Below are 57,671 nucleotides of genomic sequence, written 5' to 3' on the forward strand. Positions count from 1 at the left end.
CAAAAAACGGTATAGATTTTCGAAGTTTTAATTCTAGGATAACCTGGCCAGGTTCTTCACCTACGATATACCATTTTCGTTGCAGACCTCCTTCGCTGAAATACTCCTGCTGCAGAGGACTCCCTAACGGTACAATCTGCCAAGGCTGAGATAAATTCCCACTTGGTGCATAGATCGTGACTGTACCAGAACCACCCTTTTGTGATAAGGTTACGTCAGCACCATGATAAAAATTTGAAGAATCCAGTATTGAGCCTGGTCCGATACTTCGTTCCAGTGGGAATAAATCAAAAAATGCGTAGGGTGTTATATAATGCCATCCATCCCATGGCATCTGTTCATGGTGTACCCAGATGAGTTTTCCAGTTCCATTCATTTCAAGTGTTTCTTCGTTGCCATCACGTTCTGGTTCAAAGTATCTGTTATCATTATCACTATCGACATCAAGATCAACAATAATGCTTGGTGCAAGCGTACATGGGACCTCGTCATATAACTCAAGACACCATGAGTTTTCTATAATGATTCCTGCAGTGATAATTCTTGGTGATGGAAAATGATGTGAGTTGTAAGAATATATATTTTCAATCCAGAAATTTTGAACGCGGTTATCTCGAGTGAATCCGAGTTCTTCTAACGTGTATCGTCGTTGTAAACTATCAAGTATATCATTTTGTGTTCGACTAGGATCATTTCCATTTTTTTTCCAAAGGCGAATACCACCTCCGTATTCAAAGCCGATCCGTGCAGGAAAGGATCCATCAGGATGTTGCATGAGAAAAACCATTTCAGGAACTTCTAATACGATGCGGACAAAGTTATCCTCAGCGGAATTGGTATACTCCTGGTAATCAACAATGTTGTTCGCATTGTCATCATCATCATTTGGTATGATGTATTTTCCAGGTTTATCCAGGTTTGGATACGGGTATTCTAGGTTTTCTTCAACTGCTGTTCGATCAGGACCAAAATCAGGATGATTGTTTGTATTATCACTATCAATATCAAGATCCAGAGGTGAGTAATGAATAACAAGTCTGAATTGATGACTACCGTAGGTAACATCTTTTATTTGTGACTCATGGCATCGTGCCGTGGTCTCAAGACCAGCATGTGGTTTAAAATATACAAACAATCGATAGTCTTGTGGTTTTCCTTCGTTGTTGTGATTGACGATATAGTATCGAACATTGGTACCAAATCCTGAGCCGGCCCATTCAGGGTTTTGATCACTTGCTGGGGTAATCATCCCTGGTTCCGTCAAGAGTGGTGTCCAAAGCGGGTTTGATAGATGCCACCAGTCACATGGTACATTTTCCGTTGTATCATGTGTAATAAGCGCGAGAACTTCCACTGAGGATATATCTCCATAGAAATCATTTTTAACAAAGGATTCCTCATCAATCCAAAGGTATCCTTGTTGTTCAATGGTAAATGGAATTGATAAAATTAACCCGGTAAGGGTATTTTCATCAACATAAAATCCTCCATGGATACCGGCATAAGTAAACCCAGGATCATTAACACAACCACATGGCGCATCGTTTGCATATGATTCTGCATAGAAATTATGATAGGACATGGATCCTGTTATTTCCATGGTTTGTTGTGTTGCTTGTACTTGGTAGTCAGTGCAGGTTTGACCATGTGCTTGTGATGGAAAACACTCACTTGGATAAATACTTTCACAGCTGCCTTGTCCACTATGTGCAAGAACGCCACCGTGTTCTGAGAGTGGAGTTGATAGTATAATGCTTGCTGCTGACTTATTTACCATGTCATGATCATATGCTGGGTCAGGGTTTTGTTCACCTGCACTAGTTATCGTGATATTTATTGGGTTTACCGCATGGTTTGGGGTGCAGAAGGTCGCCTCGATTGTTTTTGTTGTATTATATCTAAAACCAGCGGGTGTTAGTGGAGAATCACTTGTTGATTCATAATTGATGTTTGTCAGTTTTGTTGTTTTGAGTTGTGGGATTTCACTGTATTGATTTGATAGGTGGTTGTTGTTTTGGTTATATGTGTTTTCAAGAATATTGGTAGTATCAGCATCTGTTGTGTAGATAAAATTTGTTGGTACTAGTAATAATAAAGCTACGATGAGTGTACTTATTACTAATAGTCCATGGTTTAATTTCTGTTTGTACATCATCTTATTTTCCCCCGAAATTAATATAGATTAATTTCTATGAATAATAGTATACCGCACACTATATAAAAGTATCGATGAAGTGTGTTCTTGCTCCGTTTTTTTTTAAAAAATTAATTGTTATTGCTGTCGTTTTGTATTAACTAATTGTTTTTCATATAATAATTGATAACATCGCATGTTATGTGGTATTTCCTCGTTTCCAGCATGATCCCTTGCCCAATATTCAAGCATGATCATAGATCCCATCGGTATCATTGGATAATCACTATAACGAAAACTTCCTTGTGAGTTGTAAATTGTTTGAATCTCAGGTACAAATGGATGAATTCTATAATAGATTGCGGCAACTCCAGAGCCTCCTTCATCAGTTGCAATAAGACTGATTAGCTCAGATGGTAACGTTGGTCTGCCCGGTGGACTGATGGTGCCTTCAGGGTTAACCATGCTCTGAGGAGGGAGGATATCTTCTTGACTGATTATGCTAAAGAAAGCAATGTTTGGTGGATGTATATTACCTGCTTTATCGGTAGCAAAAAAATGAATTTGTAGTGTTCCTGAAAGAACTCCAAAGTTTGCTGGGATGATTTCAACATCTGGTTTAAATTGTTGTTCTGTTAGTAGAGGAATACCATTATGCCATATAGTATAAGTTATGGAGGAGATACCGGATCCTTCATCAAAAGCATGAATCCAAAGAGGCATCCAAGCAGGTATTTCACCACCAGGTGGAATTATACTACTTGTTGGGGGTGTATTATCTATCTGAACTGTGATTGTTTCAGTTGTCATGAATCCATTGGTGTCGCTGAGTTGTACAACAAGTGTGTGGTATCCATCAGAAAACTGTGTGGTATCAATCGGTATTGTTGTTGTCTGTTCAGGTTGTTGTTTTCTATGAAATGAATACATACTAACATTGGTCGTATTTTTTGGTGAGATTGCCCACATTCCTAAAATCAAATAATCTGTTCCATTGTAAAAAAGACTGCTGAAACCATTTTCTGGTGGATCTGTCCACATGTCATCATCAGATTCTCCATTTGCAGGATCAACATATGAAAACCGATAGATTGGAATTTGTTCTTCACCTGCATAACCGATTGGTTCAGCATCAGCACCTTTGCCGGTCACGAAATGTCCACCCATTGAGATGTTGTCATCGCCGGTACCTGTTTTTCCATCATCTCCCGGTTCAGCAGGTACAATAAATAGGATTACTGATTGATTCCTTCTAATTTCATCTTGGTATTTCTTATAGGTTATCTGATTACTTCCTGCTACAGGGTTCCAAGTACCGCTATTGTTTTTTATTGTTGTATCATAGCGTTTTACCTCATAACCTGATTTATTGTTGCTGCATCCAACACCTCGTCTTTCCAGATACGCTTTGATTCCTACTTCAACATTATCAGCGGTGAACGTATCATTTGTATTGTTGACTTTTCGCATAGATGTTGTTCCATGGCAACAAGTCGTGTTTAAATCATTGATGAGTTCTTGTGCTACTGCTGTATCATTTCCTATCTTATTTACTGGATATGTGCGGTTGTCTTTGAGTTGAGCAAGTGCGTTTGCTACAGCTGTTGGTCCGCACCATCTGCTTTTATTATCCTTGGGGCAGTTTGGACCTACATCGGTTTGTTTAACTGAACCCACACCGGTCTGTTGATATTCATCTGGTGAGGTATCGGATTTGGTTTTTTGAGGTGGTGTACCAAGTTTGAATAATTCAAGACAAGCAAGATTATCTCCTCTATTGGTAAACATAAAAGGATAGATTCCTGATATTGCTGAACCATAGGCTGGTTGAAGGATTGTTGTTTTTGGTGGATTTCTATCAATATATACTGATCTGATGTTTTCTCCAAAACCACCATAGATATCAGTCATCTGTGCTTTTAAAAGGTAATAACCCTCAGGTAGTCCTGTGATGTTCCACAAAACACTCCATCCTTCATCACCCATTTTTTTATTTTGTCCTTCTGGGAAAAGGTATCCTTCAAAACCACCATAGGTATCATAACCGATATCAATCCAGGTGATGCCATTGTTTGCTGAATATGAAAAACTCGTGTTGATAATTTTACCGTGGTTGATGTCAACTGCTCGAACATAAACAGGTGAATCTTTCACTGGTGCAACCTGCCAATCTTCTTCGTACCAGAAATCAGTAGCCATAGGATTTGTGATCCAAACCCATGGTGAGTGATAGGGTGTGAGAATAAACCCTCTGAGTTGTCCAGCTGGGTTGTACCCATAACCGACAACATCTCCATGGTCATTGATATCATAGGCTTCAACAAGACTCCATCCGCAATCCGGTGGAATCAACGTGTTTAAATCCTTCATCACACCGTTTTCATACAGGAACGCATGAAGCGCGATGTTTCCAGATATCGTTGATGAACCAACAATAGCATCCGTAGTATTGATTGCATGAGCAAATGTTTTCGTTCCACCCAAAGTTCCAAGATGAGTAACAATTCCATGGTCAAACAGATATGCACGAGTACCTTGTGGTGTTTCTGCGTTGCCAATAATCACTCCCTGATTATTGATGTCAACTGCTTGGTCGTTTTCAAAACCAGATTCAAGACGCTGTATCCCTGTTGATTCATTCCAGACGAATGCATGGTTATGCGTCCCATTTTCATCAGTATATGATGATGTACCAATAATAGTTCCTTGGTCATTGATTGCACGGGCAACACTCCCTGTATCACCAGGTACTATCCCGAGATCAATCATACCATTTTCTTGGCCCCAGAGAAACGCATGGGATGGTTGCCATTGTCGTGGTTCAACATACGAGGTACCGACAATCTTTCCTTGATTGTTAACATCATACGCGTAACTAACATAGTCCATCCCCATAAGACTGCCCAGATCAAACATGCCGTTTTCATTCCAAAGGCAGGCATGAACCGTCCAGTTTGGTTGCCTTCGATGTGAACTTCCAACGATCCACCCATGGTCATTGATTGCCTGAGCAGAGCTCCACAACCCGTTTCCCAAAATGCCAAGATCAGTTATTAGACCTGCATCATTCAGAAATGCATGCTGTGCTCCATATTCTACTCCTGAGCTTCCCACAACCTGACCATGGTTATTTACTGCATACGCCAAGCTTACATTGGTTTCTTCACCAAGAATTCCCAGATCGGTAACACCATACGGTGCATAGACGGTTGGACCAAGAATCGTTGTGGTGGTTGTTTGAAGAACACCATTAGAAGCTATGAAGAAAAACTCATGTCTTCCTGGTGATAACCGCATTCCATACACATAGGTTAATCCTTGTTGTTTTCCACCAATGTTACCATCTTTTGGAAAGATACGATGAACGTTTCCATCGATAATGATTGTTAAACCTTGTAGGTCATTCCATGAGGCATCAAAGATATCCCAATTTCCATTTCTATTGCTGTGCCATTTAATATCTGGCTCACAAATAGTATTAAGCGCTATATCTGGGAACATGTCATCATGGGTATCAGGTGATACGAGAATGTCGGCTGCAGGATTATTATTGCTGGTGCTGATCTCAGAGTAATAGATATCCCAGTTGCCTATACGATCATCATGCCAGGTGAGTAGTATGTCGCCATCAAGAGTAGATCCAATTACTTGTATCCGTGGGTACATTGAATATCCATCAAAAACTGGACCAGTGTAAACCCCAAAATTAGTACTTGGATCTTTCATATCGCTTTGTCGTTTTATATCATATGCTGATGGATAAGGAACACCGCCAGGCATGATGGTTATAGTACCAATGGTGAGGGTGTAGATCTCCCATTGACCTTGTATATGGGTTTGTTCTTCTTCATGACCTGGGTCGGTTGCTCTGATATCCATGAATGCTATATGAGGAGTATTGTTGGCATCTAACGCAAGAGCTGGTGATGCAGAACTATATCCATCGTTTTCTGATGCTTGGTAATCATCAAAGTTACGGATCACGATGACACTATCGCTTGCACTGTTTCCATTGCAATCATCTCGATAGGGATCGAGTTTTTCATAGAAGATTTCCCATGCTGTATTAATGGTGTTAAATTGATCCATCCATACGATATGGATACAATCATCGGTCCCAACTGCAAGAACTGGACTGATAGAATCATTATTAGCCATCCATAACGGTGGTGCAGGGTTGCTAATCCTGGTATCATCAATGAGGGTTGTTGGAATGCCTTGCTGATTTGGTGCATTATCCTGGAGTTGGTAGTAGACCTCCCAGGTTGGGTTTCGATGATCACTCCACACAATTGAAATGTTTCTTCGTGAATCAATCGTGATACCAGGATGCTCGATAAATTGAGGATCATGACTTTCAAAAGGACCAACCACGCGTCCTGAACTTTTTCCATCATGGGCTGATACCCGCCAGTCTGGTCTTGTGGCATCAGCACCACTCTGCACTGCTGAATAGTTCAGTAACCCTCCGATTTTCGAATAATAAATCTCATAGATATCATCAGTATCGTTTGGATTAGGGTCATCACGCTGATCCGCCCAGACAACGTGGATGTTTTCAAACACATCCATCTGCGGATGTTGGATCAAAGCAGTCTGTTCAGCAACGAGTTGATGGATCGCATATCGATGTGCTTCTTCGACAGATATTTTTCCATTATTATTATAATCTGCACTCATGTTTTGGATACGATCATAGAATCGATACACATACGAGTACGTTGTTTCGTCTTCTCTACCGCAGGCAAGCACCACGCGATGAGGACCAGCACAGTCAGGGATAAAACCACCTGCATGACACGTATCAACAACAATAACCATATCCTTATAGGGAATCGCATCGAGTCGTTCGTCGAGTTCATCATCAGTATAACTGGTTGACGAGACAACATTTACTTCATCAGGGTTTTCATATGTGCCAAATGATTCATCAAAGTTGTCTTCACATTCATCATTTGCGGTTCGTATATCACCATTTCTCCCATTGGCTAGGGCCCGAGCTCCATGGTCTTGGAGATACACAAAGACAAGATCATGTAATGTTGTTTGATGTTCTAATAAATGAAAAGCATTGGTTAGATTTGTTTTTGTTGCTCCTCCATCAATCCAGGATTCGTTGAAGTCAAAGGGTAACGGTTGCCAGGTGACCGCAGGGTAGTTATCACTTTCAATGATACGCCATTTCACCAAGTTTCCTTGAGTATCAGTGATCCAATATGGTATAGTAAGCACCGTGATATGATCATCAGAAAAACCAAGGTTAAGGAGTGTCTGTCGCATTTTTTCTACTTCATATTTGAATCTTATTTCAGGATAGAAATATCGTGCGATAAATGTGAAATCATAGGTTTGTGGTCCACCACCATCAAGATCTGAAAAACCCCATGTGATTCCTCGCCAGTCATTTGCTATATACGGGTTTCCGTCAGTGTAATACCATTTGTATGGATCTGTTGACGTCACATCAATGCGATATGCACGTCGTATTTGAAATGGTGCGGGTACCCATTTGTAAAAGGCCAGCCATTGTTTCCCATCAGGGATTAGTGATGATGATATTGTTTTTGAAAATACGACGCCTCCCCCACCAGTTAAATCAGTAATATTTACTGTAATGCTACTTGAATAGGTAAGGTTTGGGTCTTTGTAGATCATAAGATCTATCCAGAGATCAGTTGAGAGGTACTTGTGTCCTGTGACAAATTGTTGCCAGTGGTTGGGTGTGGTGTTCACCCAGCAGCTGTGTGGTTCTTTGAACTGTGTCTGATCATAGTAGTAACGAACCGGTGCAGCTAACACAGCATACCGATCTTCATAGTGTACATCATTGAGGTAGATTTCCTCATGAGGTTCGATGATTAAGGAGGGATACATAGAATTAGAGTTGTTACCATCAGAGATCATCGTATCATTGACGATGGTTTGATTAGTAATCGTTGTGGTACCACAGAGATTTCCAACACCGGTTCCCTGAGGGTTTATTTCTTTGTAGAAAACCTCCCATTTGAAGTTGGTATACCTCATCCACACACAATGCGAATGATTATCATAACCAACTGCTTTACGCACATGAACATCATTATCAAGATCAACGACAACGTTTTTTTCAGTTTTAAAAAAATTCTGTCCAAAGAGTGTCCCTACATCATCAAAGTACTCCATGTTAAATCCATAGGTTTCTGTAGTTTGCCCTATTGTTGGGGTAACCTGTATGTTTTCAATTTCAGGTGGTGTGATATCAAGATAGATATCATAGATGGTTTTTAGTTCTTCAATGTTGTTCGCTGTATCAATACTATAATATTGAAGTATATGTGGTGTTGGATACGGTGCAAATCCTGCTAAGGTAAATGGTTCAGTGTAAATATTCCAGATTCCCGCATCGATACGGTAGAATGTACCTGCAACATCTGGATCTTTATCAGAACCGTGGAGATAATATGAGGTGTTGTCAATCGCTTCTAAGATAAACGGTGTTGTCGCACGTACTAGAATCGAGTATGTTGCTCCCTTTTGTTGCATGAGATGCGGATCACCAATCGTTAGTTTTGTAACTGGTGGTTTCGTATCAGATGACGGAAGGGTGTATATGATACGTATATTTGAGATTTCAAGAGATCCTGCAGCATCAGAATGGAACAAAAGTGGAATCATGACCTCCGGTGGATCTGGTGGTGCGATGCTTAGCAAATCGTTGAGCTCAGCTGAAAAATCAGACATTGTTTCTTTTGAGGTAAACAGACCGGGATGGGACCATTCAAGGTCGCCATCATTTCCTACATCAAGACTTGGATTGAAGGGATAACTCAAAAAATTTTGGTACACAGCAAAATCGTCCCAGAGTCCTTGGCCATAATTATCACTACCTGTTTCGAAATCACCAATGCGAAATGTCAGAGGATTACTTATTCCACCACAGAAAGCTGCTGTTGTCTTAAACACACCATCAATATAGATATCATAATTATTTTGAGAAGGATGAACAAAATATTCAATATGGTACCATATCGCTGGCGTCAAAGTCATTATGAGACTATTTGTTGTCCCTGTTCGATATTTGAAGTCACAACCCTGATCAATAACAGTTAAGGTATGCGATGGATTTGAAAATACATCAAACCAATGATTCGTCGTTGAAGGTAAACGAAAATAGAAGGAAACGTGGTAATCCTGGAGAGGATCGATTGGAAGTAGATGTTCTGCTTTTGCCACAGAAGCAGGGTATTGCGGTGAATACATACGTAAGCAGAGAGGAGGACTGTGGGGGGGACCACCACCATAGACTTGAATTATTCCTGATCCTGTTGTTGTTTTCACCCAATCAGTTATATCTCCATCATTGAAATCATCCATCCAGACAATATTCGGTGCCGGATACGGTAACCCTTTGATATCCATTTGTGCTGAAACAATAGTTGCATTTCTGGGTATACTCAGATACTCAAGAATATCACTTGCTTCTGGAAAGGTGAGATTTTTACGAGATGATCCATCAGAAAGAGTAGTAATTACATATTGTTCGGGTCGCTGTTCATCTTTTTGTCTTATGAACTCTTTTTTATTGTTTAATTCATATGCAAGATTTTTTTTTGTAGTAGTAGATTTTGAGAGATGAGATAGATTTTTATTAGTATCTGAAAAACATAGTGCACTTATCATGGAAACCGGTGCTGTCAATAAAAATACACAAACGAAAACCACCCAAACCCTCGGATACTTTTTGATTTTTTGTTTCATGTTTTTTCTCCCAATATAATATCTAAATTTTTTGGTGTTTTTTCTATTTTTTAACTATTCCTTCTTGATTTATAAAAAAGAACAACTCATAATCATTGATGGTTATTCTCCATTCTGGGTAGTATGGTGATGAGTTTCGGTAGGCGAGATCGAATGTCATGGTTGTTGGTTTTTTGGGTGTGATTCCGTGTTCTTCACAGTAGTTGAAAAGTATTTGTTGTGCTTCTTGTTGTGATATTGGTAGATACTTCATAGGTGTGGTTGTCCATGATGTTTCTTTGAAGCTGCCATCATTGGCATCGATGATAACAACAATGACGGTTTGCTCAGTTGGTGTTTGTTGTGTTCGTTGGTATGTTTGTGTTTTTGTTGGTAGGTTAAAAGGTACTAGGTAGTAATCATTTCCACCGTTGAGGTTTTTGATGAAGAGTGGTGTTCCTGGTGTTGTTTTTTGGAATAGATCTGCAAATTCTGTGTCATAGGGGATGAGTTCTTCGGTGATGCCTGTGATTGCTGCTTGGGTGATCCATTGGTCAATTTGTTTTTGTAGGTCTTCTGTTGTTTTGGTATTTTTGTTTTGTGTGCGGTGTATGAGTTGTTGTTGTTCTGCTGTAAACTGAGTTTTTGTTGTTGCTAGGGTGATTGTGGTGTCGGTTCGTGTTTCTGGTGGTTCGCAGAGTGCAACGTATTTGCCGTTGTAGATGTCGTTTGATGTGAGTGGTTGGTAGTAGTTTGTGTTCCATTGGGTGATGGTTTTGTAGCTGTTTTCACCGATTCCTCCTGGTAATGGATCGTTGACCCAGAAGCCGTAGATGGTGAGATTTGTGGGTAGTGGATAGGTGGGTTGGTTGGTGTGTATGCCTCGGATTGCCATCCAGTTGCTGTAATCTCCATATGCTGGGACCAGTGCTGGAACATGCAGTGGATGTCCTGGTTTATATCCGCCATAGGTACCGATTGTATAGTTAATCCATGTGCAGATTTGCTGGAGCATATATGTTTGGTTGGTGTTGCTGTATTTGTTGAAGTTGTATCCGTAGGTGGTGTAGGGGAGTGGTCGGTAGGTTTGGAGGAGTTTCCAGAGTCCTTGGGTGTCAATGTAGGGTATGGTTTGATCACTATTATTTGCATGGCCTGCTGTGTAGAGCCATTGTTGATCTGAAAAGATTAATGGTGGTTCACTAGGGTTTTGTGTTTGGTTCCACCACATATAATTGAGCGTCATCTGTGCACATGCAGGACCGCACATTTGATGATACGGTGCTATCGCTTGGTACATCGGAAAGTTGTTGAGGTTGATGAAGTAGCCTATTGAGAAGGTGTAAACCGTTGAGGTTTTCGTATTTCCGTTGTTGTCTTGTGCCCAGATTGTGTACGAGTAGATGCCCTGTGTTTGATACGTGGTATTGTAGTAGTACTGTGCAGTTCCTGGTATTTGAGCCATGGTGATATTTGTTGCTGGTCCAACTGGTGGGAGGATGTGCACGTTCACCATGTGTATACCACTCAGATCAAACGCAGAACAGCTGATGTTTACAGATTTGTTTGGTACTTGAAGTAGTGGTGTTGCTGTGATTGATGTTATCTCAGGTTTGGTGGTATCAGCCTGTGTTGTAAAGGTGAAGATACTGCTTGTTTCGTAGATACCATCAGTTACTACGACTTTCCAGGAGTAGGTGGTAAAATAGTGTGAAAATGCAGAGGGGCGTTGCATGATGGTTACTGGCGATGTTGTGTCGCTGCTGTAGTTTGCAGCAAACGGCTCCCAGGTTCCCGTCGTGTTGGTGTACCATGTTGCATGCAGGATATCATGATCAGGATCATTGATGGTTACTTGAAGAAGTGGATTGAGTTCAATCGTATTTGAATTGTTTGATGGTGTTGGGTTGTAGGGTTTGGTTGGTGCATGTTTCAAGGTTGAGATGCGGACTTCATCAATGGTTCCTTTGAATTCAAGGGTTCCTCCATGACCGCTGAGTCGTTTGCCAATACCAAGCGGGTTTTGTGAGGATGCAGGTGGATAGATCCATGATGCTGGCGGTGCATCTAGTTTTCCATCAACATACACATGAGCATGGGTTCCTGTCCATTCACCGGCAACATGATGCCATTGATTGTCTCGAAGTATCGTGGATCCCCAGATGTCCTTGGTTCCGTACGAACCACAATACAATGATAATCGAAGTACTCCTCCGTTGATGTACAGCGTGAATCCTCTCCCATTGGTGGTGTACTGGAGTTTGTCGACGATGATAAGGTAGTTATCGGTTGCTGCTGTTCGAATCCATGCTTCAACTCTGAAGGGTTGGGTAATATCTAAACTTGAGTTGTGAGGAATGGTGATATAATCGTTTCCATCAAAGTATAAGCACGAACCAATTTTTCCAGGTGTCCATGTTGCACCAGTGATTATTCCATCATTGTGATACGTTGAGGTGTCGTATGCTATTGATCCGGTTCCTTCGTCAAGATGCCAGTACCCTTGAGCATGCATATACTCTGTGGTGAAACTCCAGATTGGACCTGAAATTGTATGACCGTATGTATCATGTGCGACAACCATCCATGTATACGTTGTAGAATACTCGAGTCCTGCTGTTTGATAATACTGTTTTGTTTGTTGCGATGCTATCTTGATGAGTTGCGAGGGGCTACTTCCGAAATATACGTCATACGTGAGTGTGTCTTCTGTATCTATCTCATTGCAAGTCCAGGTGAGATTGACAAAGACACTGATATTTGATGCACTGGAACTTGGAGTTGGATCTGAGGGGAGGTTTGGTGGTGTGTTTGGTTTTGTGGAAAACATCCAGAGTGGCCCAGATGTCGTTAACCCAGAGGAATCATGCGCAACAATCCTCCAGTAGTAGGTTGTATCATATGAAAGAAGAGGCAGATCATAGGATGAGGTTGGATGTCCTGTGATGAGGAGTTCTGGGTTTGGTGTTGTCCCAAAATAAAGATCATACAGAAGGATCTCACCAGGGTCTGGGTCGGTACATGACCAGCTGAGATCTGTGGTTATCGGGAGATTTTGTGCAGTATGCTGTGGTGTTGGTTGCTCTGGTCTGGTTGGATAGTTGTGTTGCTGGTAGACTTTGATTTGGTAGGCGCCACCGCCAAGGTCTTCGTAAACTGCAAGATCATTGAAACCATTATTGTTAAAATCATCAATCGCAGTGGTAAGCAGTGTTCCTGTTCCGGTGTATTCTTTGATTGGCTGATAGTTGGTATTATAAATAGTCACCATGTTTTGATGGGTGATTGCAAGTTCGTTGATGTGGTCATTGTTGAAATCACCGATATACACACCACTGGTTTGTGTGATACTTGGTGACGTATATAGTAGATTCCATGATTGTTGATTTCCATAGATTCGAACTTGGTTTACTCGGGAGACGACGACTTCATTTCCTTGTTCTGGTAAAAAATCACCAATTGCGACGTCACGCATGGTTGACAATGCCAAAGAACTAAGTTCAGCACCAAATCGGTTGTAGACTCGTAAAACAGTTCCGGTACCTGAACCTGTGATGAGAAGAATATCATCAAAGCCATCGTTGTCAAAATCACCAACTGCCGCTCCTCGTTGGAGTAGTTTGACAAACAACTGTTTATACCCAACATCACTGAATTGAGAGTAGCTTTTTTCTGGAAGTGGTCGGTAGAGACAGGAACCAAAGGTTTGTCCTTGGTATGGATCATAGAGTTCTTCACAGTTGTTGCCGTTGTGGTGATCAATGATGCCGAAAAACATGTGGATTGTCCCATCTTTTTCAGTGACTGCGATATCATTGTATCCATCATGGTTATGATCCTTGATAATGACTGCTTGTGGTTGATTGAGCCCAGGAATCCTAAACAACAGATGACCGGTGGTGTTGAAGATTGACACATATCCGATCCGTTGTTCAGCAACCGCAAGATCTACATATCCATCGTTGTTGATATCGCCAATTGAAACCCCCATAGGATCATGCAGACCATGTATGGTTCGAAGTATTGCACCTGTGCTGTTCAAGATTTTGACTGAACCATTTGCATATTCAGCAACTGCAATATCATTTGAACCGTCATGGTTATAATCACCAATACACACACCAGTTGGTATATTCAATCCAGAGACTTGTTGTACCTGATTACCATTGGCGTCGTAGACAACAACGGTGTTTGATGATTCAATTTTCACGATTCTACCTGTTGGTCCAAAGGTTCCTAGTGCTACCCCATTGAGACCTCTGAGACCTTTATCTCCACCTATAGGGTTGCCATTTCTATCCATTGGTACAACCTGTGCTGCACCAGTTGTCATCAGGTCAGCAAGCACAGCGCTGGTGAGTCGTTGGTTGAGTAATGCTTCTTGTGGATTATTTTTGAATAAGTCAATTATTGTAGCAAACTCCTCTGAATCATTGGTTGGTGCACCAGGTGTATAGCCTTTAAGGAGTGTAACGGTTGACACAGTACTTGGTAATGTGAGTCCGCAGTAGTTTCCAGCAATCACTCGATAACAGAGGATCTTGTTTGCATCACCTTGTCGATTCACTATAACCTCTGTTCCGTTACCATTGAACACCTGCCATGAGGATCGTTCCCATTGACATCGCGGTGGTACAAAATCATTGTCAGGATAGTATTCTGCTTCTTCAACAATGTAAAATGTTGCCCCAGGAACTCGAGTCCAGTTTATGGTGAGCGGCAGATCTGAGTTGACGATGGATCCATTGGTTGGTGTATTAAGTGTTGGTCTGCCTTGTGGAGGAGTCCATCCGACTTGGTAACAATTTGAATATAACACTTGGATATCAACAATATTACTCCAGGGTGAAACACCACCTATTATGTCACTGACCCGCATGCGGTAGTAATACGTGGTTGTTTCAGCTGGTGCTTTCCAGAGTTTTTCATACAGATCAGTTCGTGATCCTGAAACATCCCATTCTCGGACGATAGTAGAAAATAGTGGATCTGTTGATTCTTGAAGATCAATATTGGTGGTGGATGAAACCGGATCCCAGCTGATGATATATGCTCGGTATCGTTCTATGGTGGTGCCTGGGTCATGAAGTAGTGGTGCTGGTTGCGTTTTGTTACCATATACGGTTACGGTGATCGTATCACTCCAGTCCCCATCTTCAGCATATGGTGCAAGTGCTTGGATACGGTAGTAATACGTTCGTGTAAATGTTGTGTTATGTGCTGTTGACCAGTTGGTCGCGGGAATGACACCGCATCCTCCAAATATTTTGTCGACAATGAGATGATCAAATCCGCGATCGGTTGCTTCTTGGAGGCGATATTGTCCTTCTGGCTCGATACGATTCCAGGTAAATGAGTAGGATTGTCCTGCGTAGGTTTCACGGGTACTTGGTTTGAGGCTTGGTGTTCCTGGTTTTGGAACTCCTGAGGTGCCGTATACTTTTTTTATCACCGGATTACTCCATGGTCCAAAGCCACCACTGTTTTTTCCTTTCACACGGTAGTAGTAGGTTGTCGTCGTGGTTGGTGAATGTTGAAATGCTTTATGAAAGGTTGATTTATTGGTTGTATATGTTTGAAGGTTTTGTGTAAACGTTGGGTTTGTTGCCTCTTCAATGAAGTATTCATGGATATCACTTTGATTATACGTCCATTCAATAAAGTAAGGGACACAGTGGGATGTGTTAAAGGTTGGTTGTATCAAACGTGGTGCATATTTTGGTGGAGGGAGTATTTCGATACTAACGTTTCGACTCCAGTTTCCATCATAGTACGTTGAACCAATTTTCCGGCGACATGCAATTTGATATTCGTAGACGGTTGGTTCAGTAACAGTATGAGAAAAGGAGTAGCCAAACCACCATGATCCATCAGTCTGATTTTGATACATGACATGGTCGTTAAGATTAAGGATCGTATTCTCGTTCCAATAGATTTCATTGATGAGTTTTTTTTCAATACGTGGCCTGTCAGCCGCAGTAAGGTTCACCCATTGATATTCTCTCAAATGATATCCATAGTCGATGCCACTGGTGGTCTTTTTCCAATGAAAACCATAGACACGCCCTGATCCATTTCTGACTGGAAGATCCTTGATGATTGGTGCATCTTCTGGTTTTGCTTGAATTGTGATTGAAACAACATTGCTCACTGGACCATAGCGATCGAATTTATTATAGGGAACTACTCGATAGTAATAGGTGATCTGTGGTGTCGTTTTGAGAAACGGTCGCCACAGCCAGGTCTGTGCAGGATAATTATACCAGGTAACATTGTTTGTTGATTCCTGAAGGACATAATATGCGATGCGATCAACCGTATTCCAGGAAACGAGGTAGAATCCATATTCCTGTACTGAAGGTTGTGATACCGTGATGGTTGGTTTGCTGGGTGGTGCAAGGATTTCAACGGAGCGATAATCGGTACAGGTACCACCGTTTTTATCAGTCACCTTCACCACGATCGTGCATCGTCCTGGTGCAAGTGTATTTGTTGAAAACCAGGTTGTTTTCGAAGAAACACCGGTCTGAACAGAGAGTAGTCGCGAGGTGATATTACGATGTTCATCTCGTCGTTCTTCAAACCATTCATAGGTATATGGACCGTTGCCTTTGGTTACTTTTGCAGTAAATGAAATCGTATCATTCTGAGCAATGAGTGTATACTCATCAGCAGGTTTTTCGAATTCAATAATCGGATATTCAACTGGTGCATAGTAAATCAATGCATTATGCAGCCAGATACCTTTATGATGATTTTCATAGCCTCCTTCAAGGAACGGATCACCATCATATCTGAAATTTACATATGCGGTTGATGCGCCTGCTGCTTGGGCCCGGATATATGCCCCTGCCCAAATATAATTTGCTACGTTCTGATTTAATTTCACATTTTGTAAAAAGATTGTTTTCGCTCCTGAGGTGTTTTCTGAAACATTAAACAACATATCGTAGAATTGTAAAATATCGATGATATTACCGACTCCAGGAATTCCGAGTGATTGCTCGATTGCTTCATCAAGGACAGAATTTGCAACAATGTTAACAATTTCTTCAGTATACGAAAGTGCAGGGCCCAGAACGTCGACAAGATCACCTCCTTCAGCAAGCTTGGTCCATTTAGAGATACCTGCCGGCGGTGGTGCTCCCCATGCGAGACCTGAACCGACAATATATCCATACAATGAAGCACCGATCGGTGAAACAGAGTTGACATCCATGCTTCCAGCCCAGGTCGTTCGAATGAAAATATTTGCACGGCGATTCTCAGCAGTTTCAATCGGACTGAATTCTCGATAACTAAATGCTGCTACCTCAGAATATGATCGTAAGAATTCATCCATTTCAGTGAATTCTTTCCAAGATGCATGATACCCATGCGCGAATACCCAGGGATGGACTGCATATCCAGAGATGGTTAGATCAGTATAGATGCCTGGGTAAACTGACCAATCGCCATGTTCTGTCGCCCAGGTTTGACAAGGATCTGAATCCTGGACTTCAACGTAAGAACCAGAAAAAAGAAGACGAGGATACGAATCCTGTGCGTTCAGCGTGATCTCAAGGGTTCCAAGCTCAGCCATCAGCGTAGCAATATAGATGCTGTCGTGGAGTTTCCCAACATCTTGCACCGTCTTATTTCCGCAGGTGTATCGCTCATAGATCTGGGTAGGGCTGTTTGGTGTTGAATATATTAAAAACGAGATATTATCTGCGAGATCAATCGTTGTTGTGGTAACTTCGGTAAGAAGATGGCATATAATCGTATCGCCATAGGTTGCTCCAAGATCAATAGTATAGGTGATGTGATCACTGTTATCTGATTCAGGGACGTAGTGAAAATCAGTAAAAACAGCGCCCCTTCTCCTAGTTGATTTTGGTTGATTTGCATAGTCTCCAGTTTTTTCTGAAGCCAAGGACGTTTCTTTTTTAGATTCTTTTGGTACGTCTCCACAGTGCTGACATGGCTCGTCATGTTCGACATCTGCAGCTTTAGCAGTGTTCTTTGAAACAAACTGAGTATTGGTACATGGTACAAAACAAAATCCAAAAAACAGCATCGTCAACGACAACGCTATGAGTATTTTTTTTGTTTGAACATGCATATTTTTGCCTCCCATTGATAAACTTTAGCAAGATTTACATATCTGCTGTATATTTAAATATCTTATGAAAAAAATATATCTTTGTTTTTAATGGAATTTGAGATTTTTTCCTAATAAAAAACACTTGTTACGTACCATTTATTTTTTTATTTTGGTTTTTCTCCATGACGATTTAACGGCTTCGTAGAGAATACTTGTTTCAAAAACCAATTTTTTACTATCGTTTGTTGTAAGTTGAAATGCGTGACTGCAGATGTTGCATTTTTAAAAAATGAGCTAACGATTATTTCCTGGATGAACGAAGAAAATTGTTGATGCTTCGATCGTAGGTTCGTTCAGCAGTATCAGTAAAATAACATGCAGGGAGTTCATATCGGCTCCTATGATACGCAAGGCAGATACAGCACATTCCTTTTTTTTCACAGGGATATGAACAGTTACAGTAACGTGCTCTGTTTTCCTCTTTTTTGCATTCCATGACTCTTCACCTTTCTCTGAATAAGTTCTGTAAACTCATCTTCATTTAAAATGGTAATCCTCAGTTTTTTTGCCTTGTCATATTTTGATCCTGGATCTGAACCAACAACAACATAATCGACATCTTTTCCAACTGATGAAACAACAATGCCGCCAAGCTGTTTTACCGCTTCTGAGGCTTGAGACCGAGATAGCGACATCAGGCCACCGGTAAAGACAAACCGTTTTCCCTGCAACGGCAGGTTGGTAGCAGATCGTTCTTCTTTCGTTTGAATACCGAATTCTTTCAGCTTACGGATGAGTTCCTGATTTTCATCATTTGCAAAAAAGGTGATGATTGCTTCAGCTGTTTTCTCACCAATGCCAAATATCGAACTGAGTTCTTCTTTGGTTGCTTGTGCAAATGCATCGAGAGAATGATACGTATTTGCAAGTATTTGTGCAGCGTATTTACCAACATGGCGAATTCCAAGACCGTAAATCAATCTCGATAAACTTTGTGTTTTACTTCGTTCAATTGAATCGAGGAGATTTTGTGCTGCTTTATCTTTAAATCCGTCAAGTTTCATGATATCTTCTTTTGTCAAACGGTACAGATCGGCAATTGAATCGACAAGTCCCTTTTCGATAAGTTTATCTATCGTTGATTCTCCGAGATGTTCAATGTCCATCGCATCTCGAGATGCATAATATTTAATTCGCCATTTCAAACGAGCAGGACACATTTTATTTGGACATCGGACTGCGACTTCGTCTTCTGAGTGAACAACAGGAGATCCGCATACAGGGCATGTCTTAGGGACCCCACGACGTTTTTCAGAGCCAGTACGTTTTTCAGGGATGCTTTTCACAACTTTTGGGATTACATCACCACTCCGTTCAACAAGGACGGTATCCCCGATTCTGATATCTTTTCGTTTCAACTCATCGAAATTATGGAGCGTTGCTCGTGAAACTACAACGCCGCCGACGCTTACTGGCTCAAGAATTGCAACTGGAGTGAGTGTACCGGTGCGTCCAACTTGAATTGCTATGTCAAGAAGTTTTGTTGTTGCTTGTTTTGCTGAGAATTTAAACGCAATGGCCCATCGTGGATGTTTTATTGTTTCACCGAGTACTTGTTGATGGGCAAATGAATTTACTTTTAGAACCACGCCATCAATTTCATAATTGAGAGTATCTCGTTTTTTTTCGAGATCCTGACAGTATCGTATTGCTTCGTCGATCGTTTGAACTTTTTCAACTAGCGGATTGACGCGAAATCCTGCCTCTTTTAAGAGTTGTAATGCGTGTTCTTGAGTATCAACAGGGCAGTTTGCTGAGACAAGATAATACATAAAATTATCAAGAGGTCTTTTGGCAACAATCCGCGGGTCAAGTTGGCGAAGTGATCCAGCTGCTGCATTTCGAGGGTTTGCAAATAGGGGTTCACCTCTTTTTTCTAACTCTTTATTCATTCGGATAAAACCATCAAGCGGCATATATACTTCACCGCGAACTTCAACATCGACCAGAACATCTCCTTGAAGTCGAAGTGGAATACTTTTGATAGTTTTGAGATTTAAGGTAATATCGTCTCCCTGTTTTCCATCACCTCGTGTTGCACCTTGAACAAACATTTTGTTTTTGTAGTGTAATGCAACGCTCAGTCCGTCGATTTTTGGTTCAGCGATATATTCAACAGTTGGGACAATCTTTTTAACTCGTTGATCAAACTCTCTGAGCTCGTCGTAGCTATACGCATTATCGAGTGATATCATAGGAATAGTATGCGTAACTGACGAAAACCCTTTGAGTGGTTCTCCTCCAACGCGTTGTGTCGGTGAATCTGGAGTAATAAATTCTGGATGTTCTTGTTCTAGTTTTTCTAATTTTTTTAGTAATACATCAAACTCGTAATCAGAAATAACTGGATTGTTTTCCACATAATATTTATAGTTATGATAGTTGATTTCTTCTCGAAGTTTTTCGATTTGTTTTTTTATATCGTTTTTTTTCATAGCTTTTCGTTCATGGTATCTCAAGTATTTTTTTTATTTTTTTGAATGAATAGGCATTGAGAATATCTTTTTTTTCAAGCCAACCACGGCGTGCTTGAGCTACTCCAAATTGCATGAAATCGAGATGGTTAACTGCATGTGCATCTGTGCCAATCACGAATCGAATTCCATATTCTCTTGCTTGCTTGATATGTACATCATTAAGATCAAGTCGATCAGGAAATGCATTGATTTCTAAGAACATATCTGTTCTTTTTGCGGTGTCAAATATTTTTTCAACGTCAACTTCGAAAGGTTCTCGTTTCCCAATCATTCTTCCTGTTGGATGGGCAAGAAAATCAGCAAATCCTGTTTCCATTCCAGAGATGATCCGTTGGGTCATTTCTTTTTTTGTCATTTTAAAGCGGGAATGGATACCGATATACACAAAATCAAATTCAGAGAGGATCTTTTTTGAATAATCCAAAGTTCCATCAGGAAGTATATCGCATTCGGTACCGTAAAGAATCATAAAATCTGAAAAAGTCTCATTTAGTTTTCGTATTTCTGACAATTTTTTTTTGAGTTTTTCTTCAGATAGACCGTTTGCTATTTTCAACGACTGGGAATGATCTGTACTTCCTAAAAATTGATACCCTTTCGTCTGAGCGTATTGTGCGAGTGTCGTCAGATCATCAAATCCATCACTCCACCTTGAATGAACATGAAAATCACCTTGCATGTCATCATACCGTACAAGAACAGGTAATTGGTGTTTTTTAGCCGCATCAACTTCACCGCGATTTTCACGAAGCTCTGGCTCAATATATGACAATTCGAGCTTCTGATAAATATCCTGCTCGTTTTTTCCAGCAACATACTTTTGATTTTTTTTGGTAAACAGTCCATACTCACTAAGTTTGTAGCCTTTCCTACTTGCAAGACTTCGAACAGCAACATTATGTTCTTTTGATCCGGTAAAATACTGGAGAGCAGCACCATAACTCTTATCGGGTACAACCCGGATATCAACCTGCAGCAGATCATCTAATTGCACGCTTGTTTTGGTTACACCTTTCATCAGTACTTTCTTGACTCGGGGAAACTGGATGAAATACTCCATGATCTGTTCAGGATGTTTTGAGCTTACCAGAATATCAAGGTCACCGATAGTTTCCTTCATTCGGCGGACGCTTCCTGCAAGACTGACTGCATCGATTTTTGTATTTCGCTTGAGATAGTCGAGATATTCCATGCCATCAACATAGGCAACATTGAGCAGTACTCGGCCGGTTGTTTGTTCTCTCAAGCTGATACCTCGCAGTATATTTCGTTCGGTGATTTCACCAAACCCCTCTAAGTGTCTTAGTGTTCCATGTTCACACGCTTTCTTTAAATCAGCAATGGTTGTAATTCCAAGTTTTGTATAGAGTGCTGCAACTTTCTTAGGACCAAGACCAGGGATCTCTAACAATTCAAGGAGTCCTTCAGGTATTTCTTTTTTTAATTTCTCAAGATATCGAATATTTCCTGTTGTGAGAAGTTCGAGTATTTTTTTTGCCAATGCTTCGCCGACTCCAGGGATGTTTGTCAGTCGTTTTTCTTCGGCGATCTTTTCGATATTTTCATCGAGCCCTTCGATAGTTTGTGCAGCAATTCTGTATGCTCGAATTTTAAAAAAATTTTCACCTTTGATATCAAGAAGATTTGCAATTGTATACAGTGTTTCCGCGACCATCTGGTTCTTCATAGTTTTTCTTCGCATCCTTCAAGAAATATGATTACGGTAACGTCATCTCCATCGAGTAATCGTAATTTCTCGCGAAGGTTATCCTTAGAGATGAGTTCAAGAATATTTGAATAATGACTTCTTTTCGGTAGAATGATTGCTCCTGGTATATCGTTGATCATTGCATGAAAACATATACCCCCACCAAAGGTTCTGTTTTCTGTTTTAAACTCATCAATAGTAATACCTTTGCAGTTTTTTAACAACCGAAGTTTATTACGCTCGACAGAATCAATTTCAACATTGAGTGTTCCAGGATAGGGCAAAAACTGAAGTTTGTTTTGGAACTGAACTGCATATCCTTTTTGTTCTGTGTAATATTTTCCTTCACCAAGACCAGATACAACTTTACCTTTGAATACAATCTTATTTGGTAGATCAAATATTTGTTTATACAATGCATACTCATCAGCTAAGATATCGGCACCGGCTTGGGTGATTTGTATCAATTGTTTTTTAATCCCAAACTCGCGCGAGATCATTCCTACTTTTTCTAATTCAAGAAGATATCGTGATGCTGTTTGTTGGCTTGCGTCTAATCGTGCTGCTAGTTCTTGTGAAGAGATCTCGACACGATTTCGCATAGCTCCAAGCAATCCGAGTTCTTTTAGCGTTTGAAGTAGGTATGGTTTCATAGCTTTCCTCCAATAAAATATTTTTTTTTGTTATTTTCCCATTTTTTCTGCTAGTTTTTCTCCTTCGGTGGTAAACCAAATGGTATTTCCCTTCTGTTCAAGGATCCCTGCATTGATAAAATCAGAAATAATTTTCTCTGCAACAGATCGAATTATGCGCTGTTTTTTGATGATACGATTGATATTTTTTTCTCCAGAGGCAATTTCATAGAATATTGCACGTCGATGTTTATTTGAAAGTATAAATCCTTCATCCATAGGTATAACCAATATCTTAATTTATTGGTATCACATAAAGCTTTTCAAAGGTATGTTTCGAAATATTCCAACAATTCTATCTGCAGAGCAACTGCTAGATCAGGCAATTCGGAAAACAAAAAAAATTGTTGTTGCTGATCCAATTCGAAAGTATAAAATCAAAAAGGAGATCATCGCCCGCACTGATTCTTTTGTTCAGATGATTGCGTCACAGTTAGATAGTTATGTGAAGAATTTTCCGTCTATCGATCGTCTTCATCCATTTTATCAAGAACTCATTCATATTCGGATTAATACCGATAAACTAAAAAAGTCTCTTGGCGCGATAAGTTGGGCGAGTCGCACCGTTGCTCAAATCTATTCTCAGCAGCAGGGTTCTTTGAAAAGAACAAATGATCTATTCTTCTTAAAACAAAAACAAAAAGAGATCTATGGACGAATCTCTTCAGTTGTAAAACAAATAGATTTGCATCTTCTCTTTGTTGCAGGCGCACAAAAAATTATAAAAGATTTTCCTGAACTGTTGGATGTTCCGACGATTGTTATTGCAGGGTATCCAAATGTTGGTAAATCATCATTGTTACGTCGATTGTCAAAGGCGACCCCGAAAATCGCTCAGTATCCTTTTACCACGCAGGAAATCCATGTAGGTCATCTTGATCATATTGTACGTTATCAAAAGAAAACGTATCAAATCATTGATACACCAGGTCTTCTTGATCGCCCGATGAATCAGAAGAATCCAATTGAAAAGCAGGCGATTGCCGCGCTTAGTCATCTTGCAGACATGATCATTTTTATAATCGATCCAACAGATACCTGCGGGTATTCTCTGGATGATCAAAAAAAATTACTCGATCGAATTCAAAAAATGTTTCATGATGTTCCACTACTTCTCATTGAAAATAAGTCTGATCTTCGAACAACAAGTACTCTTCCTGGTGTGCTCCGAATTTCCTGTAAGACTAATCAAGGAATTGAAGTTTTAAAGACAAATATCTTTAAAGTATTAGAACAAGTATAACCGGATGTCTACCTGCATATATATGTATAATATTATGTGCGAAAAATGCTCTTAAAAGCATATCTTATTCTGTATATTAGGAAGAGAAGAAAACAACTTATTCCCTTTTTCGAATAACCCCCTCTTTTCCCCCCTCTATTCTTCCCTTCCTATTATTCTGAAAATAATACAACGACACTACAGATATTTTTTGTTATCTTAATTTTTTCAAAAACGCATATATTTTTTTCAGAAAAAAGATTTATCCGGGAAAGATCCCTATTAAAAAAGAATAAAAAGTTTTTATCGGCGGGTTTTGATTGTTTGCATAATTTCTTTACCAAACTCAGTGATACCATATAGGCGAATATTTTTTCCGCCAGTTTTTTCTTGGATCAAATCAAGATTTAAAAGTGATTCTTCTTCTTTGTACCGTGTACCCATTCCCCGTAATGCACCGATAACATTTGATGGAGAAGCACCAACATGGTATGCTATTTCTGAGGTGTAGCTATAGTTAGGATTTATCTCTAAAAGATATTCAGCGATTTTTTTTCGGATATTGCTCCTGCGTAATGCTCGAATTGCGAGAGGTCGTTTTAATTCGAGCGAATCAGCTGTATGATTGTCTCCAAGCATCCCATCCACGATCCTTTCAAAAAGCAAATGTACTACTGTTTTATATACTATTCTACAGGGAATAACTAGCTACATACGTTATTGGATATTTTCATGCACCATTAGCTGCATAAGCACATAGTAATTCTATAATGATTCATATGTTTCAATAGTTGTGTAGGAGTATTCATGTCTGGCTTATACGCATATCAACTTACGTATTATTCAAACTAAGAAAAATTTGTAATTACAGATGAACAATGTTCTGATAGAGAAATGCGGGCGCCGGGATTTGAACCCGAGTTTTAAGCTTGGCAAGCTTAAGTGATACCAGACTACACTACACCCGCTTTAAAGTATGTGTAAGACCAGAACCTGCAGGTCCTTAAAAAGCATTACTATTTAAATTGAACTTCGATAGTTTTTATTTTTTAGAATATATTTTTGTAGTTTATTCTGAGAAAGATATAAATATTAGATTTTTCAATATATTTTTGAGTACGCGTATGAGAGCGATTTCAACTTTTATCATCATATTGATATTTTTTTCATCGTTTCTTCAATTCTCTACAGTACAAGCGCATCCTCTCCAGTTAAGAATTGATTTTCAAAAAAATTCTTTGCTGCAACAAAAAATAGTACCCAAAATGATACCGAAGGTTGTTTCTAAAACAAGTACTGACTATGGTTTTAATCCTACTGATATAACATTGTCTGATGATGGTTTCCATAGGTCAGATATGCTTCATTTTATTGAGTGGTGGTATTTTGATGCAATATTTGAAAATGGGTATAGTGCCCAGATGAGTATCCGTGTTGTTAACGCTTTTGATCTGGGTATTGTTTATTCTCGTCTAGATATCTATAAACATGGGATTCTTCTATCTCACAATCAAGAATGCTATTTATTTGATATGTTCATTGCTTCATCCTCTCAACCACTCATATATCTCGATGGAAAGAAAATAATACAAGGATATATCGATGAAAAAACAGATACATTGATTTTCGATGTGTGTTTTTCATTTTCTCAAGCTTCTGCGGATCTTCGTTTTATAGGATTAACAAAGGGATGGAAAGGGCAACTCCCTGGTGGAGATTGGTGGGGTGTTATTCTTCCTCAGGCAGCGGTAACCGGTTCACTAACACTTCACGATCAAAGTATTCCCGTGTCTGGTCGTGGGTATCATGATCATAATTGGGAGGTAACCGCTAGTGCAGGGCTGAATTTTGGCTGGTTTTGGGGAAAAATCTCGAGTAAAAAATATGCGGTGACATGGTCAACGATTCTGTCAACACGATTTATCCGTCAGCCAATTCTTGTTATAAATACACAATGTGGTGGGTATCTCAATATACCATCCCCAGATATTGATTTTGCTGCGCGTAACTATTCTTTTGACAGTGGTTTGTTATTGCCACATAGCTTTTCATTGGTGGTTCATACCAGCGATGTTGATATGAAAATTGATATCGAGGTTTTATCAGTTCACCATGACCGTATTCTCGCTGTTCTTAATTACTGGAGATATCATGTCAAATGTACTGGGTTTATAACAGTACAAGGAATAACCGAACCTGTTGATTCAATTGAGATCGCTGAGTTTTTACGATTTCGATAGGTATATAGGTTCTTTTGGTATCTTTTCTCCAGATACCAAATATTTTTATGATACTTATTGATTATCCCCCTCTTGCGATTGGGTGATTTCGATGTCAACTGATACGAAAATAGATCAAATCTGTGATGGACTTACTATGATTAGTGAAGATAACTCAATCCCAAGGAATATTCGGCGGGGTGCAGAAGAAGTTAAACAAATTTTACTGCAGAAAGGACCGCCCATTGATCTCCGTGTAGCTACTGCGACCTCTCGACTTGATGAGTTGGCAAATGATCCAAATATCCCTCTCCATGGCCGTACACTTATTTGGAATATCATGAGTCGATTAGAGGAATTAGCATAATTTTTTTACCATTGACTGTAGAATAAGAAGAGTTGGATGATATGATTCGTATTGGCCAAGCCGGTATACCTCTCTCATGTAAAGGCAGGACAAATAAAGATGGTATTGTTTATACGCATAAAAGCCTTGATCTAAATGCTATCGAAATTCAATTTGTCCGTGGACTATATGTTATGTCTGATGAAGAGGCACAATTTATTAAAGACTATGCAAAAGAAAACGATATTGAAGTGCATGTACATGCACCGTATTACATTAATCTTGCTGGCGATGACGAAGAGCTTGAAATGAGTTTTGAAAAAATCATGAAAGCCGCTGAGATGGCTGAAAAAATAGGTGCAAAAACTGTTATTATTCATCCTGGTTTTTATGGAGATGAAAACCCAAAAAAGACGTTAAAAACAATCATAAAAAATTCGAAGAAAATCGTAGGAATGTTTAAGAAAAAGAAAATGAAAGTTCGTCTTGGTTTAGAAACTATGGGGAAGCAAAAAGTCTTCGGTTCTCTTGATGAAGTTATTGAAGTTTGTAAAAATGTTAAAGAAGTTATTCCAATCATTGATCTCGGCCATATTCATGCTCGTGGTAATGGATGTTTAAAAGAAAAAGAGGATTTTGAACAAATTTTTACAAAATTAAAACCACTCAGATTACGTCATTATATCATTCACATTACAGGAGTTTTACATGAAAATGGTAACGAATTTTATCATATTCCAATAAAAAAAGGAGATATGCCGATCGCACCGTTAGTTGATGTAATTTTAGATCATAATTATAATGTTACCTTAATTTCTGAATCTCCATTGCTTGAACATGATGCTGTGTATATTCGTCTTCAGGTTGAAAAAGCGATCATGAAACGAACTGGGAAAGAACAAGCGTATTATAAGGATCTCTCTGAAGTTGTATGAATCAGGATGCCGTATTTCATGAATCGGTCAGATTTATTGAAAAGAAAATTCAACATATACTTGAAAAAATTTCACAACATGAGATTGATTCAGTTATCTGTTTATTTTTCAAAGCAAAACGAATTTTTGTTTACGGTGCTGGGCGTTCCGGTTTAGTTGCAAAAGCTTTTGCTATTCGTTTAGTTCATCTTGGTTTTCAAACCTTTGTGATTGGCGAAACAATCGGTGCACCGGTAAAAAAAGGTGATCTGGTTTGTATTATTTCAGGATCTGGAGAGACAATCCCTGCAGTGATGACCGCAGAAATAACGAAAAATATTGGTGCAAAACTTGTTGTTTTTACGGGAAATCAAAGCTCACGTATCACCAAATTTGCCGATATTTCTCTTATTTTGTCAACTGAATGTAATGATCATGAACGAAAGAATTTTGCCCCGTTAGGAACCTTATTCGAAGCGAGTGCATGGATTTTACTTGATGGCATTATCTCTGAATTGATGCATAAAAAGAGAGAAACCGAGGAAACTATGCGTTCTCGACATGCTACTCTAGAACTTCCATGAAACAATAATGCTATTGTCCCAAATATATTTTTTGAGAAAATGAATATCTCTTGCATGATATGTCGTGTGATTGCAAGCTTCCAATATATTTTTATAATGAATTTTGTCTACCGCTTTTCAAAAGAGGCATCTTACAATGAGTTCCGTTTCAACGTACACCCGACAACCGATAGTCAGTGTTCTTGGTCATGTCGATCATGGCAAGACAAGTTTACTTGATTATATCCGTGGCTCAACAGTTGCAGCTCGTGAGGCTGGTGCAATCACCCAGCATATCGGTGCCACCGAAGTTCCTATTGATGCGATATATAACGTCTGTGGTAGTTTGTTAAGTAATAAGAAGTTTATTGTTCCGGGTTTGTTGTTTATTGATACTCCAGGTCATCATGCATTTACTACTCTGCGATCTCGAGGAGGATCTCTTGCAGATATTGCCGTTCTTGTCATCGATATTCAGGAGGGATTCAGACCACAAACCCATGAATCGATAAGTATACTTCGTCAATACAAAACTCCGTTTATTATTGCAGCAAATAAGATTGATGCGCTTTCAGGTTGGCAAACGTTAGAGGGCGATGCGAAATCTCGTCTGGAAAATCAACGGGTGCCGACAAAATCATTATTTGATGAAAAGCTGTATGAACTCATTGGAACAATGTACGATAAAGGGTTTAAATCAGATTTATATTTTAATGTGACTGATTTTCGAAAAACAATCCCGATCATTCCTGTTTCTGCTAAAACCGGTGAGGGAATTCCAGAGTTACTCATGATCCTCGTTGGTCTTGCTCAGCGTTTTTTAGAAGCAGATCTTACTACCGATGAGAGCGGCGCAGGCAAGGGAACAGTTCTTGAAGTCAAAGAAGATGTTGGTCTTGGAACAACGATTGATGCGATTATTTACAGTGGTCGGATTACAAAAGATGATACTATTGTTGTTGGTACATCGACTGAGCCAAAAGTAACAAAGATTAAAGCGTTGTTGAAACCAAAACCACTTGATGAAATCCGTGATCCTCGTGAACGTTTTGATAGTGTAAAAGAGGTTCATGCTGCTTGTGGTATTAAAATTTCTGCGCCTCATCTTGATACGGTTATTCCTGGTGCTCCACTTCGTGTTGTTCGCGATAATCTGCAGGAGTTGATCGATGAAATAAAAAGTCAGACTGCTGTAAATATTACGTTGGATAAGCAGGGTATTCTTGTCAAAGCTGATGCGATTGGTTCACTTGAAGCTATTGTTAAGGAATCTCAGGAGAAAGGGATTTTCATCCGAAAAGCAGAAATCGGGAATGTATCAAAACGAGATATTGTCGAGGTTGCTTCGCTCACAGATCCGCTGGAACGGGTGATTTTTTGTTTTAATGTCAAGATTCTTCCCGAGGCAAAGGAGGAAATTGGACATACTGATGTAACTATTCTTGAATCTGATGTAATCTATACAATTATTGAGAATTACGAGATATGGCTTGAGAAGAAAAAAGCTGAAATCGACAAGGCACGCAGACAGGATTATGTTCATCCCGGAATGATTAAGTTTCTCCCGGAATATGTTTTTCGATTGAGCCATCCTGCGATTTTTGGGGTTCGTGTTCTCGCTGGTCGAATCAAGGTTGACATGCGGCTGATGAAAGATGATGGAAAAATCATCGGTTCGATTAAAGGAATACAATCGGACAATAAACCAGTTCAAGAAGCGTTGCAAGGTCAGGAGGTTGCAATTTCAATTGATGGGGTCACTATTGGACGGCAAATAAAAGGCGGTGACATTCTTTTTACTGATATCCCTGAGGTTGATGCAAAAAAACTCAAGGAGCTCGAAGTGTTGACTAGTGATGAGAAAGATGTTTTACAAAAAATCATTGATATCAAGAGGAAAGAAAATAAATTTTGGGGTATGTAATTTTTTTCTGAGTATCTTTGGTTATAGATATTTTTTTAAATGAGCTGTATCACTCCTGTGTAGAGCAGGATCATAAAGAGAATTGTGAGTAATGAACCGATTGCGACAATAGTAAAGGTTTGTTTACTGGGAAATCCCAATCCGGTCCCAATGATTGTTGTTGACATGGCACCAGTTCCCTGGAATGGTATAAACATAAAAATAAGTAAAGCAAGTGGGAGAAGCGTACCATATCTTCGTGCTTTGATTGCCTCGGTTTTTTGATGGAGTTGATCATACCACTTTTTCAGTGAAATATGTGTTTTGTAGAGGTGAGGTTTGCGTCGTCGAATTCCAATGAATGGAAACGCAGGGATATGTTTGATGAGAAGTTCTATGATCCACCAGTTTGTAATGATGATGATACTGACAAGAAGATCAAATACCCAGAGTGTTACCGCCCAGTAATGTGCTGGGATGCCTTGGCTTAATCCAAGTGGTATCACTGTTTCTTTTCCAGCGGGCGGTATGAAGTATGCAAGCGATAATGCTGAATACCATGTTTGTTGATGAGGAGGCAATTGGTTGAAAATAAGAATAAAAACTAATGCTCCAATTCCAACAAGGATACTAAAAAAACTATATTGAATGATGTGTTTTTTTCCTGATTCTGAAAGAGTATATCTTTTTTGGTTGTTTGGTTTCAGAGTTTTCTTTTTTTCTGCGTCGTTCATTTTTCAATCCTGCGCTCTTTTGTTTTTATGGTGTAGAGTTGTTGGTCAGCAGCAACGCTCGAAAATGTCTCTTGTTTTTTTTGTCTGAAGAAACTTATTTGTAGGTTATTTTTATGTAATGAAATATTGAATAAGTGGTTTTAATCCAAACCATTGCAGGATGTTTTGATCCCACATCACTAAGATTAAACCAATTAAACTCAGGAGAGTGAACCATACCCAGTAGGTGGAAACGATTTGATCAATTTTTAATCGAGCAATTGCTACTCGGATCAGCGTTACTGAAAAGAGAACTACCAGCAGGATTTTTACCAGATAAAAAAGAAAATCAAGGAGGTATCCAGGGATTGTCCCAGTAATACTGTGAAAGATCTCAAGTTGAGTGAGGTTATAGGGGAAAAATAGGGCAACGATAAGAGATGCCATAACCATAGTTTTTACTCCATCAGTAAGATAGAATAAACCGAGGTTTCGACCTGAGTATTCAGCGAGGAGCCCACCAGCAATTTCAGTTTCTGCTTCAGATGCATCAAAAGGTATTTTTGACAGCTCAGCAGGTGTGACAATAACGAGGGTGACGAGCATGATGATACAACCGATAAAGCCAATTGGTCCAACCGTGTTCCAGATTGGATTTGTTGTGATTGTCGTCAGTGCAAACGGCGTGGTCATTGTTCGAAGGTTCCACGCAAATCCAATTATGATGATTGCAAGGGGAAACTCGTAAGCGATCATTGTTGCCATTTCACGTTGTGCACCAACAACAGCGTAGGGTGAACCAGAGGAGAAACCGCCGATCACCATGGCAAGCGACGGAAGAATGAGTAGATATAGGATGAGGATGAGATCACCGGTTGTCGAAAGAACCGCAGGAAAACCTCCAATCGGGATATATAACAATATGGTAATAGTTGCAACCAGACCTGCAAGTGGCGCGAGGTGAAACAGCCAAGGGATTGCATCATTTGGAACTATGTTTTCTTTGACAAACAGTTTTCTAACATCTCTAAATGGTTGGCGTAGGGGTGGGCCGATCCTTCCTTGCATGCGGGCAGAGAGTTTCCGGTCAATACCTTTGTACAGTAAACCAAATATGATGCCAAAACCACCGATGAGCAAGGCACTAATAATGAGACGTGCAGCGAATTCTATCGATTGCACTGCATTCATTTAGATCACCTCAAGAATAACAAAAAGAACCGCAAGGATTATGGTAAACCAGATGACGTAATCACGAGCATCACCAGTATGTATTTTTGTTACAACTGTATAGACTGAACGCATGCTATGGATAAAACCCCAGTAGAGATTACTCGCAGTCACATGGGTTTGATCTGAGGAATACTCAATGTTTCCTGAGAGAAAAGGTTGTTCTTGATCAGTATTTTTTTTGTAGTCTTTTCTCCCAAACATTCGAAGAACATAGATCAACAGGAAGATAAAAACAAATGCGAGAATCCAAAGAATCGGATGCCAAAAACCGCTTCCGGTGGAAAATTTTTCAAGGAGTGATTCTACAAGGTTCATTGTTTACATCCCTCCTAAAACAGTGGTGATATATTGTGTATGATTGAGGAGTGCATGTGCTGCTGGTTGAATGATCGTCTCTAAAAAAAACTCAGGGAATACACCAATGAAAATAATCAGTCCTGCAAAGAAACCCATGGCAACAAGCATGCTTTTTGGTACTTCTCTGAGGACCTCATGGGTCTGCGGTTTTGGTCCCATGAACACTGCATAAAAAACTTTGACGAACACTGCCAGCAATAAAATACTGAAGAGGATCTCAATAATCGCAAGGATAGGATTCAGTTGAAATGTTGATTCATACAACATGAGTTTTGAGTCAAATCCGTTGAAGGGAGGCATTCCAGAAACTGCAAATAATCCAATTATAAAAAACACCGTTGAAAATTTCATATGATGGGCAAGACCCTGCAGGTCATCTAACGTTCTTTTTTTGGTAACATAGTAAATTGCACCTGCAACTAAAAAGAGCAGACCAATATCAAGGATATCATTGAATATATGAAAGATACTCCCTTGTAAAGCAACAACACTATATGCTGGATAACTTATGTTGTTTGCTGTATCGATGGTTGCTGATGCAAGGCGTACCCCAACGCCGATGAAAATGTATCCGATTTCTCCAACAGCAGCAAAAGCAATCAGCCGCATAAGATCACGTTGACGCAATGCCATGAAGATCCCAAGAATTATTGTTATTACAGCAAGTGCAATGATAAACCAGCCTACGATAATCGATGTCTGCGGTGTAATGGTTGTAAAAACACTACCATACAGAGTAAAACAAATTCGTAAAACACCATAGACACTTGCCATGGTTGCTCCCATAATGACGATGGTAATTGAAGGAGGTGCCTCTCCGTAGGAATCAGGAAGCCAGAGATGCAACGGAGCAAGCCCTGCTTTTAATGCAAGCGCGCCGAGGAACAACACCAAGGTAATTTTATCAAGATATGTATACTGCAGGAGGTTTGCTAAGGTTGCAATATTTAATGCATTATACTGCGCATATAAAAGACCTATTGCAAATAAAACAAACAATGCGGCAATCGAACTCACAACAATGTATTTGAATGCTGCTTCAAACACTTCAGCACGGTGCACCCAGAATGCAATCAGAGCACATGATGCGATACAAGATATTTCAAGAAATACAAAGAAATTAAACAAATCGCCGGTCAGAACCATGCCAAGAATACTAGTCAGCAGTAATAAAAGCAGCGTGTAATATTTATCAAGTCCGTCTTGATTTTTCATAAAACTGAGCGAATAGATACTGCCAACAAATGCAAGGAGCAACGCAATTGACGCAAAAAGTATGCTGAATGCGTCAACTTCAAAAAGGATACGTACTACCGGAAGTACTAGGTTTGAATCACCGAAAATATAGATGCGTGGTCCATGGACGAGCACGTCAAAACCAAGAATTCCAAAAACAACACTGGTAACTACTATCATAACAACAACGAATATATTTCGAGCTTTGTCTCCAATTCTGCTGACAAGCGGGGTGAGAAACGCAGCAAGGAGCGGTGTTGCAACGACCAGTGCAGGTGAATGAACAAGGAGGTTGTCGAACCAGTTCATTCTTTTAACCTCCGTATTTTTGAAACATCAAGTGAACCATACTGTTTATAGATGTGCATCACCAACGACAGCATCAGTGCAAGCACAGCAACTCCGATAACAATACTGGTTAGGGTAAGTGCCTGAGGAACAGGAAACACCATGCTTGATGGGACGTTGCGGATAACCTCTGAAGGTGCGCTGGTGTAAATCGGGGCAACACCTCCTTCTCGATACCCAAGTGTTATGAGGAACAGGTTAACACCGCTTTCAATAATTGTAATTCCAATGACAATTTTGATGAGATTTTTCCGAAATATTACTGCATATAAACCGATGATAATGATAATAACAACTGCAATAAAAGGAAAATTCATCATCATTGCTTCCACCTCTTACTATTACTGACAAACGCCATGATAAGAATGATAATGAATAATCCTGCAATGACTTTGACACCGACCGCGAAGTTCATCAGGGGAAGTACACCACCGGTATTGAAATCAGCAGCAGTATCTTGATATGGGGGGATAGTTCCAAAAAGACTATCTGTTCCAACTATAAAATTATTAAAAAACATACCGCCAACGCCAAGACCAAGAAATGCAACGAGAATAAAACCGAACGCACCGAGGCTTTCAAACAGGGATAATTTTTTTTCACTGATGTGTTTAAACACCCAGGTTGATCCATAGGCGACCAGCAGCAATGCACATCCCGAAGCGACGATAGCACCACCTTGGAAACCACCTCCCGGGGTGAGATGACCATGCGCAATCACATATAACCCAAATATCATGATCAGAGGAAATAATACGTTTGAAACAGTTTTCACGATTTTTGACATTTCACTCATGTTTTCTCCTCCTGAATAACATGATGACTGCAGCAACAGCGGTGAAAAGAATAGTTGCTTCACCTAAGGTATCAAATCCTCGGTAGTCGAATACAATAGCAGTTACACCGTTATTTGTCCCAGTTTGTTGTTGTGTATTTTGAATCATATAATCATCCATTGATGTTTCATTCGGCTCCCCAAAAGGATGGATGATGAGTGTACCAACAACAAGAAAAACAGTAATCACCGCAAGTGTACATGATGCAGCAATGATTCTTTTTTCCATACTGTGTTATTCCTCCTCCATTCGTTTTGTTGATTTAATTGCAACAACAAGAATCGCTGTAGACAGACAGGCGCCAACACCAGCTTGAGCAATTGCAACATCTGGTGCTTGGAGTAAGTAAAATTCAAGTGAGAGAAGGAGACTCATAGCACCTAATGCGAGTGCTGCTGCGATGAGATCTTTGAGAAACACTGCAAAACCACAGGAAATAATGATTAAAAATATGATGAGTAGATTGAGCAGTTCAAACCACATCGTTATCCTCCTCAGAAGATGTTGTATTTTGTTTCTGTTTTTTTTTCTTTACGTGTTGTTTTTTTGGCGGTTTTTCTTCCTTTAGATGGTCTACCACCGCTTGTGCTGGTTCGACTCCAGTCCGATGTGCTGCACGTGCAATTGCGTGGGCACCAACAGGATTTGTTAGAAGTATTGCTAGGAGTGCAACTGCAGCATGAATTGACAGAACTGACCCGTTCACATCATGGTTCCACCACATTTTCAAACCAAAGAGGATCACAGAACCGATTAAAAATATTGATCCGAACGTAGTGCATTTTGTTCCTGCATGTAATCTTGTATATACATCAGGAAAACGAAGTAATCCGATACCTGCAAGTAGATTAAAAAAAACTCCAACGCCTAGCATGAGGTAGATAAGGGCATCAAAGATGCTGCTGAGCATTTAGAATTCACCTCCCTCAAGATATTTTGCGATGAACAGTGTTGCGATAAATGAGAGAAACGCGTAGACGATTGCCACGTCGATGTAAATTACTTCTTGGTATGCAGCTCCAAAAAGTACCATGGCGACGATCACAATAGTATTGATGGTATCAACACCGACAACTCGATCTGGTGTCGTTGGTCCTCGGAATACGCGAATAATCGCCATGATGATACTAAGGGTTAAAACAGTGATAACTAGTAGGAGTGTGGTGAACCATTCAGTCATTCAGCAATCCTCCGTATCCACGTAGGAAACTTCCCGCATATCTTTTGGTAGGGTACAGGTTTTTGTTTGATGCTGTCTTCATCAACGTTAATCCAATGAATGTAGAGAGTATTTTGTTCTTCGTCGATGTCGACACTCAATGTTCCTGGGGTGAGGGTGATTGAGTTTGCAAGCATAGTTATTCCAAGGTCGGTATGAAGGTCTGGTGAGATTTTTACAATACCTGGTTTTATTTTTCCTGTGATGACTCGATACGCGACATCAAGGTTTGCTTTTATGAGTGCGATGAAAAAAGGACCAATGATATACCCTATGAAAATGAACCATCGAATAGGATTAAGCATTCGGAAGTTGTTTTTGATAAATATATTTCGTGCTATGATACCAACGATTACTGCAAGGATGCTTCCAAAGAATAGTTCGATCCAACTCCACAATCCAAGAATCTCACTTCCGCTCCCTGTTGTAAGACCAAGGTAGAATATCAGAGCGATGATTGTCGTTACGATGAATCCTTGAAGGTTCATTGATGCCCTCTTTGAAGTTTTTTCAAGGGGTGCATCATGGTTTATTTGATCATTATTATTTTTGTTCATAGTGTTCACTTTTTTTTATTCAACGATTAATGTTTTTGAATATTTATCAGTATCTGCAAGGAGAAATTCAGTACTCATCGTCAAACAATGCACAGGGCAAATATCATTGCATTGCGCACAAAAAGTACAGCGGGCAAGATAGATTTTTATCTTTTTTTCTTCTGGTTTAAATTCAATTGCTTCTGAGGGACAGACTTTTAAACAGAGTTGGCATCCGATGCATTTTTCTTTTTCGTAGACGATTTTCCCTCTGAATTTTTCAGGTGTTGATATCGCTGGATGTATCTGTGTTTTTCCAGCAGAAACCTGGTTGAAAAATCGTGTTGTTGAGGCAGGTACATATTTTCGAGGAAACTTATTGGTAAAAGGTTTTTTGAACATTTGAAGAAAAACTTGAGGAAGCATGGTGAATCTCATGTCATAAACCTCCGTGTTTTTTCTACACTCATGTTGTGGAGTTGTTGTTTATCAAGTTCATATTGTTTTTTCTGATGTACGATCGCAACTCGATTCGTACACGACATACACGGATCAGTTGAAGCAGCAATAATCGGAATATCTGCGATCTGCGATCCTTTCAGCATCGGTATCCATGGGAGAATATTTGCATAGGTTGGTGCACGAACCTTCCAGCAATATGGTGATTCGTTTTCCCTCATTTTTACATAATGGAAAACCTCACCGCGGGGTGCTTCCATGCGGCCAAGACCTTCGCTGTTTACTTTTTTAAGATTCGCTAAAAGTTTTACCAGTTTTGATTCAGCAACTATATCACCGGCAGGCATGCGATCAAGACATTGCTCGATGAGTTCGACAGATTGTTTCACTTCAAGTAATCGGACGATAATCCGATCATACACATCTCCATTAATTTCTCCTGTTACTATATCGGGTGTGATATAATCAAAATCAAGATCTGTGTACGCGAAGTAGCCTTGATCAAGTCGGACGTCTTTTTTCACACCAGATGCTCGTGTCGTTGGACCGACAGCATTCAGTTTTACCGCTTCCTCTTTTGTTAAAACGCCAACGTCTTGACATCGCAGTTTGAATGTTTTATCATCAAGAAAAATATGGCTAAGTTTTTCGAAATTTTTTTTGTAGTATTCAAGCGTCTTACGAATAGCCGGGATCATATCAGATGTGATATCACGACGTACACCACCAATCATGGTGATCCCTTTGGTAACTCGATTACCTGTTAGATATTCAGTGAGGTCTAATCCTTTTTCTCGCATTTCCCAGGTGAGAAAGAGAACCGAATCGAACCCAATTTCATGCGCAGCAACCCCTGCCCAAAGGATGTGAGAACAGATACGTTCGAGTTCACCGTGGATAATCCTGAGATATTGCGCTCGTTCTGGGACTTGAATCTTTGCAGCACGTTCAACAGCAAGTGCAAATGCCATCGGATGACAATATGAACAGATACCACAAATTCGTTCAGCAAGGTATAGAATCTGAAGAGGATTTCGTTGTGTTGCTGCCCATTCGATTCCCCGGTGAACATGACCAAGCCGCACTGCAACATCAATAATTTTTTCTCCTTCAATTTCAAACTCAAACAGTACTGGTTCTTTGAGGGCGGGATGGATTGGACCGATCGGTAATTGATAGGTAGTTTTGGTTTTTGCCGTAGTCATGGTTTTTTCACCTCATGGAGGTTCCTGATATGGCGCTGAGGACCGGTTTCATCACGTCTCCAGGGATACACATCTTTGGGAAAATCATCAGAGATGAAAACTCGTGTATTTACTGGGATGCCGATGATGGTAACTCCAAGCATTTCTTGTTTTTCTTGTTCTGAAATTAATGCTCCAGGAAATAGATCAGTAATAGTTTCAAGTGAAGGATCTGACTTTTGTAAGGGAACTATAAAATTGATTGATATCTCTTGTTCACGATGACCCTGAAACAGTGAGAAATGATAGACAAGTTCGATGGTTTCACCAAGATCATATCCAGAGGCTACGGTAAAATGCGGTTCAGGGGTGAAGGTAAACAGATGACGGATACAATCTTTAAATATCTCTTTTGTGATACGAATCCACAGATGGCGTATCTCTGTCTTTTTTATACCCGTTGTAAATGTTTCCAGGCGGGTCTCTTCAAGGCCTTTTTGAAACTGGGTTTTATACGAGGTAAGTATCTCTTCTGCGGTGAGAATAGCATTCATTTGTGTCCCTCTGCGGTTTCAAGTTTCATCCAAGCTTGTGCTACTCCATTGATGATATTTTCCGGTCGAGGTGGACAGCCAACAACGTAGACATCAACAGGAAGGATGTTGTCTATTGGGCCGACAAGATTGTATGATTCATAAAAGACATCACCGGTATTGCCGCAATTTCCGACACAGATGACTGCTTTGGGATCAGGCATTTGTGCGTAAACTCGTTTTACTTTTTCTGCCAGTTGTCGTGTCACCGGACCGGTAATGAGAAGAACATCAGCGTGACGTGGTGTTCCAACAAGGCGAATTCCAAATCGTTCAACGTCATACCGTGGGCATAGGGCTGCGATGATCTCGATATCACAGCCGTTACATGAACCTGAATTGCAATGATACACCCATAAAGCTTTTTTAAATGCCTTTGGTAGTTTTTTAACCATTTTGTACCCTCAAATCCTAACTGGGTATTCCTCAAAACTATTAGAAAGTTACGGTTTCTCTCTGTATCTTTATCTCTGGGGAATATGAGGTTTTGTTCATGAGATGTTATGCACATCTTTTTTGTTGTATGTGATAAAGTTATACAGATTTTTTATTAAAGTTTACTAAAATAGATGTATATGTACTGGTTTCAAACTCGTTTTTTTTAGGTACAAATGCTAATATAGTATTTTTTGATACCGGTTATCATCATGATTTCAATTGATGATATCAAACAAGCAGAGCTTGATGCACAACAAGCAATTGAACAGGCGAAAAAAGATGCAGAAAAGCTACTTGAAAAAACAAAGAAAACTGGTGAAAAAGAAAGAAAGAAACTCATTGATTCTGCTCATGATGAACTTCAAAAATTAGCTGAATCATCTGAAAAAAACATAAAAAAAACCATCGAAAAAATGCGGCAAGAGACACAAAAAGACATCATCCGACTACAGCAAAAAGCGCAGGAAAACATCAACAACGGTGTCGAATACATTATTACGCAGGTTATACAGGAGGGGTAATCTATTCTCTTCCCAGCACCTATGAAAAAAGTATCAATCGCGGTATACCAAGATTATATTGCAGATGTTATCAGAAAAATCTATGAAGCAGGATATCTTGAAATTATCGATATATCTCGTGATGAAACAAAAGGTTCTCAGGAAGTTTTAGATGCTAAACTATCTCAGGATATTTCACGATGTACTGAGTATGAACTTCGATTATCTCGACTGATTACTCTTTTCCAGAAATATCAAAAAAAATCAAAAGGGATTCGAAGCCTTTTTACTATCCAACAACCCCCCATTCAGACCGTTCAGGATCGTTCGTTGTCTGAAATCTATGTTGATGTCGATACAATTTTGAAGAAAATCGAGAATCATCTTCTTGAAACTGATAAACGAATTGGAGTCCTCTCAGAGGAATATCAAAAGGTTTTAACGAGTCTTGAACAAGTCAAATTGTTGCGTTTTTTGGATTTTGATCTCTCACATGTAGGTCAGTCATCTCATCTTTTTATTGTTGCAGGGATGACAACTCAGTTTCAACAACTCGAAGAACAACTGAAAAATTTTGAATTTGTTGAACTTTTTTCCCATCAAGTAAAAACTGGGAAGAAAACCACATGGGTTGTCGTTTGTGTGGTTCATCGTTCAGAGCAAGAAAAATTCGAAAAAGTCGTTCGTGATAAGATCACGTTTTTTGATCTCACCTCAGTATCCGGTTCCCCAAAAGATGCTCAGTCTTTTCTAGAGAAAGAAAAAAAAAGGATTGAAGAAGAACAACAATCACTCTGTTCATTCTTTGAGAAATATCGAGATACCTATCTATCTGATCTTTATGTTCTTCGAGAGGAGTTGCAGCTTGAACGAATTCAAATAGAAATTAAGAAAAATTTTTCAAAAACAAAAACAACGTATGTTATTCAAGGATGGGTGATAGAAAAAAATCAAGAAAAACTCCAGGAGTTAGTATCAGAAACTTCGCAAGGATATTTTGATTTTTCAACAGATGAACCTTCGATGGATCAAGATGCTCCTCCAACGTATCTTGAGACACCACGTTGGGCACAATCTTTTCAAATGTTTCTTGAACTTTTTGCAACACCAAAATACAATGAATTAAATCCAACGATTTTTATGGGATTGTTTTTAGTGATTTTCTTTGGATTTATGCTCGGGGATGCTGGATATGGCTTAGTCATCTTGTTATTGTCACTTTTCGGTTTTATGAAATTTGGTAAACAGAGTTCTTTAATACGGCAATGGTCATTTCTCGGTTTACTACTTGGTGTTTCAACAATTATTGTTGGTTTACTTACGAATAGTTTTTTTGGCGATTTTATTCCTCGCTTTATCTATCACGATCCTTCGAAACCATTATACAGTCTTCCAGCTTTTGGTCTCCCCTTAGAACCTCTTCGAGACCCTCTAACCATCCTAACGATTGCGCTCATCTTTGGTTTAATTCATCTGAATGTTGGAATACTGCTTGGTATACTCCAGGCAGTACACCATAAAAACTATAGAGAAATGTTGACCCGTCATATCCCTTGGATTCCTCTGCAACTCGGTGGAGGAATACTCATTGGTAACTTCATCCTTGGCTGGACGATTGATACGTCTGTCTTATTCAGTGCGATTCTATTGACAATAGGTGGTTTGCTCCTCTTATTTATTCACGATGGACCGCTTGGTTTTTTTGGAATTACCGGGTATGTTGGTGATTGGTTATCCTACGCACGGCTTCTTGCGTTAGGACTTGCAACGTCAGGTATGGCTCTTGCGTTTAATGTGATTGGAGAACTTGCAGGAATCATCCTCATGCCGATTATTCTGGTACTTGCGCATACTGCAAATGTCATTATTCAGGCTCTTGGAGCTGGTGTGCATGCATTGCGGCTCCAGTATGTAGAATTTTTTAATCGATTCTACGAAGGAGGCGGACGAACGTTCACGCCTTTTAAAATAAAAAGAACATATACAAAAATTGAGGAAAAATAAAAAATGGTTCTGGAGGAAGAAACATATGAAGATAAAAAAAAGAACAGTTTTTGCAATTCTCCTGTTGATTGCAGTGATTGTATCGACAGGATTAGCAAGTGCACAAGAAGTTGAAGAAGATCAAACACCCCTTGTTATTCTTGGGTGTGCATTGGCAATTAGTATCGCAGGAATATCATCAGCGATTGGGCTTGCTCTTGCAGGTTCATCTGCGGTTGCGGTTACGGCAGAAAAACCACAGTTATTTGGAAAACTCTTAGTTCTCCAAGTGTTACCGATGACTCAATCAGTCTATGGTCTCCTGACTGCGATTCTTCTCATGCTTGGTGTTGGTCTTTTAGGAGGGACACCTTCAGCGTCACTTTTGCAAGGAATGGGTGCTGTGTGGATTGGGTTGATCGTAGGGTTAACTGGTACCTCAGCGATTAATCAAGGAATGGTTGCATCCTCATCGATCAGTGCTGTCGGAAGAAACCCTGATGTTGCAGCTCGAGGCATTATCTTTACGGTTATGACGGAAACAATAGCAATTTTTGGCCTTCTTGCTGCGATTCTCCTTATGGTTGGGTTAAAATTCCTAGGTTAAACAAAAATTCAATGTGACGTTGCTATGTCTGCAGAAAAAATCATTGAACGTATACGAAAAGATACAGCTCAAGAACTACAAACAATCCAAAAAAAAGTAGAACAAGAGGCAGACCAACTCCTGAAAACACTTCGAAAAGAAGCCAGACAAGAAGTTGAAAAAATTTTAACTGAGGGCAGGCAACATATTGAGGCCGCATCAAAAATTCAGATTTCACGGGCGACACAAGACCTGAAACGAGAGTTGGTAACAACAAAAGAAGAAATCATGGAGACCTGTTTCCGCCGAGCTCTCGAGCAGTTATCGCACCTTGATGACAAACAATATACTGACGTTATCACTCGTTTTATGAAACAAGGAATCAGTCGTTTAGGGACCACATGTACTGTTCTTGTTTCTCGCGATATTGATCGAGTAATAGCCCAAAAACTCGGGCTTTCAGTATCTGGAACAGTTGATGCTCCTGGTGGTATCATTCTTGTCTCGCAGGACGGCAGCATTAAACTTGATTATACGTTTTCTAGTATTCTTCAGAGAAAAAAGGATGACTTGAGAATACATCTTGGTTCTCTTCTCTTTGAAGGAGCAGGTGACTAATACATGTTTGATTGGTTGACAAACCCATATCATATTACCTTTTGGATTCCGGTATGTGGAGGAATTAGTCTTGTTGTATTTTTGATTGCACGACCATTGTCAACCTACATGAAATTTATTTACCCAACTGCAAAATATGAAGCGATTGGTAATCCTTTTATTTTACCAAAAGAACTGGAGAGCATCCTTGAACTTTCTACAGTGTCTGAATTTAAAGAGAAAATAAATCAAAAAAAGGATTATGTTCTCCAGGGAGATACCCCCGGTGAAATCCAGAAATCTTTAGATAATCATGTACTTCAAACAATTGACATGATGAAAAAAGATAGCTCAAAAAAAATGCAAGCTTTTTTTGACACCTATCGTAAAAAATATGATTTATTTTTCGTAAAAAATGAATTGAAAAAAAAACTGTTGGGTATTTCAACTCAAAACATATCTGCTGAATTTCTTCTTCCCTGGACACAACGTTTACTTCAAGATATTTATGATACCCCGTCAGAAAAATACTCTGAACTGTTAGAATCATATGGTTTCAATCAAGCCGAGGTTCTGAATCTGAAGACCAACCTACAGGATGTGTTTTTGATTGATGCTCTCTTTGATGCATATTTTCTTCGTGAATTGTATCAGGTTAAAGTCCCCTATAAATGTGACTCTGCAAAAAGAGAACTCGTTCAAACACTCATTGATATCTATACAATAAAACATGTGCTCCGTGCGAAACATCTTGGCTATGATCATATTTTTTGTAAAAAATTATATCTTGGACAGGGGCGGGAGATCGCTCCATGGAAATTTACTGAATTAATCGAACAAAGTACCGTATCTCACGTTCTCCATGCTCTTGAAGGAACATCATATTATACATTTATTACTAAGCAGGTTGATCTGTCCGATGTCGAAAACTCTCTTCAAAAAATTGAAAATATTTTAGATATCTATCTTCTCCAACGTATGAAAGAACTATCGATGAAAAACTATATCAATATTGGTCCAACAATCCGTTTCCTAATTTCAAAAGAATTTGAAATTCAAAACCTTAAAATCATCTGTAAAGGAATCAATGAAAACGTATCAAAAGAAACAATTAAACAATTCCTAATAACAGAGGGAGATCCATGAAGCTTGCTGCACTGTGTGATCGTGATACTGCTGTAGGTTTAAGACTTGGTGGAATCCATGAGATTTTTATCGTTGACGGAAATCCTCAGAATGTCTTTGATCAAATACGAGCAAGAAATGATCTTGGAGTGTTATTTATCACAGAATCAATTGTGGAACAACTTGGGAAACCACTGAAAGAGTTTCGATTGCGACATCAACTGCCATTGATCGTTGAGATCCCTGATAAAAAAGGTCATATTGAGGATCATATTGATTATGTTTCTTATCTTATAAAAAAAGCAGTTGGGATTGATATTGGTAAAAAAGAAAAATAAACACTACGGAGGATACAAGCAATATGTCTGAAAGTAAAGGTAAAATCATTCGAATATCAGGTCCAGTTATTGAAGCAAACGGCATGCGTGGAGCAAAAATGTATGATGTTGTTCATGTTGGATCTGAAAAACTTGTTGGAGAGATTATTCGATTACATAATGAAATTGCAACAATTCAGGTTTATGAGGATACTAACGGGTTGAAGCCTGGTGAAGATGTTGTATCAACAGGTATGCCACTTTCTGTTGAACTTGGACCTGGTTTAATTGGAACTATTTATGATGGAGTTCAACGTCCGCTCGAAGCACTTGTGAAAAAAACCGGTGATTTTATCCATCGTGGTGCACAAGCTTTTGCACTTGATAGAACAAAAAAATGGGATTTTTCACCAGTAGTATCACAAGGAGAGGTTGTTTGGAGTGGTGATGTGCTCGGTGAAGTTCAGGAAACCAAACATATTGTTCATAAAATCTTGGTTCCACCTTCTATCTCCGGCAAAGTTACTGCTGTTGTACCAAAAGGAAGCTATACCGTTGATACTGAAATTGCAACGATTCACACCGATACTGGTGTTGTGAACTTGACGATGATGCAACGATGGCCAGTTCGAAAAGCAAGACCGGTAGTGAAAAAATATGATCCTACACTTCCGTTGATTACTGGACAGCGTGTCATTGATACCTTCTTTCCAATTGCAAAAGGAGGGACTGCTGCGATTCCTGGTGGTTTTGGGACAGGTAAAACTGTGACATTACATCAACTCGCCAAATGGAGCGATGCAAAGATTGTCGTTTATGTTGGTTGTGGGGAGCGCGGCAATGAAATGACCGATGTGCTTCGTGAATTTCCAGAACTTGTTGATCCAGTAACTGGTGGTCCTTTGATGAATCGAACTGTTTTGATTGCAAATACCTCAAATATGCCGGTTGCAGCTCGAGATGCTAGTGTATATACAGGAATTACGATTGCTGAATATTATCGAGATATGGGGTATGATGTTGCATTGATGGCTGATAGTACGTCTCGGTGGGCTGAGGCGATGCGTGAGATTTCAGGTCGTCTTGAGGAAATGCCTGGTGAAGAAGGATACCCTGCGTATCTTGCTTCTAGATTAGCTGAGTTTTATGAACGTGCTGGTCGTGCTCAGCTTATTGGTTCGAAAAAAACCGAAGGTTCAGTATCGGTCATGGGTGCTGTTTCCCCACCTGGTGGTGATTTTTCAGAGCCGGTTGCACAAAACACCCTTCGGATTGTTCGAGTGTTCTGGGCGCTTGACGCTGATCTTGCAGATAAACGACATTTCCCCTCAGTCAACTGGTTAAAATCGTATTCATTATATCTGGAAGAAATGAGTGAATGGTGGGAGAAAAACGTTGGGAAGAATTGGTTATCGATGTTGAATAAAGCTATGAATTTATTACAGAAAGAAGCAGAGTTGCAAGAAATCGTAAAACTTGTTGGTCCCGATGCATTACCAACTCGTGAACGTGCAGTACTCGAAAGCGCTCGTATGATTCGTGAACATTATCTCCAACAGAATGCATTTCATGAAGTTGACACGTATTGTCCGAGTAAGAAACAGTATGAAATGCTTCGACTTATGTTGTTATTTTCAGATAAAATTGACAATGCTGTAAGTCACAATGTACCTATCGATGCTATTCTTTCTATGAGGTCACGGGAACAGTTAGCTCGGATGGGTAAAATTCCTAATGATACGTTTGAAAAAATCTTCAAAAAAATTGAACAAGATTTAGAAAAAGAAGTACAATTGTTAATTCAGGAGCGTGCCGTATGAGTCAGAAGAATATCGAATATTCGACTGTTACTGAAGTGACAGGTCCCTTGATGGTTGTTGATAAAGTAACTGATGTCTCCTTTAATGAGGTTGTAAAAATTAAAACAGCAACAGGGGAAATTCGAACTGGTCAGGTTCTTGAGGTTTTTGAAACAAAAGCAGTTGTTCAGGTATTTGAAGGTACGCGTGGTTTAGATACAAAGAAAACCGCAGTTCGTTTCATTGGTGAAACCATGAAGCTTGGTCTCTCTAAGGATATCATTGGTCGGATATTTGATGGAACTGGAAATCCGTTGGATAATGCACCTCCGATAATCCCTGAAATCCGTCGTGATATCAATGGTGTTCCAATCAATCCTTGTGCTCGTGAATACCCCCGTGAATTTATTCAAACAGGAATCTCAGCGATCGATGGGTTAAACACATTAGTTCGAGGTCAAAAGCTTCCGATTTTTTCAGGTGCTGGTCTTCCTCACAATGAATTAGCTGTTCAGATAGCTCGTCAGGCAAAAGTGTTAGGAAAAGAAGAAAAATTTGCTGTCGTTTTTTGCGCGATGGGAATTACAAACGAAGAAGCAAATTTATTTATCAAAGATTTCGAGAATACTGGTGCGCTGGAGCGCACAGTAATGTTTTTGAATCTTGCTGATGATCCGACAATTGAACGGATTATTTTACCACGAATGGCGTTAACCTGCGCCGAGTATCTGGCGTTTGATTTAGATATGCAGGTTCTTGTTATTTTAACTGATTTAACCAACTATGCAGAAGCACTTCGAGAAATAGCCGCAGCTCGTGAAGAAGTACCAGGTCGCCGTGGATACCCAGGATATATGTATACTGATCTAGCATCAATTTATGAGCGTGCAGGGAGAATTAAGGGCAAGAAAGGTTCGATCACTCAGATACCTATGTTGACGATGCCTGATGATGATATTACACATCCTATCCCGGATTTAACTGGATATATTACGGAGGGGCAGATTGTTCTTGATCGCAGTTTACATAAGAAAGCAATTTACCCACCGATCTCTGTTCTTCCTTGTTTGTCTCGTTTGATGGATAGGGGTATTGGTCCTGATCGAACACGAGAGGATCATGCTGATGTTTCGAACCAGCTTTATGCTGCATACGCAGAAGGATGTGATTTGCGTGATCTCGTTTCAATTGTTGGTGAAGATGCACTTTCAGAACGTGATCGAAAATTCTTACAATTTGCTGATGCTTTTGAAAAACGTTTTGTTTCTCAGCAACCCTCTGAAGATCGAAGTATTCATAAAACGCTTGACATAGGTTGGGAGTTATTGTCCTTATTACCGCAATCAGAGTTGAAAAAAATTGATGAGAAATTCATTAAAAAATATTTACCAAAAGTAACGTCAGAGTAAGAGTATGGCTGAGCAAATTCTTGAAGGTGTTAATCCAACTCGAATGGATCTTCTAGATGTTCGAAAAAAAATACTATTAGCTCAGAAAGGATACAAACTTCTTGAGGAAAAGAGAGATGCGCTTGTTGAACGTTTTTTTTCCTTAATTGAAAGAAGAAATGTATTGCGAAAAGAAGTTGATGCTGAGTTCCCGAAAGCATTTGAAGCGTTGATTACTGCACAGATGCTGTTAGGGGAAGATAAGGTTGAATATCTTTCATTTTTAACAAAGCAACTCGATGAAATTACGTTCGGGTATGATAACATCATGGGGGTGAAGATACCAAAAATTCATACAGCTCAAACTATTCCAAAGCACGAACCGCGATATGGTTTTTTTGAGACGAATGCATCATTTGATGAGGCACAGTATCGTTTCCATATGTTAACCAAAAAATTACTGCAGCTTGCTGAATATGAAAGTAATATTCAATCACTTTCGTTAGAAATTGAAAAAACGAAACGACGGGTGAATGTATTAGAGCATGTTCTTATTCCAAAACTAACTGCAACAATTAAGTATATTGAGATGCAACTTGAAGAACGAGAACGAGAAGATTTTTTCAGACGAAAAAGAATTAAAACACTCCTTGAATATAAGAAAAAATGACTATGTCATTGGAAGAAGATCCTATTCTAGGGCAATTTTTTGATACACCTGAAAAGAAAGCACGGTGGATTGTTCGTCTTAAAATAGCATACATTCTTTGGATTCTTTTTTTGATCATTGGTATTTTTTCTTTTTTATTGTGGTATATCATTCGGTAAATTTTTTCCCATCATTTGTTCAGTATCTATATTTAAATGCTGCTTTCAACAGGAATGGTGTGATGAGTGTTGTAACAAGTGTTAATAATACTGTTGTTGCAAGGATTTGAGTCGCAGTCTCTCCAATAAGAACTCCTTGTGCGACTGCAGCACCAGCAATTATTAACGCCATTTCGAGTCGAGGGATCATACCAATACCAGCTCGAAGTGAATGTCTGCTGGTAAGTCCTGCAAGTTTCCCTCCGATCCAACAGCCTATGATTTTTCCGATAATGCTAACAATAATAATGGACAGAGCAAATGCGATAACTGTAAATGAAGTAAAAACAGTTGGATCGACGTTTGCTCCAACCCAAACGAAAAATAAAGGGATGAATAAACCATATCCGATGGTTTTAATATCTTCGATTATTTTTTTCGATTTCATTGATCTACCGATGACAATTCCGGCAACAAAAGCGCCGGTGATACCAGCAATTCCTGATTGATACGCAAAATAGGAGTACAATAAAAACAATGCAAGTGAGAAACTAAGCAGCGCTTTAGGTAATTGAATTTTTTCACCAATATGAAATAGTTTATCGATGATTTTTAAACCAACAAATAAGAATAAAATAAAATAAATTACAATTTTGATTCCTAGGATTGTTACATCCATAGGTGTTGCAACTCCTAAAACTGATACAAACAGAATTATGGCCAATACATCATCAATGACTGCTGCGCCAAGAATCGTAAGTCCTACTTCTGTGTTCAGCACGTTTAAATCCATCAAAACACGTACGGGTATGCCAACTGATGTTGCGACAAGGATTAACCCGATTACAAGGCCGATATGCCAGCTAAAACCGAACGAATGAGAAACCAGCATACCAAAAAGCAATGGTGCAATCACTCCACCAACTGCAACATAAATCGATGGTTTTTGAACTTTTTTTAAATTTGAAAAGGTTATTTCCAATCCTGAGAGAAACATCAAAAATAAAATCCCGAGTTGCGCGAGGACTTCAAAAGCCTCAGAGGTATACTGTAAATGAGGAAATGATATTTCCCAAAGGAAAAAAGGAACTGTTTTCCCTGCGAATAATCCCAGTCCAAAACCTCCAAGTAATAATCCGGCGCAGATTTCTCCGATAACCGCTGGTTGTTTGAATCGTTCAAACAAGAAACCAAGAAGACGAGCAAAGATTAACGCTAGTGCTATTAACAAAATAATTTCAAAAATATCTATCTCGCTTGCCGTAGTCTTCAACCTTCTTCAGTTATTGAATGGTATTGTGTTGCATCATAAAACTTTCGTATCAACTGATTGAGTGTGATTTCACCGATAATCTGATTGTTTCTTACTACCGGTAAACGCCTGAGTTTATATCTTGTCATACGTTGGAGGATATCAATAATTTTTTCGTCTTCTGTACAGCTAATAACTTCTGTGGACATAATATCTCGTGCGGTTTTGACGGTTTCATGTTGTAGCGATCGTATATCCGGTAACCCAAACGTATAGGGTGAAAAACTTTTTGGGGCGAGCGTCACCAGAATGTCATGTTCAGTAATCGCTCCTACGAGCTTTTTTTCCTGTTTGTTATTGACAACCCAAATGTGGTTTCGTGCGCCAAGAATATTAAGAACACTGAAGATATCTTCATTTTCTTCGATGATTGGAGTATCCCATATCCGTTTATTCATGAGCTGTTTTACTTTGAGATGGTAAAATTCATCAACCAATTTGTTTTTCATAATAATCTACTAATCGTGTAAAATATATTTAAAAGTTAACTTTTTAATTTTTAAAAAAGTAAAGAGAAAGAAAAAAGAAATAAGAAAGCGTTGCTGTTTTTTTAAACGCTTTTACCAATGTCCCAGATTGCTTTAATTGCAAGGAGTCCAACAGCTGGGACAATAAATATCGCAAGACTTAGCGATATCCCGGTGAGCAATGAACCAATCCATGGGTTGAGTAGCATATATGATCCTTGGAATACTGCGTACATGACGAGTAATGCTACACCTGCCATGAGAAAACCTGGGACTTCTTCTTTGGTAATGGTTCCTTTTCCTAGAAATGCGAGAATTCCCACGATTGCACCGATTATTGCGAGAATCCAAGCGAGGATTCCTCCCGTGTTCGTTGCAAAAAAGTTGTTTCCGCCCTCAAGTTGAACTGCTTGCCATAGCCCAACAAGTATTGCGATGAGGGTTCCGCCCATGAAGGCATATATTGATAATTTTCCAATCATTGCATTTTTATCCATAAATATCTCCTCCATATTTTATTTTTTTTAACCAGGAGAAACTCTGAACTTATTAATAAAGTTTCCTTTTTTTTAAGTCATGAAAGAGTATCTATGGATGTTTACTCTGTTAACCAGGATTCATCAATTTTGGTATACTGAGCTATTTCTTCAGGTTTAAACCAAAGGTTGATTTCAAACGTTGCAGTTTCTTTGCTATCTGAACCATGAATGATATTTCTTCCGATGAATTGACCGTAATCTCCTCTGATTGTCCCGAGGGGTGCTTGTTGTGGATCTGTTTTTCCCATCATCGATCGAACGGTTTCAATGACGTTGATTCCTTCGAGAACCATTGCAACAACAGGTGAAGATGTTATGTAGCGTACTGTTGGTTCAAAGAAAGGTTTTCCTTTGTGGACTCCATAATGTTTTTCAGCTAGTTTTTTATCAACTGAAACGAGTTTTAACGCAACAATTTTCAGCCCTTTTTTTTCAAATCGACTGATGATGTCTCCGATAAATCCCCGCTGTACCCCATCTGGTTTGATCATGACAAATGTTCTTTCTTTTTGCATGGTATTGTCCTCGTGTTTTTTTTTGTAGGTAGGATGGAAGATGTGTTTATAGAATTAACGATTTAGGGAAAAAAATTTTTTGTAAGGTAGTACAGGGTAATACTGGTAATATTGAAAAATATATGTGCTAGTACCCCAGTTAGAAGATTTTTTGTTTTTATTACAAAAAATGCTAAGAAAGCTCCAACAATTCCTGTCATCACCAGAGGATATATTTTTCCGTATGAAAGATGTGCGATTCCAAAGAGAATCGATGGTAGTACAACCGCAGTGGTTGGTCCTTTCCAAGAATTGATTTTTTCAAGGAGAAATCCTCTGAAAAAAAATTCTTCTGCAATTGGTTGGATTGATATGATGACGACCATGCTCGGAAGTGATAAAATTTTCTCTAAATCTTCGATATTGCTTTGTTTTGAGGGGTCAAATCCACCAGCAAGTAAAAAAATGTCGATGATGACGATCATAATAAAACTGCAGATCATCGTGATACCGCCCCAGAGTATTGCTTGTGGAATTTCTTGTTTTTTGAGCTGTAGTCGTTCAAATATACTTTTTATTGATAATCGGTTTACGAGAACATACCAGAGTATTGGAACGCCTATGAATAAAACTATTATTAGTGATAACTGGAGACCGACGAGAATTATCTCAAATAGGATCTGTAATTGTGCTGGTACTGATTGAATACCTTCTGGAGTTGATGGAAGGTAATTAAAAAACGTAAGTATTGGTAAACCAATTGTAATGCAAAAGACAAGTGTCATTGCTAATAATGCAAGGATGTGCGTTGGTTTTTTTATTGAAAAATCCATACTGTGGGACAATAGTCAATGTTAGATAAAGATTATGTTTCTTGAAAGATTTGTTGTTGTATTAAAAAATTTATTGAGAATACAACCTACAATTTATTATACTAATATCTTGTTATTGTTTTTTGAAAACTAGGAGGATAGATTCATGGCAATAGGTTTTGTTTTGATCAATGTGACACCTACTCTCGAACGAAAAGTTTTTGAAACTCTTTCAAAGATACAAGAGATAAAAGAACTGTATCAGCTCTTTGGGGAATATGATATAATCGCAAAAGTTGAAACGAAAGACTACGAATCGTTAGGTGATATTGTAGTTAACACTATCCGTTCGGTTCAAGGAGTTCTTAATACGAAGACGCTAACTGCTATAAATTGTTAATATCCTTATCTTTTGTTTAAGGATTCTGAGTGAGAAATCCATGACTTTTGAGTCCATGGATGAATCGCTTGGATAAGTTATCGTTAAAACAAGGATAGTGTTTTCTTCTCCTCTTGGAGAAAGCAACGTTATTTATGACGTGGGATGAGGGACGAAATTATTGTTTTTTGGTAATTTTTTTCTTTGTGTATGTGCATAGCTAGCTGCATAACAATTTTTATAAACAAATAGTAAATACTAATTTGTACGAAAACGAAAATATGGATGGGTGTGATATTATGGTTAGATTCTGTCCAGAGTGTGGAGATGAAGTCGAAGACGGTTTTAAATTCTGTCCCGACTGTGGAGCTGCGGTGCCGAATGTGAAAAAAACAAAAACTACAGTATCGAAAAAAACAAAACAAGCAAAAAAACCTGATGTTGATGAAGACAGCATCGAACAAAAACCTGTTCAAGAAAAAAAAGAAATTCCTTTCAAAACGTTTTTGCGGGTTTTTAGTAAACGTCGAACGCGAATAGCTGTACTTGGAATTTTTTTAGTAGCATTAATTGTTGCAGCTGCTGTATTGTTTGTATCCCCATTGGAACTTACCAGTGCAGTTGCAAAACAACCTCGGACGTTTACCATCATGATCGAAAATACGTTGAAGAAAGATGTTCCTTGTTCATTGAAATTTGATGCACTAAAGTATATTAAACAAGGTGATCCACTCAATATACCTGCTGGTGAAACAGTAACAATAACGGTGAATGAAAAGGATTTACTCGTACAAAATGATAAGTATGACGTAACCTTGTATGCAACAATTGATTATATGGATGAGATCACAGCGTTTGATATTACAAAATCAGCGTCATTTCGGATCTGTCCAGAAACTGATGGAACGTTTCTGAGTTGCACTGGCTCTGTATAATAAATATCAAGAAATTATTTTTTTATTTTTTTAATCCTTTTATTTTGATTTTTTGTGCATATTTTCGAAGGAGTTCTTCCTGTTCAGGTCGCCATTGACTTATCTCTAATAATGCATAGGAAAGTTCTTCATTGAGTCCATCGAGGTGTACGACGCTGTTCTGTTGATAGATATCGATTAACAGTCGACCGAGTTGGTATTTTTCGTCAGTAAACATTGGTTCAGTGCTAAGTATCGAAGCAGTTATACGTGCGATATCTTCGATAGGTTTTCCAAGTCGTGCCTCTTCAAAATCGACGCCCCAAACGTCCTCTTTGAGGATAAAGTTTCGAAGAATTGCATCTCCTCTAATCATGTATCCCTCAGTTGTTTTGAAAAAATCGTGGAATTTCACAAACCAGTCTGCAAGTTTTTGTATGGTATTTTCTTTTTCTCGTAGTTTTATTTGCGGGTCATTGATATAGTCGCAGAGATTTATTCCTGATATATAGCTTTGGATAAGTACTATGTTTTTTTCATCTTTTTTGAAAACGGTTGGTATATTGAGTGTTTTTGCTCCTTTTTTTAAAATGGTGTATTCAGTATCCATATTCTTTTTAAGTCCAGGGGGGTACCATTTTATAACTCTGGGTGTTCCATTAAAGATGACATAACAAACGGTATTCTTTTTACTGTCAAAACATCGTTGAACGAGCATCTTCTGATACAAGTCATCATTTTCAATGAGCTCGTTAATATTTTTCATACAATCTTCTTAGTATATATGTAGTTCTTCTGTAAAAAAGTTATGTTTTCGTATATATCTAGTCGTTACTCTAAATGCTGGACTCGGGCGGTTAGATAAATTCCAACGAGAATTAGGGAACCTCCAATAAGAGAAAACTGGGGTGGTTGTTGGTTAATCCATGGTATTGCGAAGGCAAGAAGTGTTGAGCCAATAGGTTCTCCAAGAAGCATGACCGATGCAATTGATGCTCTAATGTATTTTAATGACCAGTTATACAGGGTGTGTCCAAAGATTCCTGAGATAAGTGCCATGAGAAATATCAGACCATAATCTGTGGCACTCAGACCAATGATCGGTGCTTGTAGTAGGATACAGATGCAAAAAAGAGTTGTTGTTGCAGATGCGTAGACGATTGCGGCGTAGGAAAAAATTGAGACGGTATTTCTGGTTTTTCTGCCACCTAGAATATATAAACCTGCAGCGACTCCTCCAAGCATGGCAAGGATGTTCCCCTCGAGACTGTCAAGAGTTGTCGTTGTGTAGTAGTTTCCTGAGACAAGAATAATGACTCCACTTACTGAGAGGACTATACCAAGGATATTGATTTTTGCGAGTCTCTCTTTAAGCAGATAGTGTGCGATTGGTGCAACAATCATTGGATGTGCGGTGACGAGGATCACGGAGCTTGCTACTGATGTTTGTGTAAGCGAGGTTATCCATAGTGCAAAATGGAGTGCAAGGATAATCCCAATAAGTATCATAAATAGAATTTTTGGTAGGGGTAGTGTTCTTATTTCTTTTCGGTTTTTTTTGCAAAATACAACAAAAGGAAGGACGAGTATGGTGGTAAATAAGATTCGATAAAATGATATGCTAAGCGGGTGTGCTGTGCAGGTGAGAATAAAGATTGATGCGAATGAGACAGCAATAATCGAGACAATCATTGCTAGATACGGTTTTTTTGTCATATTTCTTTCCTTTCATTTTGACATGAACTTATGTTTTGTTGGTGATTTGATGATGAACATAGGTAGTGCGTCGATACAAAAGAAGTACGGTTGCAAAAAAAAGTGATAAACATCCAATAAGTACAAAGGGGAAAGTAATTCCATAGAAATCAGCAAGGAAACCACTGATAAAAATCAAAAGTGTTCCTCCACCAGTTTGGAAGGTAAAAATGATACCAAAAGTTCGTCCTTCGACTGATTCATGGGTGACTTCTGAAACAAAGGAAAATAATGCTGGGTACGTAAGAAACACCGAGATCCCCATGAGAATCATAGCACTAATGATAAGAAAATACTGGGTACTCAGCGTGAGCAGGATGCTCATGCCTCCAAGAATAAAATACGCTAGAATAATGAGCTTTTTCCGATTGATACGGTTTCGTATTTTTCCATAGCAAAGCGAGGTAATACTTCCCACACCAATCCATACAGCAACACTCATACCAATTATAGGTAAAGAGAGAGTTGTTTTCTCGGTAAGGAGGAGTGGTAAATAGGTGATTGTTACTCCCCAAGCAGCACCGCTGATCATAAAACCTGGTGCGAGAAGTTTAATCTGTTTAAACACTTGAAATGCTTCACGGATTGTTTGTTTTTTTCCCCTTGTTCTATTTTTTTGTCGTGGCGCTCTGAGTGCATGTTGCTGTAAATCTTTAATGGCAAGAAGACCTATGATCAAGCCGCAGAAACAAGCTCCTGCCCATATGTAGAGTGGTGCACCCCAATTTTGAAATACCTCAGTGAGGTATAAGGTTGATAAAACAGCGAGAAACGCTCCGAAATCTGCAGATCCACTTTGGATGCCCATTGCCCAGTCAAGGCCTTCTTTTTTAAAGGTTCGAGAAATCCATCCGACTCCAAGAGGATGAAAAAAACTTGTTGAAAACCGAAGAACAAAGATAAAGAATACTAACGTGAAAAAATCACGACTGGTTGATAATAGGAGGAGTGATATAGCCGTGCAGAGAATGCCAAATGAAAGCAAAACACCTGTATCTTTTCCGTCGCCATATTCTCCGATGATTAGTTGAAAGATCAGGGTGATACATAGTCCGCCACCGGTGATGATACCAACTTCAGTATAGGACAGTTGAAAGAGTTGTTTAAAAATTGGAAACAGTAACGGGATAACAGAAACAGATCCATCGGTTAATGCATGATACATGCTTACTGTGGAAAGAATTTTTTTCTTTTCATTCATAGAAAGGGATGTGGTGCGGTATTATACTGATCTTTATAATTATTTGTTTATCCAAAATCCAAAACGAAAATCGTAAAACATATACTTATCTTCTGCATAGGGTTTCTCTATGTGTGAACCTGTGGTTCTTGGTTTCTATGGTTATTCAAATACAGGTAAAACTAATATTATCCAGCGTTTAATACGACGTCTTACTTTAGAAGGATGTTGTATCGCTGTAATCAAACGTTCGGAGAAAGCTTTTTGTATTGATCAAGAGGGAAAAGATACTTGGAGGTATGGTTCTGTTGGTGCGCACTGTGTTGTTTTTTCTTCTCAGTTTGAAACTGATTTTTTAACGAAAAAAAAGATGGATGTTTCAGAAATTCTTACATTCATTCAATGTTTTGGTTGTTTTGATATAGTTTTTGTTGAGGGTGCTCGGGATCCCCATATTCCAAAAATACGTGTTGGTGATATCAAGAAAAGACCATATACGATTCTGGAATATCACAATAATGAGGAGGAGATATGGATGTATATAAAAAAAGAATTAGAAAAACAAAAAGAAAAACAAAAAAACAATGAAGCAGAAATCTCTCTTGAGGTGAACGGAAAAAAAATACCACTCTCTGAGTTTCCTGCTCGCATAATTCAAAACACAGTTCTTGGTTTAGTTCGGTCACTTAAAGGTGTTGATAGGATTTCTTCTTTGAATTTGAAGATTGTGTATAAAAAAAAGAGAAAACCCTGAAAGACTGTTACAGGGTTCCTGTTACGTTTATGAGAATGAACAACAGTACAATCAATGAGATCATGAATATACTGAGAATGTCCTCTCGGCTCTGACTTAATCGTTGCACGTCTGCATCCCGTCCCAACCACCGAATGGTTTTATCCCTTTAAAAACTTTGCACTTTTTTTCAGACTGACAAAAGAAAAATTCACTTTGATAATCCGAGATGAACAATCTCTGAATCAATGTCCCATTGTTTAAGTAATTCTCCTTTCGGTGAATCAGTAAAAATCAGTTTTTTTGCTCGTGTTTCACTCCGGATGTGATTCAACCATGGTTCGAGTGATATTTTTCTTTCGGAAGATAGAGATATCTCGACGTGTATTTTCTCTTCAACAGAAAGGTTTAATTCTTTTCGCATTGATTGAATTCTGCGGATTATTTCACGGGCGAATCCTTCTGCCTCAAGCTCTGGAGAACGTGTAGTTTCTAAAAATAATTGAATGTCGCCAACAGATGTTCTCGTAAAATTTTCTTTCTCGCGGACAGACCTCTTAAAATCATCTTGAGTTAATTCAAATGTCTCATTTTCAAGAGTGATTTTTACTGTTTTTTGTGTTTTAATTTTTTCGTACAAGAGTGGGAGATCGGCAGTTGCTAGGTAGGTGGTAAGTATTTTTGCTTTCTCTTTGTATCTTCTCCCAATACTTGGTACATAAACGTGTATCTGTTCGTCCATAAATGCTTGATCGGAACGAGCAAAAGAAATTTTTTTAACATTAATTTCTT

General features: G+C 39.1%; 51 protein-coding genes and 1 tRNA gene (1 of these 52 running past the window's edge). 18 read left to right on the forward strand and 34 right to left on the reverse strand.

Features of this window, described 5'->3' with window-relative positions; translation table 11 throughout:
- The 8 genes from QXL17_00895 to QXL17_00930 form a co-directional block, all read right to left on the reverse strand.
- Window positions 1–2,155: hypothetical protein (locus QXL17_00895; GenBank protein MEM4257693.1), on the reverse strand; the 2,155-nt coding region annotated here is incomplete at its 3' end.
- A 117-nt stretch (window positions 2,156–2,272) separates the two neighbouring features.
- Complete coding sequence (locus tag QXL17_00900; protein MEM4257694.1) at window positions 2,273–9,871, reverse strand: C13 family peptidase; 7,599 nt, start codon at window positions 9,869–9,871, stop codon at window positions 2,273–2,275.
- A 43-nt stretch (window positions 9,872–9,914) separates the two neighbouring features.
- Window positions 9,915–17,954, reverse strand: a complete 8,040-nt coding sequence (locus QXL17_00905; GenBank protein ID MEM4257695.1) for a LamG-like jellyroll fold domain-containing protein — start codon at window positions 17,952–17,954, stop codon at window positions 9,915–9,917.
- Between the two features lie 283 nt (window positions 17,955–18,237).
- Window positions 18,238–18,432 carry a hypothetical protein gene (locus tag QXL17_00910; protein MEM4257696.1) on the reverse strand — a complete coding sequence of 65 codons (195 nt, stop codon included), beginning with the start codon at window positions 18,430–18,432 and terminating at the stop codon, window positions 18,238–18,240.
- On the reverse strand, window positions 18,392–20,431 hold the full coding sequence (gene ligA, locus QXL17_00915) for an NAD-dependent DNA ligase LigA (protein MEM4257697.1): 2,040 nt from the start codon (window positions 20,429–20,431) through the stop codon (window positions 18,392–18,394). Before ligA ends, QXL17_00910 begins: the two co-directional genes overlap by 41 nt.
- A 10-nt stretch (window positions 20,432–20,441) precedes the next feature.
- The gene (polX, locus tag QXL17_00920; protein MEM4257698.1) at window positions 20,442–22,160 is read right to left on the reverse strand and encodes a DNA polymerase/3'-5' exonuclease PolX; all 1,719 of its coding nucleotides are present in this window, start codon (window positions 22,158–22,160) and stop codon (window positions 20,442–20,444) included.
- Window positions 22,157–22,834, reverse strand: coding sequence for a DUF120 domain-containing protein (locus QXL17_00925; protein MEM4257699.1), 678 nt, complete (start codon window positions 22,832–22,834; stop codon window positions 22,157–22,159). The genes polX and QXL17_00925 overlap by 4 nt, the downstream gene beginning before the upstream one ends.
- A 30-nt stretch (window positions 22,835–22,864) precedes the next feature.
- Window positions 22,865–23,092 carry a hypothetical protein gene (locus QXL17_00930; GenBank protein ID MEM4257700.1) on the reverse strand — a complete coding sequence of 76 codons (228 nt, stop codon included), beginning with the start codon at window positions 23,090–23,092 and terminating at the stop codon, window positions 22,865–22,867.
- A gap of 52 nt (window positions 23,093–23,144) precedes the next feature.
- Between QXL17_00930 and QXL17_00935 the strand changes: the two genes are divergently transcribed.
- Window positions 23,145–24,116, forward strand: a complete 972-nt coding sequence (locus QXL17_00935) for a GTPase (GenBank protein MEM4257701.1) — start codon at window positions 23,145–23,147, stop codon at window positions 24,114–24,116.
- A gap of 282 nt (window positions 24,117–24,398) precedes the next feature.
- On the opposite strand, the gene QXL17_00940 is transcribed toward QXL17_00935, so the two are convergent.
- Both QXL17_00940 and QXL17_00945 read right to left on the reverse strand, forming a co-directional pair.
- On the reverse strand, window positions 24,399–24,734 hold the full coding sequence (locus QXL17_00940) for an archaellum operon transcriptional activator EarA family protein (protein ID MEM4257702.1): 336 nt from the start codon (window positions 24,732–24,734) through the stop codon (window positions 24,399–24,401).
- A gap of 256 nt (window positions 24,735–24,990) precedes the next feature.
- Window positions 24,991–25,063, reverse strand: a tRNA-Gly gene (locus QXL17_00945).
- Window positions 25,064–25,219: 156 nt separating this feature from the next.
- On the opposite strand from QXL17_00945, the gene QXL17_00950 reads away from it, so the two are divergent.
- The 5 genes from QXL17_00950 to infB all read left to right on the forward strand — a co-directional run bounded on the left by QXL17_00950 (window position 25,220) and on the right by infB (window position 30,061).
- A complete protein-coding gene (locus tag QXL17_00950) occupies window positions 25,220–26,335 on the forward strand; it encodes a hypothetical protein (GenBank protein ID MEM4257703.1) in 1,116 nt (371 codons plus the stop codon).
- A gap of 91 nt (window positions 26,336–26,426) precedes the next feature.
- On the forward strand, window positions 26,427–26,681 hold the full coding sequence (locus tag QXL17_00955) for a UPF0147 family protein (GenBank protein MEM4257704.1): 255 nt from the start codon (window positions 26,427–26,429) through the stop codon (window positions 26,679–26,681).
- A gap of 41 nt (window positions 26,682–26,722) precedes the next feature.
- On the forward strand, window positions 26,723–27,595 hold the full coding sequence (locus QXL17_00960; protein MEM4257705.1) for a TIM barrel protein: 873 nt from the start codon (window positions 26,723–26,725) through the stop codon (window positions 27,593–27,595).
- Entirely contained in the window at window positions 27,592–28,158 is a 567-nt protein-coding gene (hxlB, locus tag QXL17_00965) for a 6-phospho-3-hexuloisomerase (GenBank protein ID MEM4257706.1), read from the forward strand. Before QXL17_00960 ends, hxlB begins: the two co-directional genes overlap by 4 nt.
- A 136-nt stretch (window positions 28,159–28,294) precedes the next feature.
- Window positions 28,295–30,061, forward strand: coding sequence for a translation initiation factor IF-2 (gene infB / locus QXL17_00970; protein ID MEM4257707.1), 1,767 nt, complete (start codon window positions 28,295–28,297; stop codon window positions 30,059–30,061).
- Window positions 30,062–30,096: 35 nt separating this feature from the next.
- Here the strand turns inward: infB and QXL17_00975 are convergent, their stop codons facing one another.
- The 15 genes from QXL17_00975 to QXL17_01045 all read right to left on the reverse strand — a co-directional run bounded on the left by QXL17_00975 (window position 30,097) and on the right by QXL17_01045 (window position 39,149).
- Window positions 30,097–30,774, reverse strand: coding sequence for a small multi-drug export protein (locus QXL17_00975; protein ID MEM4257708.1), 678 nt, complete (start codon window positions 30,772–30,774; stop codon window positions 30,097–30,099).
- Window positions 30,775–30,885: 111 nt separating this feature from the next.
- Entirely contained in the window at window positions 30,886–31,944 is a 1,059-nt protein-coding gene (locus QXL17_00980; GenBank protein MEM4257709.1) for a complex I subunit 1 family protein, read from the reverse strand.
- Entirely contained in the window at window positions 31,945–32,301 is a 357-nt protein-coding gene (locus QXL17_00985; GenBank protein ID MEM4257710.1) for a hydrogenase, read from the reverse strand.
- A gap of 3 nt (window positions 32,302–32,304) precedes the next feature.
- A complete protein-coding gene (locus tag QXL17_00990) occupies window positions 32,305–33,888 on the reverse strand; it encodes a proton-conducting transporter membrane subunit (protein ID MEM4257711.1) in 1,584 nt (527 codons plus the stop codon).
- Window positions 33,885–34,250, reverse strand: a complete 366-nt coding sequence (locus QXL17_00995) for a sodium:proton antiporter (GenBank protein MEM4257712.1) — start codon at window positions 34,248–34,250, stop codon at window positions 33,885–33,887. Before QXL17_00995 ends, QXL17_00990 begins: the two co-directional genes overlap by 4 nt.
- On the reverse strand, window positions 34,247–34,723 hold the full coding sequence (locus QXL17_01000) for an MnhB domain-containing protein (protein MEM4257713.1): 477 nt from the start codon (window positions 34,721–34,723) through the stop codon (window positions 34,247–34,249). The genes QXL17_00995 and QXL17_01000 overlap by 4 nt, the downstream gene beginning before the upstream one ends.
- Window positions 34,716–34,991 carry a hydrogen gas-evolving membrane-bound hydrogenase subunit E gene (gene mbhE / locus QXL17_01005; GenBank protein MEM4257714.1) on the reverse strand — a complete coding sequence of 92 codons (276 nt, stop codon included), beginning with the start codon at window positions 34,989–34,991 and terminating at the stop codon, window positions 34,716–34,718. The genes QXL17_01000 and mbhE overlap by 8 nt, the downstream gene beginning before the upstream one ends.
- 6 nt (window positions 34,992–34,997) lie before the next feature.
- Window positions 34,998–35,246: a hydrogenase subunit MbhD domain-containing protein gene (locus QXL17_01010; protein MEM4257715.1), complete on the reverse strand. Its 249-nt coding sequence runs from the start codon at window positions 35,244–35,246 to the stop codon at window positions 34,998–35,000.
- On the reverse strand, window positions 35,236–35,673 hold the full coding sequence (mnhG, locus tag QXL17_01015) for a monovalent cation/H(+) antiporter subunit G (GenBank protein MEM4257716.1): 438 nt from the start codon (window positions 35,671–35,673) through the stop codon (window positions 35,236–35,238). Before mnhG ends, QXL17_01010 begins: the two co-directional genes overlap by 11 nt.
- Window positions 35,674–35,943 (reverse strand): cation:proton antiporter, encoded by a 270-nt coding sequence (locus QXL17_01020; protein ID MEM4257717.1) that lies wholly within the window; start codon window positions 35,941–35,943, stop codon window positions 35,674–35,676. It abuts the gene before it with no gap.
- A complete protein-coding gene (locus tag QXL17_01025) occupies window positions 35,940–36,539 on the reverse strand; it encodes a Na+/H+ antiporter subunit E (GenBank protein MEM4257718.1) in 600 nt (199 codons plus the stop codon). Before QXL17_01025 ends, QXL17_01020 begins: the two co-directional genes overlap by 4 nt.
- A gap of 15 nt (window positions 36,540–36,554) precedes the next feature.
- Window positions 36,555–36,956 carry a 4Fe-4S dicluster-binding protein gene (locus tag QXL17_01030; protein MEM4257719.1) on the reverse strand — a complete coding sequence of 134 codons (402 nt, stop codon included), beginning with the start codon at window positions 36,954–36,956 and terminating at the stop codon, window positions 36,555–36,557.
- Window positions 36,953–38,182: a nickel-dependent hydrogenase large subunit gene (locus QXL17_01035; protein ID MEM4257720.1), complete on the reverse strand. Its 1,230-nt coding sequence runs from the start codon at window positions 38,180–38,182 to the stop codon at window positions 36,953–36,955. Before QXL17_01035 ends, QXL17_01030 begins: the two co-directional genes overlap by 4 nt.
- Window positions 38,179–38,715 (reverse strand): NADH-quinone oxidoreductase subunit C, encoded by a 537-nt coding sequence (locus QXL17_01040; GenBank protein MEM4257721.1) that lies wholly within the window; start codon window positions 38,713–38,715, stop codon window positions 38,179–38,181. Before QXL17_01040 ends, QXL17_01035 begins: the two co-directional genes overlap by 4 nt.
- Window positions 38,712–39,149, reverse strand: coding sequence for an NADH-quinone oxidoreductase subunit B family protein (locus QXL17_01045; GenBank protein ID MEM4257722.1), 438 nt, complete (start codon window positions 39,147–39,149; stop codon window positions 38,712–38,714). The genes QXL17_01040 and QXL17_01045 overlap by 4 nt, the downstream gene beginning before the upstream one ends.
- Before the next feature lie 252 nt (window positions 39,150–39,401).
- Between QXL17_01045 and QXL17_01050 the strand changes: the two genes are divergently transcribed.
- The 9 genes from QXL17_01050 to QXL17_01090 are packed head-to-tail and all read left to right on the forward strand — an operon-like array spanning window position 39,402 to window position 48,157.
- Window positions 39,402–39,713: a hypothetical protein gene (locus tag QXL17_01050; GenBank protein MEM4257723.1), complete on the forward strand. Its 312-nt coding sequence runs from the start codon at window positions 39,402–39,404 to the stop codon at window positions 39,711–39,713.
- 21 nt (window positions 39,714–39,734) lie between these two features.
- Window positions 39,735–41,696: a V-type ATP synthase subunit I gene (locus QXL17_01055; GenBank protein MEM4257724.1), complete on the forward strand. Its 1,962-nt coding sequence runs from the start codon at window positions 39,735–39,737 to the stop codon at window positions 41,694–41,696.
- A gap of 25 nt (window positions 41,697–41,721) precedes the next feature.
- On the forward strand, window positions 41,722–42,282 hold the full coding sequence (locus QXL17_01060; protein MEM4257725.1) for a hypothetical protein: 561 nt from the start codon (window positions 41,722–41,724) through the stop codon (window positions 42,280–42,282).
- Between the two features lie 24 nt (window positions 42,283–42,306).
- Entirely contained in the window at window positions 42,307–42,879 is a 573-nt protein-coding gene (locus QXL17_01065; GenBank protein MEM4257726.1) for a V-type ATP synthase subunit E, read from the forward strand.
- Between the two features lie 3 nt (window positions 42,880–42,882).
- Complete coding sequence (locus QXL17_01070) at window positions 42,883–44,004, forward strand: V-type ATPase subunit (protein MEM4257727.1); 1,122 nt, start codon at window positions 42,883–42,885, stop codon at window positions 44,002–44,004.
- Window positions 44,001–44,321 carry a V-type ATP synthase subunit F gene (locus QXL17_01075; GenBank protein MEM4257728.1) on the forward strand — a complete coding sequence of 107 codons (321 nt, stop codon included), beginning with the start codon at window positions 44,001–44,003 and terminating at the stop codon, window positions 44,319–44,321. The genes QXL17_01070 and QXL17_01075 overlap by 4 nt, the downstream gene beginning before the upstream one ends.
- A gap of 23 nt (window positions 44,322–44,344) precedes the next feature.
- The gene (locus QXL17_01080) at window positions 44,345–46,120 is read left to right on the forward strand and encodes an ATP synthase subunit A (GenBank protein ID MEM4257729.1); all 1,776 of its coding nucleotides are present in this window, start codon (window positions 44,345–44,347) and stop codon (window positions 46,118–46,120) included.
- The gene (locus QXL17_01085) at window positions 46,117–47,508 is read left to right on the forward strand and encodes a V-type ATP synthase subunit B (protein MEM4257730.1); all 1,392 of its coding nucleotides are present in this window, start codon (window positions 46,117–46,119) and stop codon (window positions 47,506–47,508) included. The genes QXL17_01080 and QXL17_01085 overlap by 4 nt, the downstream gene beginning before the upstream one ends.
- Before the next feature lie 4 nt (window positions 47,509–47,512).
- Window positions 47,513–48,157, forward strand: a complete 645-nt coding sequence (locus tag QXL17_01090) for a V-type ATP synthase subunit D (GenBank protein ID MEM4257731.1) — start codon at window positions 47,513–47,515, stop codon at window positions 48,155–48,157.
- Window positions 48,158–48,334: 177 nt separating this feature from the next.
- Here QXL17_01090 and QXL17_01095 read toward each other — a convergent pair whose 3' ends face one another.
- From QXL17_01095 to QXL17_01115, 5 genes are all read right to left on the reverse strand, one after another.
- Window positions 48,335–49,567, reverse strand: coding sequence for a cation:proton antiporter (locus QXL17_01095; protein ID MEM4257732.1), 1,233 nt, complete (start codon window positions 49,565–49,567; stop codon window positions 48,335–48,337).
- On the reverse strand, window positions 49,564–50,055 hold the full coding sequence (locus tag QXL17_01100; protein ID MEM4257733.1) for a CBS domain-containing protein: 492 nt from the start codon (window positions 50,053–50,055) through the stop codon (window positions 49,564–49,566). Before QXL17_01100 ends, QXL17_01095 begins: the two co-directional genes overlap by 4 nt.
- Before the next feature lie 101 nt (window positions 50,056–50,156).
- Window positions 50,157–50,570 (reverse strand): hypothetical protein, encoded by a 414-nt coding sequence (locus QXL17_01105; protein ID MEM4257734.1) that lies wholly within the window; start codon window positions 50,568–50,570, stop codon window positions 50,157–50,159.
- Window positions 50,571–50,671: 101 nt separating this feature from the next.
- Complete coding sequence (gene ndk, locus QXL17_01110) at window positions 50,672–51,127, reverse strand: nucleoside-diphosphate kinase (GenBank protein MEM4257735.1); 456 nt, start codon at window positions 51,125–51,127, stop codon at window positions 50,672–50,674.
- A 62-nt stretch (window positions 51,128–51,189) separates the two neighbouring features.
- The gene (locus QXL17_01115; protein ID MEM4257736.1) at window positions 51,190–51,939 is read right to left on the reverse strand and encodes a type II CAAX endopeptidase family protein; all 750 of its coding nucleotides are present in this window, start codon (window positions 51,937–51,939) and stop codon (window positions 51,190–51,192) included.
- 145 nt (window positions 51,940–52,084) lie between these two features.
- On the opposite strand from QXL17_01115, the gene QXL17_01120 reads away from it, so the two are divergent.
- Both QXL17_01120 and QXL17_01125 read left to right on the forward strand, forming a co-directional pair.
- The gene (locus QXL17_01120; GenBank protein ID MEM4257737.1) at window positions 52,085–52,318 is read left to right on the forward strand and encodes an Lrp/AsnC ligand binding domain-containing protein; all 234 of its coding nucleotides are present in this window, start codon (window positions 52,085–52,087) and stop codon (window positions 52,316–52,318) included.
- A 278-nt stretch (window positions 52,319–52,596) separates the two neighbouring features.
- On the forward strand, window positions 52,597–53,232 hold the full coding sequence (locus QXL17_01125) for a zinc-ribbon domain-containing protein (protein ID MEM4257738.1): 636 nt from the start codon (window positions 52,597–52,599) through the stop codon (window positions 53,230–53,232).
- 22 nt (window positions 53,233–53,254) lie between these two features.
- Here QXL17_01125 and QXL17_01130 read toward each other — a convergent pair whose 3' ends face one another.
- The 3 genes from QXL17_01130 to QXL17_01140 form a co-directional block, all read right to left on the reverse strand.
- On the reverse strand, window positions 53,255–53,977 hold the full coding sequence (locus tag QXL17_01130; protein MEM4257739.1) for a hypothetical protein: 723 nt from the start codon (window positions 53,975–53,977) through the stop codon (window positions 53,255–53,257).
- A 65-nt stretch (window positions 53,978–54,042) separates the two neighbouring features.
- Entirely contained in the window at window positions 54,043–54,927 is an 885-nt protein-coding gene (locus QXL17_01135; GenBank protein MEM4257740.1) for a DMT family transporter, read from the reverse strand.
- Between the two features lie 28 nt (window positions 54,928–54,955).
- Entirely contained in the window at window positions 54,956–56,167 is a 1,212-nt protein-coding gene (locus QXL17_01140; GenBank protein MEM4257741.1) for an MFS transporter, read from the reverse strand.
- Window positions 56,168–56,276: 109 nt separating this feature from the next.
- Here QXL17_01140 and mobB point away from each other — a divergent pair, with 109 nt between their 5' ends.
- Window positions 56,277–56,900, forward strand: a complete 624-nt coding sequence (gene mobB / locus QXL17_01145; protein ID MEM4257742.1) for a molybdopterin-guanine dinucleotide biosynthesis protein B — start codon at window positions 56,277–56,279, stop codon at window positions 56,898–56,900.
- A 190-nt stretch (window positions 56,901–57,090) separates the two neighbouring features.
- Here mobB and ileS read toward each other — a convergent pair whose 3' ends face one another.
- A protein-coding gene (gene ileS / locus QXL17_01150) for an isoleucine--tRNA ligase (protein MEM4257743.1) crosses the window boundary here: on the reverse strand, window positions 57,091–57,671 show its 3' portion. The gene runs 2,551 nt beyond the window's last position; 581 of the gene's 3,132 nt are visible here — the last part of the coding sequence; the start codon falls outside the window, past its right edge; the stop codon is at window positions 57,091–57,093.

This window comes from Candidatus Thermoplasmatota archaeon (assembly GCA_038884455.1).
Taxonomy (GTDB): domain Archaea; phylum Thermoplasmatota; class E2; order DHVEG-1; family DHVEG-1; genus JAWABU01.

Excerpts from the sequence above, each read along its gene's own strand:
- QXL17_00900 (MEM4257694.1), bottom strand. The coding sequence starts at position 9,871 with ATGAAACAAAAAATCAAAAAGTATCCGAGGGTTTGGGTGGTTTTCGTT.
- QXL17_00905 (MEM4257695.1), bottom strand. The coding sequence starts at position 17,954 with ATGCATGTTCAAACAAAAAAAATACTCATAGCGTTGTCGTTGACGATG.
- QXL17_00910 (MEM4257696.1), bottom strand. The coding sequence starts at position 18,432 with ATGGAATGCAAAAAAGAGGAAAACAGAGCACGTTACTGTAACTGTTCA.
- ligA (MEM4257697.1), bottom strand. The coding sequence starts at position 20,431 with ATGAAAAAAAACGATATAAAAAAACAAATCGAAAAACTTCGAGAAGAA.
- polX (MEM4257698.1), bottom strand. The coding sequence starts at position 22,160 with ATGAAGAACCAGATGGTCGCGGAAACACTGTATACAATTGCAAATCTT.
- QXL17_00925 (MEM4257699.1), bottom strand. The coding sequence starts at position 22,834 with ATGAAACCATACCTACTTCAAACGCTAAAAGAACTCGGATTGCTTGGA.
- QXL17_00930 (MEM4257700.1), bottom strand. The coding sequence starts at position 23,092 with ATGGATGAAGGATTTATACTTTCAAATAAACATCGACGTGCAATATTC.
- QXL17_00935 (MEM4257701.1), top strand. The coding sequence starts at position 23,145 with ATGTTTCGAAATATTCCAACAATTCTATCTGCAGAGCAACTGCTAGAT.
- QXL17_00940 (MEM4257702.1), bottom strand. The coding sequence starts at position 24,734 with ATGCTTGGAGACAATCATACAGCTGATTCGCTCGAATTAAAACGACCT.
- QXL17_00950 (MEM4257703.1), top strand. The coding sequence starts at position 25,220 with ATGAGAGCGATTTCAACTTTTATCATCATATTGATATTTTTTTCATCG.
- QXL17_00955 (MEM4257704.1), top strand. The coding sequence starts at position 26,427 with ATGTCAACTGATACGAAAATAGATCAAATCTGTGATGGACTTACTATG.
- QXL17_00960 (MEM4257705.1), top strand. The coding sequence starts at position 26,723 with ATGATTCGTATTGGCCAAGCCGGTATACCTCTCTCATGTAAAGGCAGG.
- hxlB (MEM4257706.1), top strand. The coding sequence starts at position 27,592 with ATGAATCAGGATGCCGTATTTCATGAATCGGTCAGATTTATTGAAAAG.
- infB (MEM4257707.1), top strand. The coding sequence starts at position 28,295 with ATGAGTTCCGTTTCAACGTACACCCGACAACCGATAGTCAGTGTTCTT.
- QXL17_00975 (MEM4257708.1), bottom strand. The coding sequence starts at position 30,774 with ATGAACGACGCAGAAAAAAAGAAAACTCTGAAACCAAACAACCAAAAA.
- QXL17_00980 (MEM4257709.1), bottom strand. The coding sequence starts at position 31,944 with ATGAATGCAGTGCAATCGATAGAATTCGCTGCACGTCTCATTATTAGT.
- QXL17_00985 (MEM4257710.1), bottom strand. The coding sequence starts at position 32,301 with ATGAACCTTGTAGAATCACTCCTTGAAAAATTTTCCACCGGAAGCGGT.
- QXL17_00990 (MEM4257711.1), bottom strand. The coding sequence starts at position 33,888 with ATGAACTGGTTCGACAACCTCCTTGTTCATTCACCTGCACTGGTCGTT.
- QXL17_00995 (MEM4257712.1), bottom strand. The coding sequence starts at position 34,250 with ATGATGATGAATTTTCCTTTTATTGCAGTTGTTATTATCATTATCATC.
- QXL17_01000 (MEM4257713.1), bottom strand. The coding sequence starts at position 34,723 with ATGAGTGAAATGTCAAAAATCGTGAAAACTGTTTCAAACGTATTATTT.
- mbhE (MEM4257714.1), bottom strand. The coding sequence starts at position 34,991 with ATGGAAAAAAGAATCATTGCTGCATCATGTACACTTGCGGTGATTACT.
- QXL17_01010 (MEM4257715.1), bottom strand. The coding sequence starts at position 35,246 with ATGTGGTTTGAACTGCTCAATCTACTCATCATATTTTTAATCATTATT.
- mnhG (MEM4257716.1), bottom strand. The coding sequence starts at position 35,673 with ATGCTCAGCAGCATCTTTGATGCCCTTATCTACCTCATGCTAGGCGTT.
- QXL17_01020 (MEM4257717.1), bottom strand. The coding sequence starts at position 35,943 with ATGACTGAATGGTTCACCACACTCCTACTAGTTATCACTGTTTTAACC.
- QXL17_01025 (MEM4257718.1), bottom strand. The coding sequence starts at position 36,539 with ATGAACAAAAATAATAATGATCAAATAAACCATGATGCACCCCTTGAA.
- QXL17_01030 (MEM4257719.1), bottom strand. The coding sequence starts at position 36,956 with ATGAGATTCACCATGCTTCCTCAAGTTTTTCTTCAAATGTTCAAAAAA.
- QXL17_01035 (MEM4257720.1), bottom strand. The coding sequence starts at position 38,182 with ATGACTACGGCAAAAACCAAAACTACCTATCAATTACCGATCGGTCCA.
- QXL17_01040 (MEM4257721.1), bottom strand. The coding sequence starts at position 38,715 with ATGAATGCTATTCTCACCGCAGAAGAGATACTTACCTCGTATAAAACC.
- QXL17_01045 (MEM4257722.1), bottom strand. The coding sequence starts at position 39,149 with ATGGTTAAAAAACTACCAAAGGCATTTAAAAAAGCTTTATGGGTGTAT.
- QXL17_01050 (MEM4257723.1), top strand. The coding sequence starts at position 39,402 with ATGATTTCAATTGATGATATCAAACAAGCAGAGCTTGATGCACAACAA.
- QXL17_01055 (MEM4257724.1), top strand. The coding sequence starts at position 39,735 with ATGAAAAAAGTATCAATCGCGGTATACCAAGATTATATTGCAGATGTT.
- QXL17_01060 (MEM4257725.1), top strand. The coding sequence starts at position 41,722 with ATGAAGATAAAAAAAAGAACAGTTTTTGCAATTCTCCTGTTGATTGCA.
- QXL17_01065 (MEM4257726.1), top strand. The coding sequence starts at position 42,307 with ATGTCTGCAGAAAAAATCATTGAACGTATACGAAAAGATACAGCTCAA.
- QXL17_01070 (MEM4257727.1), top strand. The coding sequence starts at position 42,883 with ATGTTTGATTGGTTGACAAACCCATATCATATTACCTTTTGGATTCCG.
- QXL17_01075 (MEM4257728.1), top strand. The coding sequence starts at position 44,001 with ATGAAGCTTGCTGCACTGTGTGATCGTGATACTGCTGTAGGTTTAAGA.
- QXL17_01080 (MEM4257729.1), top strand. The coding sequence starts at position 44,345 with ATGTCTGAAAGTAAAGGTAAAATCATTCGAATATCAGGTCCAGTTATT.
- QXL17_01085 (MEM4257730.1), top strand. The coding sequence starts at position 46,117 with ATGAGTCAGAAGAATATCGAATATTCGACTGTTACTGAAGTGACAGGT.
- QXL17_01090 (MEM4257731.1), top strand. The coding sequence starts at position 47,513 with ATGGCTGAGCAAATTCTTGAAGGTGTTAATCCAACTCGAATGGATCTT.
- QXL17_01100 (MEM4257733.1), bottom strand. The coding sequence starts at position 50,055 with ATGAAAAACAAATTGGTTGATGAATTTTACCATCTCAAAGTAAAACAG.
- QXL17_01105 (MEM4257734.1), bottom strand. The coding sequence starts at position 50,570 with ATGGATAAAAATGCAATGATTGGAAAATTATCAATATATGCCTTCATG.
- ndk (MEM4257735.1), bottom strand. The coding sequence starts at position 51,127 with ATGCAAAAAGAAAGAACATTTGTCATGATCAAACCAGATGGGGTACAG.
- QXL17_01115 (MEM4257736.1), bottom strand. The coding sequence starts at position 51,939 with ATGGATTTTTCAATAAAAAAACCAACGCACATCCTTGCATTATTAGCA.
- QXL17_01120 (MEM4257737.1), top strand. The coding sequence starts at position 52,085 with ATGGCAATAGGTTTTGTTTTGATCAATGTGACACCTACTCTCGAACGA.
- QXL17_01125 (MEM4257738.1), top strand. The coding sequence starts at position 52,597 with ATGGTTAGATTCTGTCCAGAGTGTGGAGATGAAGTCGAAGACGGTTTT.
- QXL17_01130 (MEM4257739.1), bottom strand. The coding sequence starts at position 53,977 with ATGAAAAATATTAACGAGCTCATTGAAAATGATGACTTGTATCAGAAG.
- QXL17_01135 (MEM4257740.1), bottom strand. The coding sequence starts at position 54,927 with ATGACAAAAAAACCGTATCTAGCAATGATTGTCTCGATTATTGCTGTC.
- QXL17_01140 (MEM4257741.1), bottom strand. The coding sequence starts at position 56,167 with ATGAATGAAAAGAAAAAAATTCTTTCCACAGTAAGCATGTATCATGCA.
- mobB (MEM4257742.1), top strand. The coding sequence starts at position 56,277 with ATGTGTGAACCTGTGGTTCTTGGTTTCTATGGTTATTCAAATACAGGT.